This window comes from Nonomuraea sp. NPDC004186, assembly GCF_053603495.1.
In genome coordinates this window covers 56,214-110,481 of sequence record NZ_JBSGFQ010000030.1, presented here as the reverse complement: position 1 = coordinate 110,481, position 54,268 = coordinate 56,214, and the positions used below count along the sequence as shown (strand labels likewise).

Genomic DNA, 54,268 nt, shown 5'->3' with positions numbered 1-54,268 from the left:
TTAATGATCATGTCTGACGCATCGCCTCGCCGGTCGGTGAGATTACCAAGGAGTTTGATGGCGAAGCGCATCAGCCTCGGGTGAGGGAGACCGTGCCTGGTGCCGAAGCTCATCACGCCCGGCTTTCCGATGAGCTCGACGAACAGCCTGCCCAGGGTGAAGTATCCGCCGTAGGCGTCCTTCAGCACTTGAGGATAGGTCCTCAGAGCGCGTTCCCGGTCCGCGGGGGTGGTGCCCCTGAGGGCCTTGGCGATGACCTCCGCGGCGATCTCACCGGTCTCCATGGCGTAGGCGATGCCCTCGCCGTTGAACGGGTTGATCGACCCGCCCGAGTCGCCCACGAGCACCAGGCCGCGCGTGTAGTGCGGCTGCCGGTTGAAGGCCATGGGGAGCGCGGCGCCGCGGATGGGGGCCGTCATGTTCTCCTCGGTGAACTCCCACTCGGGAGGCATGGCCTTGCACCAGGTCCGCAGCAGGTCCCGGTAGTCGATGTTCTTGAACTGCGCGCTGGTGTTGAGCAGCCCGAGGCCCACATTGGCGGTGCCGTCGCCGACGCCGAAGATCCAGCCGTAGCCGGGCAGCAGCTTCTCCTGCGCCCACAGCTCCAGCCAGATCTCGAGGTAGTCGTCGTCGTGGCGCGGGCTCTCGAAGTACGTCCGCACCGCCACGCCCATCGGGCGGTCCTCGCGCTTGTGCAGCCCCATCCCCAGGGCCAGCCGGGTGCTGTTGCCGTCGGCGGCCACCACCACGCGGCTGCGGTACTCGCGGCCGTCCTTGGTCGTCACGCCGACGATGTGGCCGCTGCGGTCGTCGAGGACGGGCCCCGTGACGGTCACGCCCTCCATCAGGCGCACGCCGTTCTTGACCGCGTTGGCGGCGACGATCTGGTCGAAGTCCTGGCGGGTGCGTACGAGGCCGAAGTCCGGGAAGCGCTCGAGCTGGGGCCAGTCGAGGTCGAAGCGTAGGCCGCCGCCGACGACGCGCAGCCCCTTGTTCCTGACCCAGCCGGGAGCGTCGACGTCGACGTCCATGTTGAGCAGCTGCTTGACCGCCCGCGGCGTCAGGCCGTCGCCGCAGACCTTCTCGCGGGGGAACCTGGTCTTCTCCAGGAGCAGCACGTCGAGTCCGGCCTGAGCGAGGTACCAGGCGGTCGCGGAACCGGCGGGACCTGCGCCGACGACGATGACGTCAGCGTCAACTGTGCTCATGGTCGCGCCCGCTTCGCCACTCGTTGGCTCCTTCGTCGCTCTCTCGCGACGAGCTCCTGCGCTCGGGGCTCATGGTCGCGCCCGCTTCGCCACTCGTTGGCTCCTTCGTCGCTCTCTCGCGACGAGCTCCTGCGCTCGGGGCTCATGGTCGCGCCCGCTTCGCCACTCGTTGGCTCCTTCGTCGCTCTCTCGCGACGAGCTCCTGCGCTCGGCGGGTGGCTGTTGGCACGGTCACTGGACTGTCCTGTCCTACACGCTCGAAGGCCTTGGGGGTGGTGTGCTGCCTTCGTTCCTTTGTGAACCCCTTCACAAACTTGTCGGCCCGCAGTCTACTGCTTTTCCAGTACATAGTGGCAGTCGGGGTGCTGTTCTGTGATCCAAGAGGAACGGTGTGTCGCGTGTGGTCTCACGCCGCCTTGAACCCTCTGTGCAGGGCGACGATGCCCATCGTGAGATTGCGCCAGGCGACCCGCTCCCAGCCGGCATCCTGAATGGTCCGGGCCAGTGTGCGCTGGTCGGGCCAATCCCGGATCGACTCAGCCAGATATTCATAGGAATCGTCATTCGAGCCGAACACCTTGGCCACTTTTGGCAGCAGCTTCATCAGATATTCGCGGTAGACGAGATCGAAGGGCCCGAACGTCACGTGGGAGAACTCCAAGATCACCAGTCGGCCGCCCGGCCTGGTGACGCGCAGCATCTCCCGCAGCGCCTGCCGGGTGTCGTGCACGTTGCGCAGCGCCACCGAGATCGTCACCGCGTCGAACGCGTCGTCGGCGAACGGCAGGCGCAGCGCGTCGCCCGCGATGAAGGGCACCCCCTCACCCGACAGCGCGTTGCCGCCGTGGCGGCGCACGCCGGTGCGGAGCATGCCCAGCGAGAAGTCGGACGCGATGGCCCGCGCGCCCAGCGTGGTGAACGCGTCGGTGGACGTGCCGGTGCCGGCGCCCAGGTCGAGCACGAGCTCCCCGGGGCCCGCGTCGATGGCCGCGGCCACCGCCTTGCGCCACATCCTGACCTGCCCGAGGGAGATCACGTCATTGACCAGGTCGTAGCGCCGGGCGGTGCGATCGAACATCGCGGCGACCTCGTCCGGCTGTTTGTCCAACTGAGCGCGCGTCATAGGCCAAGACTATGGGAGGCCCTCCAGGCCCGTTCCCAGGGCCGTGAACACGACATTCAACGGAAAGTAGCCACGAGACTACTGAACGTCTGCTAAAACTTGGCGAATGCTTGCCCGTGTCGCCCTTGCGGCGATCATCGCCTCGGCTCCCACGGCGCATTTCGGCGTCGTCTCGGCCGACCCGGTAGACAACACCCCGCACGTGCTCGACGGCATCGTCAACGCGATCACGGTCGTCGGCGACACCGTCGTGGTCGGCGGCTCGTTCAGCGAGGTGAGCGACGCCGCCCGCACCACCGCCTACCCGCGCTCCAACCTCTTCGCCTACAACCTGACCACGGGCCGCGTCCTGCCGGGCTTCGCGCCGATCGTCCCCGGCCCCGTGTACGGCCTGGCCGCCGGCGACCAGGGCACCGTCTACGTCGGCGGCGAGTTCATCGGCGTCAACGACTCGCCCGCCAGGTCGCTGGCCAGGCTCAAGCTCTCCGACGGCACGCTGGTGACCGGCTTCGCGCCGCACATCGGCGGCGGCATGGTCTCCACGCTGGCCAGGCTGGGCTCCAAGCTCTACGTGGGCGGCGACTTCACCAGCCCGCGCACCGCCCTGGCCAGGATCGACGCGACGACCGGCGCGGCCGACCCGGCGTTCGGCATCACGCCCGGCGGATCGCTGACGCCCAGGGTGAAGGTCTACGCGATCGCCGCCACCCGCTACCGGCTCGCCGTGGACGGCTCGTTCACCACGCTCGCCGGCCAGTCCAGGCCGCAGCTCGGGCTCATCGACATCAGCGGCCCCACCGCCAGGCTCGCGCCCTGGCGGACGGAGGCGTACGCGCGCCCGTGCATGAGCGAGTTCCCCTCGTACGTGCGCGGCCTGGACTTCTCACCCGACGGCCACTATTTCGCGGTCGTCACCACCGGCGGCCCCAAGGGCGGGATGTGCGACACGGCCGCCAGGTTCGAGACGTACTCCAAGGGCTCCACCATCAGGCCGACCTGGGTGAACGCCACCGGAGGCGACTCGCTCTACGCGGTTTCCGTGACGGGCGCGGCGGTCTACGTCGGCGGGCATCAGCGCTGGCTGAACAATCCGCAGGGGCGTGACTCCGCCGGCCCCGGAGCGGTCTCACGCCCGGGGATCAGCGCCATTCATCCGACTACGGGAATGGCCCTCAGTTGGAATCCCACACGGGAGCGCGGCATCGGTGTGAAGGCGTTTTACGCGCATCGCAGTGGACTACTTGTCGGTAGCGACACAACCCGACTCGGACGGGAGTACCATGCCCGGATTGGCATGTTCCCCCTGCCCTAGTCGTCTTGCGGCTTCGGCCGGTCGATCTTGTTGCTGATGCGTTCGCTCACGGCATCACGCTGCTTGCTGAGCAGGACGTAGCTCGCTATGCCGCTGATCAAGAAAGACACCAGGATCAGCACGAACGGGTTTTGCAGGCCGAGCAGCCACAGCACCCCGAGAGTGACCGCAAAGATGCCGATGCGCGACAGTGTGTAAACGAGAACAGGAGGCACAGGTTCGAGGTTACTCGGACCCGTGGACCGGTCGCTCTTCGCATCGAACGCGAGCGATGCTACTGTTCCCAGTCAGGGAGTTTCGTAAAGAAACACCCACGAGAGCCCCAAAGAGGCTCTATCATATAACAATCGGGCAGTCAGCTGATAACAACCCGTGATCTTTGCAGAAAACCACGGATAAATCAGGCTTCGCTCGACACACTGGTTACCTGTCCGCCCGCTGGCAGGAAGCGGGATGCGAGGGGGAGAGATTGGTGGAGAGTAGCAGCGAGCGTCTGCTGACCCCAGGAGAGGTTGCCGCCCTCTTCCGGGTAGACCCAAAGACGGTTACACGCTGGGCTGCGGCAGGCCGCATCAGCAGTATCCGCACCCCCGGAGGGCATCGGCGGTTCCGCGAGTCGGAAGTGCACGCCCTTCTACGTGGCGAGGACGTTTTGACGGCCGACAGGCCGGCAGGTGAGTCCCCGCGCGTCTGACCGTGCAGACGGTGATCCTGCGACGGCAGGATCACCGCCGGCGCGCCCCACTGTTCGCGTGCTTTCGGCCACACTTCCGTCCGGCAGCATGAGGCGGCGCCAACCGCCGACCGTGGTTGGCGCCTGTCTGGTCGCCTCAGGCGTCCTCCTGCCGCGCCTTGAAGGCCAGGAACTCACGCTCCAGTTCGTCGTTCTCCTTCTCCCACTCGTTGCGGCGCTCGGCCAGCTCCTCCTCTGTCAGCGCCTCCGGCAACAACTGGTCGTAGTCCGGATCACCGGGCAGCACCTCGACGTACGCGTTCCCGATCAGACGCCCGTCTTCGCTGGTCAGGCTCTGCGGCACGCGCAGGGTCCCGTCCGCGAGCCGGATGACGTACATGTCCGATCACCTAGATTCCGTAGCGCCGGTTGAAGAAGAGCATGATGTCCAGCGCCATCCGCGTGTCTCCCCCGAGCATGTCCACGAGGGCCGGACGCTGGCGGGAGGCGATGGCGGCGAAGGCATCGGCGAAGAACTCCTTACGGCCGAGCCCCCCGCCCTGGCGGTGGAACGTCGAGGCCAGCAGCGGCATGGCCGTGTCGTAGAGGCGGACGAACTCAGGGGAGTCGGAGACCCAGCCGCCGTACGCCGAGTCGATGTCGTCGATGGCATGGCCGACCTCGTGCATCATAACGTCCGGGGTCGGTGACGGGCGGTCACCCACGACGATCTTCCGGTCGCCGTACGCGCCCGCGCAGATGTCCCAGGTGGCGCGGCCCGACGGGAGCGGGGCGCCGCGTAAGTAGCCCATGTCGTCGAGGTCCGGGACGCCGCCGCGGCCGACGTAGATGCCCTCCAGCCCGGCCGCGAGCTTCTCCTTCAGCCGCTCCGGCAGGCGGGCGAGGCTCTCCACGGCGCGTACGACGTCCGCCGACGGCGGTCCCTGCCTGGCGTCCCACTGGCGGTGCAGGATGGACTCCAGCTTGCCGCAGTGGCGCAGGCCGTCGCCCATGGACGGGATGCCGGGCCGGTTGGGCTGGGCCCTGGGCTGGTCGTCGAGCTCGAAGTCGTACCAGGTGTAGCGGGGGCGTTCGACCACGGCGGCCGGCAGTCGCTCGCCGCGCTCGCGCAACGAGAACCCGTCCCAGCTCGTCTCGGAGGGCCGTCGTACCTCGTCGCCCGGCCACGCCATCCGCTCACCCCGCTCATTACCCGGCCATCTCGATCCCTCGCGCTCTCCAGGTCGCTCAGGCTGGCCTCTGGGCACGTCGGGCCCCCGCCCGCGCTTCTTGCGTGCCTTGGCGTCCGCGCGGCTCTCAAAGGGCTTCTCACGGGCGTTGAACCAGACGGAACGGTCCGCGTCGGGGGGCGCCTCGCCGCGCCGCGAGAAGAGGTACGATCCGCGCCGCCACCAACGGCCGCGCCGATGCCGGCCCTTGTCACCAGACGCCTTGGAGTCAGAAAAGGCCATCGCACCTCTCAACGCCCGTGGAGTCCGGCGACTTCGCCGCATCGGCCTCCACGGTACGACGCATGTCTTCCCCTAGTCACCTGAAACGGGACATCGGGAAGCACGATCACGTCGCGGATGGCTTACAGTTCAGGAATGGCAGGTGTACTGATCGGCCTGGCGCTGCTGGTCTTCTGGCTCTTCTCGCTGTTCGACGTGGTCACCGCACCGGAAGATGAGGTTCGGAACGTACCAAAAGCCCTGTGGATCCTGATCGTCGTCCTGATCCCCGTGCTCGGCGGTCTGGTCTGGATGGCGCGCGGCCGCCCGCGGGCCCCGCGCGCCGCGTGGCCGGTGCCCCCTGGGCCGGGCATGCCCAAGGGGCCGGACGACGACCCCGACTTCCTGCGTGACCTCGACCGCCGCATGCGTGGCGACGACGTCTGAGCCGATCAGACGTCGGCGTAGCTGTGCAGGCCGCTGATGAAGATGTTGACGCCGATCAGGTTGAACATCAGGCAGGCGAACGCCACCAGCTGCACGATCGTCGCGGCCCTGCCCCGCCATCCGGCCGTCACCTTGGCGTGCAGGTAGGCGGCGTAGGCCACCCAGGTGATGAACGACCAGACCTCCTTGGGGTCCCAGCCCCAGTAGCGGCCCCACGCCCGGTCGGCCCAGAGCGCCCCCGCGATCACCGCGAACGTCCACAGCGGGAACGAGAACACGATCGCCCGGTGCGCCACCCGCTCCAGGTCGGCCCGCGAGGGCAGGCGTGACAGCCCGTCACCGCGCACCAGGTAGAGGACCCCGGCGACGCCGGCCAGCGTGAACAGGCCGCTGGCGATGATGGCGGCGGTGACGTGGATGGCGATCCAGTACGAGTCCAGCGCGGGCACCACAGGCCCGGCCGCCGTGTAGAAGAACTTGACCGCCAGGCCGAGCCCGAGGGCCGCCGTGATCATCACGAAGGCGCCGAGGAAGCGTACGTTGAAGCGGATCTGGGTGCCGAGGAACGCGGTCACGGCGGCGAAGCAGATGGCCACCACGAACTCGTACATGTTGCCCCACGGCCACCGGTCCACGGACATGCCGCGGGTGGCGATGGCGGCGAAGTTGGCCGCCCAGCCGATCCAGGCGAGCACCAGGGCCACCTTGCCGGCCCTGGTTCCCCCATCTGACGGCTCCTTGGCCTCCGGGGTGGCGGCGACCACGCCGTCGGCTGAAGGCCCCCCACCCGCTCCGACCGCGACCGGCTGCTTGACCTCGGACCGCTCGACGGCGGCCGCCTTGTCCGGCCGGGACCTGCCGAAGGCGAGCTCGATCGCGAACCCGACCATGGCGAGGAAGTAGAGCAGAACGGCGGCGACGACGAAAAGGTCGCTCAGCTCCGCGAGTTGCTCAGCGGACATCCTTTTCTCCTGCGGCTAGAACCTTGACGATGTCGGCGAACTCCTCGGCGAAGCCCGCCGCGGAGCCTTCAGTACGGGTCAGGCCGCCCACCTCGACCACGCCGTTCCCGATCCGCACGAACACCCGGCGGCGGCGGATCATCAGGGACAGCGCGATGGAGACGACGGCCGTGGCGGCGAAGACCAGCACCGGCATGCGACCGGGGTCGTAGGCCGTCTGGAGCGTGATCCACTCCTTGACCCCGGTGAACTCCAGCTTGCCCGCCCCCTTGGGCAGGTCGATGGACTGGCCGACGGCGAGCGGCTTGGGCACGCTCTTGCCCATGATCAGCGGGGTGAGCTTCTTCATGAGCTCGGGCGGCGCGAGCTCGTACACCGACCGCGGCTGGCCGGAGCGCAGCCCCAGGTCGCCGGTGAAGGCCCCGACGAGCTGCACCTCGGGGTTGAGAGAGCCGGGGAAGGCCGAGGCGTACGTGCCGTCCGTGAGCGGCACGCTGGTGGGCAGGAACTGCAGCAGGAACCCGAGCTGCGCCGGCTCGGCGTCGGGCACCTTGACCACGCATCCCGAGGTCATCGTGCCCTTGGCCTCGATGAGGCACGGCACCGGGCCCTCGAAGGCGACCTGCCCCTTGCCGTCGGTGACCTTGAAGACGGGGGCGTAGCCGTTGCCGATCAGGTACGTCTGCGTGCCGTTGATCTCCAGCGGGTCGTTGACCTTGAGGTCGTACTCGCGGGCGGGCGACCCCGGCGAGTCGTTGACCTTCAGGCGGGCCGTGTAGTCGAGCGCCTGGCCCCGCTTCTCGCCCGTCACCTGGTAGGCGACCTTGAAGTCCTCCAGCTGGAAGGAGAACGGCTCCAGCGACTCGGCCGAGACCTGGTTGCCCGGGATGAACCGGTCGTAGGCGGCCACCGTGTTGGCGAAGCCGTCGCCCTCGACGACCAGGACGTTGCCGCGGTAGCCGAACAGCGAGCCGAAGCCGACCGCGAACAGGATGCCCAGCAGGGCGACGTGGAAGAACAGGTTTCCGGTCTCGCGCAGGAAGCCCTTCTCGGCCGACACCCACCCGTCGCCGGTCACGACGCGGAAGCGCAGCTTGCGCAGCCGCGCGGCGGCCCCTCCGACCTCCAGATCGCTCTCGAAAGAGGCGAAGTGCGGCAGGCGGGAGACGTTCTTCGGCGCGGCAGGCGGCTTGCGGCGCAGCTCGCGCAGGTAGGTGGAGGTGCGCGGGATGATGCAGCCGATCAGCGAGGTGAACAGCAGCAGGTAGATCGCCGCGAACCAGACCGAGGTGAACACCTCGAAGAGCTGGAACCTGTCGTACCACTCGGCCAGCGTGGGGCTCTTCTCGTAGAGCTGCGCCACCTTGTCGGGATCGACGCCGCGCTGCGGCACCAGCGAGCCGGGCACCGAGGCGAGCGCGAGCAGGAAGAGCAGGATCAGCGCCGTCTTCATCGAGGTGAGCGTGCGCCAGCCCCACCGCAGCCAGGCGACCGGCCCGAACCCCGCCTGCTGCGCCGCCCGCTCCCTCTCCTCCAGCTCCTTGACGCTCATCAGATCACCGGTACGAATCCGCCGATGAGGCCCTGCATGGCAGCGATCATCTCTCCCCACAGCCCGGTCACGAGCAGCACCCCGACGGCCACCATCATGCCGCCGCCGATCCTGGTGATCAGGCGCGAGTGCTTGCGGATGGCCCGGAACGTGCGCAGGGCCCTGCTGTACGCGAGCGCCGCACCCACGAACGGCAGCCCGAGGCCCAGCGCGTACGCGACGGCCAGGAGGGCGCCACGCGCGGCGCTGCCCTCGTTGAGCCCGAGCGCCAGCACGACGGCCAGCGTGGGCCCGATGCACGGCGTCCACCCCAGCCCGAACACCACGCCGAGCAGCGGCGCCCCGGCCAGCCCCGCTGCGGGCACCTTGTGGATGCGCACGTCGCGCATCAGCCCGGGGACGAGCCCCAGGAACGCGAGCCCGAGCAGGATGGTCAGCACCCCGAGCACCCGCGTGATGATCTCGATGTGGCCCAGCATGACCGAGCCGAGCCCGCCGAACAGCGCCCCGCTGAGCACGAACACCAGCCCGAACCCGGCCACGAACAGCACCGTCCCCAGCACGAGCCGCCCCCGCTTGGGGTCGGCGCTCATGCCGGTCACGTACGACAGGTAGCCCGGCACCAGCGGCAGCACGCACGGCGACAGGAACGACACGACCCCGGCCAGCACCGCGATCGGCACCGCGAGCAGCAGCGAGCCCGAGGCCACGACGTCACTCATCGCGCACCTTGGTCACGGTGTTGAGCAGGTCGGTGTACTTGACCGCGCCGAGCGCCCTGGCGGCGATCCTGCCCTGCTTGTCGATGATCAGGGTGGACGGGATGGCCGCCGGCGGCACCGTGCCCTGGAAGGCCAGCGCCACCTTGCCCGGCTGGTCGAAGATGTGCGGGTAGCCGGTCTTCTCGGTGCGCTCGAACGCCAGCGCGTCGGCCTGGCGGTCCTTGAAGTCGACGCCGATGAACTCCACGCCGCCGGCCTTGGTCTTGGCCGCGACCTCCTTGAGCACCGGCGCCTCCGCCCGGCACGGCCCGCACCACGACGCCCAGAAGTTGATCACCACGACCTTGCCCTTGTGCGCGGCCAGCGAGGCGGTGGCGCCGTCGAGGGTCGGCCCCTGGATCGCGGGCGCGGCCTTGCGATCGGCCGCGTCGAACACCTGCATCTTCCCGTCGCCGGCGACGAAACGGGTGTCGCCGGCGAGTGGCTGGCCGCCCTGGTTGCCCGCGCAGCCCGCGACCAGCAGACCCAGGAGGACGAGAGAGATGGACTTGGCGCGCACGGAGGAAGATCTCCTTGTACTACAACCGGTAGAGCTTGCAACTCTACCGGCGAGCCCCCTCGCTCCGGACATCAGGCCCCGGGAACGGACGGACCGGTCTGAAGCGACCCCGCCGGCTCGCTGTAGCCGATGCTGACGAGGCGGTCGCCGTCGAAGGAGAGGGTGGTGAGGCTCGCCAGCGCGCACTGCCTGCGCCGCGGATCGTGCCAGAGCCGGCGGCCCTCGGCGGCCGACCTGATCGTCCAGATGGGGAGCTGGTGGCTGACGAGCACCACCTCGTGCCCGCGTGCGGCCGCCCTGGCGTCGTCGATCACCGACTTCATGCGCCTGACGATCGACGGGTACGGCTCACCCCAGGACGGGCGCAGCGGGTTCCAGAAATAGCGGTAGTTGCGCGGGTTGCGCAGGATCGCCAGACCCTGGCCCACCGGGCGGCCTTGGAGCAGGTTGCCCGCCTCGATCAGGCGCTCGTCCTGGACGACGTCGAGACCGAGCTTCTCGGCGAGGGGCGCGGCGGTCTCGAGGGCGCGCTCGAGCGGGGAGCTGTAGATGGCGACGATGTCACGGCCGCCCACGGCCTTGGCGACCGTCTCGGCCATGAGCTTTCCCGTCTCGGACAGGTGGTAGCCCGGGAGCCTGCCGTACAGGACGCCGGCGGGATTGTGCACCTCGCCGTGGCGCAGCAGGTGGACGACGGTGGTTTCAGCCATGGTGTGGCCCAGCCTATCCGCTCCCCCTCTATGAGCAGCGTGAGGCCCGGCGGCTCAGTTGACGGCCCAGGCGTTCTCCTGCTTCCTGCTCGCCTCGGCCAGCGCCTCCACCATGGCCCTGATCGCGGGACGGCGCGCCGCGTCCGTGCGCCACACGGCGTAGATCCGCCGCGTCTGGCGCGGCATGATCGGCACGAGCCGCACGCCGTCCGGCACGCAGTCCCGGCCGAGCCGCGGCACGATCGCGCACCCCAGCCCGCCCGCCACCAGCGCGAGCTGGGTCGGGTACTCGTCGGCCATGCACGCGATCACGGGCTCCACCGAGGCGTTGCGCAGGGTGAAGACGAGCCAGTCGTGGCAGACGGTGCCGGGAGACCCGCTGATCCAACGGTCGTCGCGGAGCTGGGCGAGCTCCAGCTCCCTGCTGTGGGCCAGCGGGTGGTCGGCGGGCACCGCGATGTCGGCCACGTCGTCGAGCAGCGTGGCCCTGGACAGGCCTTCGGGCAGGGCCATGGGCCGGTTGAGCCAGTCCTGGATGACGCCCAGGTCCAGCTCGCCCCTGGACACCTCGCGCACCACCCGCTCCGGCTCGCGCTCGCTGAGCTGGACCCACAGGTCGGGGTGGCGCTCCCGGAGCGAGACGAGCGCGCCGGGCATGAGGCCGCGCACGGCGGTGGGGAAGGCCGCGATGTTCAGCCGGCCGACGACCTCGCCGCGCAGCGCCTCGAAGTCCGCCTCGGCGGTCTCGACCAGGGCGAGGATGCGCTCGGCGTGCTCGGCCAGGAGGCCTGCCGCGTCCGTGAGGCGCACGCCGCGCCCGTTGCGCTCCATGAGTCTGGCGCCGGTCTCGCGCTCCAGCTTGGCGATCTGCTGGGAGACCGCCGAGGGCGTGACCATGAGCGCGTCGGCGGCCGCGCCGACCGACCCGTAGACATGGACCGCATGAAGGGCCTTGAGCCGGTTCAAGTCCAACATGTAAGTCATCCTAAATGGTTTAGCGTAGAAAGTCTCGCTTGTCGTTGAATGTGTAGCGGATGAAAATAGATGCATGAGAATCCTTAAGACGAAGAAGCAGCAGCCGAGCTCCGTGTCCTACCTCAAGGTCCTGGCCGAGCAGGCTCGCGACCAGCGCATCCGCTACGAGAAGCCCGCTCGCTGAGTGCGACCCCGCCACCTCGCCCTTGCCATCGGCCTCGCGGCCGTGTGGGGCTTCAACTTCGTGGTCATGCAGGCCGGCCTGCGGCACTTCCCGCCGCTGCTGTACGCGGGCATCAGGTTCGCCCTGGCGGCGTTCCCCGCCCTGCTGTTCGCCGGCCGCCCGGGAGTCCCGTGGCGCTGGGTCGCGGGGGTGGCGGCCACCATCGGGGTCGGCCAGTTCGGATTCCTGCTCGTGGGCATGCGAGCGGGCATGCCGGCCGGACTGACCTCACTCGTCCTGCAGATGCAGGCGATCTTCACCGTGTTGTTCGCGGTGACGCTGCTCAAGGAGCGGCTCACCGCCCGCCGCGTGCTCGGGCTGGGCGTCGCCTTCGGCGGCCTGGCCCTGGTCGCGCTCGACTTCGGGGTGTCGGGCCCGCTCGGGGCCTTCGCCCTCTGCCTGGCCGCAGCGGCCGCCTGGGGCCTCGGCAACGTGGTTCAGCGCAAGGCCGCGCCGCCCGATTCGTTCCGCTTCATGGTCTGGGTGAGCGCCTTCTCCGCGATCCCGCTCCTGCTCCTGTCGCTCTGGCTGGAGGGTGTGCCGGTGCTGGACCCGGCCGCTGAGGGCTGGCTCTCGCTCCTGTACGTGGCGTTCGTCTCCACGCTCGGCGGCTTCGGCGTCTGGGGCTGGCTCCTGCGCCGGTACGACGCCTCCACGGTGGCGCCGTACACGCTGCTGGTGCCGGTGTTCGGCATGTCTTCGGCGGCGCTGGTGACCGGCGAGCCGATCTCCTGGCCGAAGCTGGTGGCGGCGGCCCTGGTCATCTCGGGCGTCCTGTACGCGGGCACGAAGCCCCGCCGCGCACTCGTCACCGCCCCTTAGAGCACGGCGGCAGCCGCCTTCGCCGCCGCGGGCAGCGCCTCGGCCACGCGGCTCAGCGCCTCCTCGTCGTGGGAGGCCGACAGGAACCAGGCCTCGTACGCCGACGGCGGCAGATAGACGCCCTGGTCGAGCATCGCGTGGAAGAACGCGGTGAACGCGGCCGTGTTCTGCGTCTTGGCCTCGGCGAAGTTCGTCACCTCGGCGTCCGTGAAGAAGATCGAGAACAGGTTGCCAGCCCGCTGCAGCCGGTGCGGCACCCCGGCGGCGGACAGCGCCTCGGAGGCCGCGTCGCCGACGGCGAGGGCCGCGGCGTCCACGCGCGCGTAGGCCTCGGCGTCCAGGGCGCGCAGCGTGGCCAGGCCGGCGGCGCAGGCCAACGGGTTACCGGACAGCGTCCCGGCCTGGTAGACGGGCCCCTCGGGCGCGAGCAGGGCCATCACCTCGGCCCGTCCCCCGAAGGCCGCGGCGGGCAGGCCGCCGCCCATGACCTTCCCGAACGTCATCAGGTCGGCCTCCACCGGCTCCAGGCCGTACCAGCCCGCGGGCGAGACGCGGAACCCCGTCAGCACCTCGTCGACGATGAGCAGCGCGCCGTGGGCCGTGCACAGCTCGCGCAGGCGCGCGTTGAACCCGTCCTTGGGCGGGACGATCCCCATGTTCGCCGGGCAGGCCTCCGTGATCACGCACGCGACCTCGACCTCCGCGAAGGCCGCCTCGACGGCCTCGATGGAGTTGTACGGCAGCACGATCGTGTCCGCCGCCGACGCCCCCGTCACGCCCGGCGTGTCGGGCAGCCCGAACGTCGCCACCCCGGACCCGGCCGCGGCCAGCAACGCGTCGACGTGCCCGTGGTAGCACCCGGCGAACTTGATCACCTTCGACCGCCCGGTGAACCCCCTGGCCAGCCGCACCGCGCTCATCGTCGCCTCGGTGCCCGAGCTGACCAGCCGCACCTTCTCGACCGGCGCCACCCTGGCGACGATCTCCTCGGCCAGCTCCACCTCGCCGGGGGTGGCGGTGCCGTAGGAGAACCCGTGGGCCACCGCGCCCGACACGGCCTCGACGACCGCGGGGTGCCGATGCCCGAGGATCATGGGGCCCCAGGAGCACACCAGGTCGACGTACCGGTTGCCGTCGACGTCGGTGATGTGGGGGCCCTGGCCGGAGACCATGAAGCGCGGCGTCCCGCCGACCGCGCCGAACGCGCGCACCGGCGAGTTGACACCCCCGGGCACGATGCGGCGGGCGCGGGCGAACAGGTCCTCGGAGTTCTGTGTACGGCTCACCCGACCCAGGTTAGCCGGGACACACAGCGCCCTTCGGAGCGGGCACCACGAGGGCCGTGCTCAGTCGGCCAGCCACTCCAGGATGCGCAGCGGGTCGGGCAGCGGCTGCCCGTTCGGGGGCCGGAGCCAGGAGACGGGCTGCCCCGTGGGGAGGGTCGAGGGGGGCGCGAGGACGTAGCTGTCGCGGCAGTGCCACCGCAGCCCCGGCGTGTCGTCGATCGTGGCGGGGTCGCAGTCGAGCTGGCACGACCACCACTCGTCCTCGTCCTCCGGATTGCCCCGCGTGGCCACATAAAACAGGACCCGGTCGCCGTTGGCGGCGACCGGGCCCGGGTGTGCTCCGGCGTTGTCGATCCGGGTGAGGGCCGACAGGCCGATGGCGAGCGGTACGTCGAAGACGTCGAACACGCGTCCGGTGGGCAGGATCACGTTGGCCTCGGGCTCGGCGTGCCACCAGCGCGTCAGCAGCGCCGTGTCCGTCGTGGCCTGCAGGTGCCAGGCGGGCGAGAGCGGATGGGCGCCCGGGTCGGGACAGCCGAGGCGGTCGCAGGAGCAGGCGCGCGGCCCGTGACGCAGCGGATAAGCCCCCGGCACGACGGGCCACCCCATGGCGGCGTATTCGAGCACGGTGCCGATGCGTGTCGGCCGCGACCGTTTTCTGGTACGCCGAGCCAGTGGTACCCCCACCATTGGTGTCTCCCGTCGAGTCCCCACAGTGCCTGAAGAGGTCCCGGCTCCGGGCAGCCATACGCGCCACGCGGGACACACCAGCACTTGTCATCGCACTCTAACGCACACGCCCCACGAGTTGACGGGAAACCCCTTGGTTAGCCGCGATGGATCCGCAGCGTAGCGAGGACATCCATCGCGGCACGCGAGCGGAAGCTCGCCAATCAGATGCGCGATGGATCCGCAGCGTAGCGAGGACATCCATTGCGGCCCGCGAGCGGAAACCCGACGATCAGATGCGCCGCGCCACTTCCGTCGCCCAGTACGTGAGGATCATGTCGGCCCCGGCGCGCTTGATCGCGACCAGCGATTCGGTGATCATGCGGTCCCGGTCCACCCAGCCGTTGGCCGCGGCCGCCTCGATCATGGCGTACTCGCCGCTGACCTGGTATGCCGCCACCGGGACGTCCACCTCGCCACGCACGCGGGTGATGACGTCGAGGTAGGCCCCCGCCGGCTTGACCATGACGGCGTCGGCGCCCTCGGCGAGGTCGAGCCGGACCTCGCGCAGCGCCTCCTCCAGCGGCCCGGCGGGGTCCTGCTGGTGGGTGCTGCGGTCGCCGAACTGCGGCGCGCACTCGGCGGCGTCGCGGAACGGCCCGAAGAAGGCGGACGCGTACTTCACCGAATAGGACAAGATCGGGACATTTTCATAACCGGCCCCGTCCAGGGCGGAGCGGATCGCCCCCACCTGGCCGTCCATCATCCCGCTCGGCGCCACCATCTGCGACCCCGCGGCGGCCTGGGCCACCGCGATCGAGGCGTAGCGCTCCAGCGTGGCGTCGTTGTCCACGTCACCGGACGGGGTGAGGATCCCGCAGTGCCCGTTGTCGGTGAACTCGTCGAGGCAGGTGTCGGCCATGACCACGACCGCGTCGCCGACCTCGGCGTTCACGTCACGCAGCGCCACCTGCAGGATCCCGTCGGGATCGTCGGCGGCCGAGCCCCGCGCGTCCTTCACCGCGGGGATCCCGAACAGGATGATCCCGCCGACGCCCGCCTCCGCCGCCTCGTGCGCGGCCTTGCGGAGCGAGTCGCGGGTGTGCTGGAAGACGCCCGGCATCGAGGCCACGGGGTGCGGCTCGGCGAGGCCCTCCTTGACGAAGGCGGGCAGGATCAGGTCGGCGGCGTGCAACCTGGTGCCCGCCACCATCCGGCGCAGGGCGGGGCTGCGACGCAGCCGCCGCAGCCGGGCCACAGGGTACTGCGCGGTCATACGCCACTCCTCAATCGCGAGAACGCGAAGACTAAGAATTCACCTGGCTCTTCTCCTGGCGCCCCGGCGGTTCTGCGACGGCCGGCGCGGGGTGTCGCCCGCCGCCAGCGCCGCCTGGCGCTGCTTGGCCCCGTATTCGGCCACCGCGGCGGCCAGGGCGGAGGCCGACGGCTTGTCGGCCATCACGTCGACCCGGAGCCCGAACTCCTCGGCCGTCTTGGCCGTCTGCGGCCCGATGACGGCGATCACCGTGACGTTGTGCGGCTTGCCCGCGATGCCCACCAGGTTGCGCACGGTGGACGAGGACGTGAAGAGCACGGCGTCGAAGCCGCCGCCCTTGATCGCCTCGCGGATGGGCGCGGGCGGCGGCGCGGCCCGCACGGTGCGGTACGCGGTGACGTCGTCGCACTCCCAGCCCAGCTCGGTGAGCCCGGCCACCAGCGTGTCGGTGGAGATGTCGGCCCGCGGCAGCAGCACCCGGTTGATCGGGTCGAGCATCGAGTCGTACGGCGGCCACTCGGCCACCAGCCCCTCGGAGGACTGCTCCCCCGACGGCAGCAGGTCGGGCTTGACCCCGAACTCGACCAGGGCCTGCGCGGTCGCCTCGCCCACGGCCGCCACCTTGAGCCCGGCGAAGGCCCGCGCGTCGAGGCCGTACTCCTCGAACTTCTCGCGCACCGCCTTGACCGCGTTGGCGCTGGTGAAGGCCACCCACTCGTAGCGGCCCGTGACGAGCCCCTTGATGGCGCGGTCCATCTGCTGCGGCGTGCGGGGCGGCTCGACCGAGATGGTCGGCACCTCCTCGGGCACCGCGCCGTACGCGACGAGCTGCTCGGACAGGCTGCGCGACTGCTCCTTGGTGCGAGGCACCAGCACCCGCCAGCCGAACAGCGGCTTGGTCTCGAACCACGACAGCTTGTCACGCAGCCCCACGGCCTCGCCGACCACGATGAGCGCCGGCTCGGTGAACCCGGCGTGCTTGAGGTCGGGCTGGAGCCGGCCGAGCGAGGACACGACGGTGTACTGCTCGGTGGTGGTGCCGCCGCTGCTGACCGCGACGGGCGTGGTGTCGGGCTTGCCGCCCGCGATGAGCGCCTTGCCGATGGCCACGGCGTCGCCGATGCCGTTGTAGATCACCAGGGTGCCGCGGCAGGCGGCGTGCGCGGCCCAGTCCTGGTCCTGCGCGGCGTCCACGACCCGGAACTCGGGGACGGCGCTCGCGGCCGGGATGCCCGCGTAGGTGAGGACGGCGGTCGCGGGCGGCACGCCGGGAACGATCTCGAAGTCCACCTCCGCCGCGGCGCAGGCCGCGACCTCCTCGGTGATCGAGGAGAACAGCATCGGGTCGCCCTCGCACAGGCGCACCACGAGCTGCCCGTGCTTGGCCCGCTTGACCAGGTCGTCCTCGACGACCTCGACGCCTTCGCGGCAGTGGCGCAGCAACGGGCGGTGTTCTTCGTCGCCGAGCACCACGGCGTCGGCCTTGGCGAGCAGCTCGGCGGCGCGGAGCGTGAGCAGGTTGGGATCGCCGGGTCCCGCGCCCACGAAGGCGACGAATCCGGAGGTTGGACTATCGGAGCTCAATGGGAATGCTCCCCCATCAATCTGTCGGCTCCTTCGGCGATCATCTCGGCCGCCAGGAGGCGGCCCAGGTTCGCGGCCTCCGAAGGAGATCCGGCGGCGGACTTGCGGACCGCCTCGCGGCCGTCGATGGCGACGACCACGGCGGTCAGGTTCAGAGTGTGCCCGTCATCGGCCGCGAAAGCACCCACCGGAGCGGCGCAACCAGCCTCGAGAGCCGCCAGTACGGCTCGCTCGGCGGTCACCGCGGAGCGCGTGCGCGGGTCGTCGAGAACACTCAGGAACTCGATGAGGTCGGCCCTGTCGGACCTGCACTCCACGGCCAGCGCGCCCTGACCGGGAGCCGGCAGCAACTCCTCCACCTCGAAGATCTGTGCGATTTCGGCGTCACGGCCGATCCTGGTCAGGCCGGCCGAGGCCAGCACGACCGCGTCGAGCTCACCTGAGGTTACCTTGCCGATACGCGTGTCGGCGTTGCCGCGGATCGGGACGTACTCCAGGTCGGGCCGGAGCGCGCTCAGCATGGCGACCCGGCGCGGCGATCCGGTGCCGACCCGGGCGCCGGGCGCCAGGTCGGCGAACTTGCGCGGGCCGACCAGCGCGTCGCGGTGGTCGTGCCGGGCCGGGATCGCCGCCAGCGTGAAGCGCGGGTCCTGCTTGGTCGGCAGGTCCTTCAGCGAGTGGACGGCGAAGTCGACCTCGTCCTCCATGAGCTTGTCGCGCAGCGCGCTGACGAACACGCCCGTGCCGCCGAGCTGCGCGAGGTGGGCCTTGGTCACGTCGCCGAACGTCGTGACACCCACCAGTTCGACCGCGCGCCCGGTGAGCCGCGTGTAGTCGTCGGCCACCATCTGGGACTGCGTGGTGGCCATCAGGCTCCGGCGCGTCCCCAGCCGCAGAGCTCCCGACATCACAGCTCCACCTCCCTCACGGCCTCGGGCATCTTCGGATCGAGATTGAACAGCTCACGCAGCGCTTCCGCATAATGATCGCCGCCTGGGCAGGTGGCGAGTTGCTTGACACGCACCGTGGGCTCGTGGAGCAGCTTGTCGACGACCCGCTGCACGGTCATGGCGACCTCGTCGCGCGCCTTCTCGTCGAGGTCGGGCACCCGCATGAGCAGGCGGCCGAGCTCCGACTCGACCACGCTCGCCGCCTTGCTGCGCAGCGCCACCACGGTCGGGGTGACCTTGGCGGCCCGCTCCGCGTCGAGGTAGGCGCGGAGCTCCTCGGCCACGAGCGCGCGGACGGACTCGACGGCGTCGCCGCCGCGGGAGCCGATCCCGGACTCCTGGATGGTCTCCAGATCCACCAGCGTAACGCCGGGGACGGCCCGCACGCCCGGGTCGATGTCGTGCGGCAGCGCCAGGTCCAGCAGGAACGCCGGCCGGCTCAGCATGTCGGGCGTGATGACGTGGCGCCCGGCGCCCGTGCAGGTGATGACGATGTCGGCCCCGGCCAGCTCGTCGGCCACGGCGGCGAAGCCCACCGCCCGGCCGCCGACGGACTCGGCCAGCCGCGCGCCGCGCTCGTACGTACGGTTGGCCACCACGATGTCGGTGACCCCGGCGCGCGCCAGCGTGGCGGCGGCCAGCGAGCTCATGGAGCCCGCCCCGACCACCAGCGCCCGCCGCCCGGCCAGGTCGCCCGCCAGGGCCAGGCCGGCGGAGACGAGGGAGGCGCCCGCCTTGTCGATGCCGGTCTCGTGGTGCGCCCGCTTGCCGACCCGCAGCGCCTGCTGGACCAGCTCGTTGAGGGTGGCGCCGACGGTGCCGTGGCGCTGCGCCAGCTTGAGCGCCTGGCGGACCTGGCCGAGGATCTGGCCCTCGCCCAGGACCATGGAGTCGAGCCCGCACACCATGGAGAACAGGTGCTCGACGGCCCGCTCCTCGTAGTGCACGTAGAGGTGCGGCGTCAGCTCCTCGACCGGGACGCCCGAGTGGACGCCGAGCAGGCCGCTGACGGCGGTGACGGCGGCGTGGAAGCGGTCGACCGTGACGTAGACCTCGACCCTGTTGCAGGTCGAGACCACCATGGCCTCCGCGACGCAGGGATCCTGCTGCACGTCGTACAGGAGTTTGGCGAGCGCGTCACCCGTGATCGAGACGCGCTCCAAAAGCGCCACCGGAGCGGTCCGGTGGCTGAGTCCGATAGCCAGAACACTCATTGACTGTCCACCGCCATGAGTGGCCCCCCAGCCTTGCGTTGCTCGTGGAACGCGAGAATCTGCAGTTCGATAGATAGGTCGACTTTACGGACATCGACGCCGTCCGGGACGGAAAGCACAACTGGGGCGAAGTTCAGGATGCTGGTCACGCCCACGGAAATCACACGATCGCACACTTCCTGCGCCGCTGCCGCCGGTGTCGCCAGAACCACGATCGAGACTCCACGCCGCTTGATGACGGCTTCCAGTTCGTCGATGTGCTCAACATTCAACCCCGCGATGGTGTCGCCCACGACTCCGGGGTCGGCGTCCACGAGCGCCGCGACGCGGAAGCCCCTGGAGACGAAACCGCCGTAGTTGGCCAGCGCGCGGCCGAGGTTACCGACTCCGACGATCGCGACCGCCCAGTCTTGCGTCAGGCCGAGCTCGCGGGAGATCTGGTAGACGAGGTACTCGACGTCATAGCCTACGCCGCGCGTGCCGTACGAGCCGAGGTGTGACAGATCCTTGCGGAGCTTGGCCGAGTTGACGCCGGCGGCGACGGCCAGGTCCTCGGAGCTGACGGTCGCGATGCCCCGCTCGGCCATCCCGTGCAGCGCCCGGAGGTACAACGGAAGCCTGGCGACCGTCGCCTCGGGTATGCCGCGGTCACGGGGCTGGGACGGGCTCTTCACGTGCCGGAGCTCCAGGGGACGGGCGGTGTGGGGACCGCGTGAACGGAATCGAACCGTCTTTCAGGTTAATCCCTTTGTGAACCGATGCACAAAGTCGCGGCGGTAGCGTGTGCCTATGCATCGCATCACGTTGCTCGGGAAGCCCGGCTGTCACCTGTGTGAGGACGCGCGAGAGATCATCGCCAAGGTGGCGGGCGAGCTCGGGGTGCCGTGGGAGGAGATCAGCATCGAGTCCTCCGAGGAGCTTCAGGAGAAGTACTGGGAGATGATCCCGGTCACGCTGATCGACGGCGTGCAGCACGACTTCTGGCGGGTCGACGAGACCCGGCTGCGGGCGGCCCTCAGTACGTGACCGTCGGGAGCGGCACCACCTTCGCGGCGTTGACGTTGAGCTCGATGACGTTGGTGGCCAGAACCATCGCCTGCCGCTCGTTGACGAACCTCTCGACGTGAGGCTGGCGCTGGTGGTCGCGGTAGGCGACCTCGTCGCGGTAGAGCTCGTAGACGATGCGCTGCAGGGGGGCCGACTTGACCGCGTGGCAGGCGTACACGAGCGTGTCGGGCTCGCCCCGGCGCACGGCCTCGACGGTCGCCTCGGCCAGCCGGTCGAACGCCTCCCCGGCCCCGTCCATGATCGTGAAGACGGTGAGCAGGCCGTAGATGGTCGGTGAGGGCTTGCCGGAGCCGGGCTGCTGTTGCTGCTGCTGTTGGTGTTGCGGCGCGGGCGAGAACAGCTCGGCGCCCGGGTAGACCGCGCCGGTCCCCGGCATCGCGAAGTCGGGGCGCTGGGGCGGCGCCTGCGCGGCGGGCGGCGCACCGTTCATGATGTAGCCGGTCGAGGGCCCCGAGTCGGGCGGCGGGGACATGCGCGCGGCGTAGTCGACCCCCTGGTCGCCCGCGCGGTATTCGGCCACCAGATCGCCCAGGCCCGACGACCTGCGCGGTGGGGAGGGCGGGAGCCCGGGACCGCCGGGAACGGGCTCAGGCATGCCTCTGGGGCCCGGCGGGGGCTGCATGGGCGCCTCGTCGCGGAACATGGGGCGCTCGTCGTGGTGCTGCGCGCGCTCCTCGCGACGCTGAGAGCGATCGTCCCGGCGCGAAGGGCGCTCGTCGCGGTCGGAGTCGAAATCGTCCTCGTCGTCGTCCTCGTACGGCGCCAGGGGCCGCAGCACGGTGTACCAGACGGCCGCCGCGGCGACGGCGAGCAGCGCCGTGGTGAACAGCGCCGGCACCGTGAACCTCATCGCGCCCACGAGCGCCATCCCCGAGGGGACGATGACCGCCGACGCGTGCAGGTTGTCGGTGTCGTATTCGTCACCCTGGCGCCACTTGATCCCCGCCACGACGAGCATGCCGAGCATGATCAGGACGGCGACGACGTGCACGCCGAGCAGCAGCTTGTCGGGGATGATCGCCCAGAAGTTGGCGGCCGTCGGCAGCGACTTGCCCATCTCCTCGCTCTTGAGCGGGTCGAAGATGAGGATGGCCACCGACACGATCGTCAGGGCGATGCCGATCAGCCATGCGAGGAACCTCGGCGGCGCCTTCTCCGCCAGCAACTGGACCATGCCGACGGCCAGCCAGAGCGGCGCCAGCAGCGATCCCGTGATCTGGTAGATCCGGAACGTGACCGAGCCGAACCCGAAGACGTAGCCGATGCCGATCACGGCCAGTGACAGGCAAAGAGACACGACTGCAACGGTCCAGGCGATCAACCACCCCTCAGGCTCGTCGCGAAGTCGTTGAATCAGGGCGCCCACCGCGATCGCGGCCAGGAGCGCACCGGCGAAAGCTATGACGGCAACGAGGATCTCCATGATGACTCCAATGCTGCCGGACGAACCTCCCAGACCGGTAGCCGAAGAGGGAACGGGTCGGGAGACACGGTATCTGCCGATTACGCCTAGTCATGCCAGCATGCTGTGGATTGTGGAATTTCCGGTTGATTTCTAGAGTGTTCGAGCACGCCGCACCCCTTACCCCTAGGGATACCGGATGCCTGACTCGTCACCGTTCGCCGGGCTGCTTGCGCCAACGGTCGCTGTGCCTGCCCGGACGGGCGAGCCCGCCGTGCGCGAAGAAGTGCCCGACGACATTCGCACGCTGGTGCTGCATGCCAAAAGTGGCTGCACCGATTCCTTTGGCACGCTCTACGACCGGTATGTGGATCTCGTCTACCGCTACATCTACTTCCGGGTGGGATCGCACCAATTAGCCGAGGACCTCACCAGCGAGACCTTCCTGCGCGCGCTGCGCAGGATCGGCGACTTCACGTGGCAGGGACGCGACTTCGGCGCGTGGCTCGTGACCATCGCCAGAAATCTGGTCACCGACCACTTCAAATCCGGCCGCTACCGGCTGGAGATCCCGACGGGCGAGATCATCGACGTACCGCTCGACGGCTCGCACATCCCTGAGAACGCCGTGGTCAACGCGATCATCAACGACAGGGTGCTGCGTGCCGTACGAGATCTCAATCCCGAGCAGCAGGAGTGTGTGGTCCTGCGCTTTTTGCACGGCCTCTCGCTCGCGGAAACCGCGCTGATCATGGGGAAGAAGAGTGGAGCGATCAAAGCGCTGCAGTTCCGCGCCGTCCGGGCGCTGGCCAGGGCACTTAAGCACGATCTGGCGTAACTTCCCCCATCCGCATCTCGTTGTTCAGATGTCACTGCCGGATCCGTCAGGGAGCTGTCATGGGTAGGGCGCGCAGGGAGCGGGAGCTCGTGCTCGAGCACCTCGCGGAGCTGCGCAGCCTGCCGCTCGGGGGCATGCCCGAGCCCGCCTTCCGCGAGCGGCTGCGCGCGGAGATCCTGTCCGGCGCGCTCCTGGAAGCGCCCGAGCCGGAGGCACCCGCCCACCGCCGTCCGGCGCGCCGGCGGCCGCTGCTGTCGCAGCTGGCCACGCTGGGGCTGGCGGCGGCCTTGATGATCTCCTCCTTCGCCACGTACCAGTCGGTGCCGGGAGACTCCCTCTACCCGCTCAAGCGCGCCGCGGAGAGCACGCTCGTACGCCTCAGCAGCGACGACGCCGAACGCGGCGAACGCGAGCTCGACTCGGCCAAGACCCGGGCCAGGGAGGTCGCCACCCTGCTCGGCTCGGCCGAGGGCGGCCCGCTGGTCGGCAGGACGCTGAAGGACATGGAGGAGTCGACGCGCTCGGGCATCAGCAGACTGGAGCGGGCGGAGCCGCGCTCCCCTAAGATCAAGACCTTCGCCCGCGACCAGAAGAAGGTGGTCGGGCCGATACTCACGCAGCTCGACGACTCACAACTTGCCCAGGCGGAGGGATACCTTGACTACATCGAGGGTCTGGTCGCGCCTGACTAGGAAAGTAAGCTGAGCGCCATGTGGCGGCTAATTCGACGACGACACGAGATGGCGCCCGAGGCCGCCGGCGAGGCCGCGGCGCAGGCGGCGGCCACCGTCGCCCCGGTCGAGCCGGACCTGCAGGCGGCGGCGTTCTTCGACGTCGACAACACGATGATGCGCGGGGCCTCGATCTACCACTTCGCCAGGGGGCTGGCGACGCGGGGCATGTTCACGACGTCCGACCTGATGAAGTTCGCGGTCGGGCAGGCCGTGTTCAGGCTGCGCGGCAACGAGAACCCCGAGCACATCGCGGTCGCCAGGGAGACGGCGCTGGCGTTCGTGGCGGGGGCCAAGGTCGACGACGTCGTACGCCTCGGCGAGGAGATCTACGACGAGGTCATGGCCGACCGCATCTGGGGCGGCACCCGTTCCCTCGCCCAGAGCCACCTGGACGCGGGCCAGCGTGTCTGGCTCGTCACCGCCACCCCCGTGGAGCTGGCCCGCGTCATCGCGCAGCGGCTCGGCCTGACCGGCGCCCTCGGCACGGTCGCGGAGACCCGTGACGGGATCTACACGGGACGCCTGGTGGGCGACCTCCTGCACGGTCCCGCCAAGGCGGAGGCGGTGCGGGCCCTGGCCCGCCGCGAAGGGCTCGACCTGACCCGCTGCACGGCCTACAGCGACTCGGCCAACGACCTGCCGATGCTGTCGCTGGTGGGCTCGGCGGTAGCCATCAACCCGGACAGCGAGCTGCGGGAGCACGCCAGGAAGCACGACTGGCCCATCAAGGACTTCCGCACCGGCCGCAAGGCCACCCTGACGGCCCTGCCCATCGCGGCCGGCGTGGGCGCCATAGCCGGCGGCATCGCCGCCGGCATCGCCCTCCGCCGCCACTACCGCAACTCGATCTAGCCGTTACGGCGAGTCGTCACCCTCTGAGGCGTTTGAAGAGCTTTTCGGCCTCCGGTTGTTTCCACTGCAGGCGGTTCCTGTCCTCCGGATGCGGCTCCCACGGGACCGTCGTGAAGTCCAGCTTGGTGCCCGACAGCTCGGTGGCCAGCTCGTACATCGACTCCAGGTTCAGATCGGTCTTGACCGACCTGCGCACCATCTCCAGGAACGGCTTGAGCCGCTCGGGCGAGGACAACCCCGACCTGGCCTTCTTCAGCATCGCCAGCACGAGGGTCTGCTGCCGCTTCATCCGCTGGACGTCCGACCCGTCGCCGTAGTGCCGCAGGCGCACGTAGCCCAGCGCGGCCTCCCCGTTCAGCAGGTGCTTGCCGGCCGACAGCTTTAGCTTCGACGCCTTGTCGTCCACGGCCTTGGGCAGCGTGACCTCGACGCCCCCCAGCGCGTCCACCATGCCCTTGAAGCCTGAGAAGTCCACCTCCACCGAGTGCTGGATCCGCAGCCCGGTCAGAGACTCCAGCGTGCGCTTGAGACAGCCCGCCCCGCCGGTGTCGTACGCGGAGTTGATCATGCCGAACCTCGCGGGCGACGAGTCGCAGCGCGGGATCTGGACCATCGAGTCGCGCGGGACGCTGACGACGGTGGCGCGGCCGCGGTCGGCCGGAACGTTGACGATCATGATGGTGTCGGACCGCTTGCCGCCACCGCCGTCCTGTCTGGCCAGCATGGGGCCGTACTCGGCGTTGCCGTCGCCCACGCGGGTGTCGGAGCCGATCACCAGCACGTTCCGCGTGCCGCTCATGTCCACGGCCTGCGAACCGGCGGGCGGCGCGGCCGTGTGCCGGCCGCTGACGAGCACGGCGGGCACGGCGACGGCGCTCGCCGTGGCCACCGCGACCAGCCCCGCCGTCCACCAGCCGCCCCACCGGCGGCGGGGACGCGCGCGCAGCAGGCGGTCGCGCTGGCGGACGAGCGTCGCGGGCGGCTCGTGCCCGATCTCCTCCCCGAGGTCCCGGAGCAGCTTCAGGTCGTCCATCGTCACTCCTCCTCCATGGGGTTGGTGTCGCCGAGTGCGGCCCGCACCTTCCGCCTGCCCCTGTTGAGGCGGGAGCGCACGGTCCCGATGGGGATGCCGAGCGCCCGCCCGACCTCCTCGTACGTGAGATCGCCCCAGGCGATGAGCAGCAGCACGTCCCGGTCCTTGGCGGGCAGTGCCGCGAGGGCCCCGGCCAGCTCGGCGCGGACGGCCTGGGCGGTGACCCCGGCGGCCACCCGGTCCGCGGGCGACTCCACGTCGGAGTCGACAGGGGCGCGCAGGAGGGCCCGGTAACGGGCCGCCTCCTTGCGGTGGTGCCGGGAGATGAGCTTGGTGAGGATGCCGAAGAGCCACGGCCGGGCGTCCGGGTACGCCAGGTCGTAGCTCTTCCTGCGTGAGAATGCGACCAGGAACGTCTCGCCGACGAGGTCCTCGGCCGGCTCTGGGCCGAGGCGTTTGGAGACGTACCGGTAGAGCATCGCGGAGTAGCGGTCGAAGAGCTCGGCGAACGCCTCGGGTTCGGTCCACGAGGCGCTCACGAGCTCCGCATCCGCACCCCTGGTGGCGGGTTGCGTGATCATCTCCGCCCTTCTTTGGGGGGATCGGTCACGGATGTCTTGCCACAACCCGCCCAGAGGGTTCACAGCTCCTTGAGCTGACCCCCGTCGATCACGAACTCGGCGCCAGTCGTGCTGCCGGAGCGTGGCGACGCGAGCAGGGCGACCGCGTCGGCGATCTCCTGCGGGTGGACGAGCCGCCCCGTGACCATCTTCATCGAGGCGGGCGCGACCTCGTTGATCACGCTCTCCTTGTCGGAGCCCGCCATGCCCGCGAAGACCTCGGCCGCGCCGCCCTCCTTGGTCCACCAGTCCGTCAGCACCGCGCCGGGCATCACCGTGTTGACCCTGACACCCTGGGGCCCGTACTCCTCCGAGAGGGACTTGGTGAGCTGGTTGACGGCCGCCTTGGCGGCGCCGTAGTCGACGTTCACGGGGCCGGCCTGCCTGCTCATGGTGGAGGAGACGTTGACGATCGAGCCGCCGCCCCGCTCCAGCATGACGGGCAGGGCCGCCCGGATCATGCGTACGACCGCGAACAGGTTGAACTCGAACATGGCCGCCCAGTCCTCGTCGGAGGGCGTCAGGAACCCGGCACGCGGCAGCGTCGCCCCGGGCGGCGGGCCGCCGGCGTTGTTGACCAGGATGTCCACCCCGCCGAACTCCTCCACGGCCCGCGCCACGACCCGCGCGGGCGACTCGGGGTCCATCAGGTCCACGGGCACGTGCACGACCTTGTCGGGCCACTCGTCCGTACGGGTCCGCGAGGCCGCCACGACGTGGGCGCCCTCCTCGGCCAGGGTGGTGGCCACGGCCAGTCCGATGCCCTTGGACGCGCCCGTGACGACGGCGACGCGGCCGGAAAGCTGAAGATCCATGGGATTCCTCCCGATGTTTTGGCGAATTTGTCTTTGTCGCCCGTAGAACACCGGAGGCACCCCGCAGGTTTCACACGAAGGGCGGGAAGGCGTGTCCTCGGCGCAATCGCAGCTCGTTGAGCATCTGCTGGATGACCTCGCGAACGTGGTCGGTGAGGTTGAAGACCACCATCGGGTCGTCGGCCGCGGACGGGTCGTACTCGTCGGTGCGGATCGGCTCGCCGAACTCGATCATCCACTTGGACGGCAGCGGCACCAGCCCGAGCGGCCCGAGCAGCGGGAAGAACGGTGTGATCGGCAGGTAGGGCAGCCCGAGCATCCTGGCCAGGAACTTCAGATCGCCGACCTTGGGATAGATCTCCTCGGCCCCGACGATCGCGGTGGGCACGATCGGCACCCCCGCGCGGATGGCCGAGGCCACGAAGCCGCCGCGGCCGAACCGCTGCAGCCGGTAGCGGTCGCCGAACGCCTTGCCGACGCCCTTGAAGCCCTCGGGGAACACCCCGACCAGCTCACCCTTGCGCAGCAGCCGGTCGGCGTCCTCGGGGCAGGCCAGCGTGTGGCCGGTCTTGCGGGCCAGGTGGCTGAGCACCGGGAGCTGGTAGACCAGGTCGGCCCCGAGCAGCCGCAGCGGCCGGGCGGCCTCGTCGTGCAGGGCCACCTGCAGCATCAGCGCGTCGACCGGCAGCGTGCCCGAGTGGTTGGCGACGACCAGCGCCCCGCCCTCGTCGGGGATGTTCTTCAGCTCGACCGTCTCCACCCGGAACCAGTCGGTGTAGAGCGGCCTGATCAGCTCCAGGACCACCTTGTCGGTCAGCTCGGCATCGTAGCCGAACTCGTCGACCTCGTAGTCGCCGTCGACGCGCCTGCGCAGGAAGGCCAGCAGCCTGGCCACCCGATCGGGCTCCTCGAACGACGGCGCCGCGCTGATCGGGATCACCACGGCGTCCTGTTGTTCCTGGGGAACGCTCAACTCCGCACACCTCCGAGCGGGTGCAGGCCGTGCGAGCGCAAGAAGTCGTCGAACGCCGCCCCGGTCGTGAACTTGGGCTTCCATCCGAGCGCCGCCTCCAGCGCGGAGGTGTCGACCGCGCGCCCGTGGCACATCAGCCTGACCTGCTCGGGCGAGTATTCGACCAGCCCGATCCTGCGTACGGCGTTGCCCAGCACCTTGAACGCGGGCGAGGGCAGCGGCATCGAAGGCCGGCCCGCCCGCCTGGCGCACTGCGACAGCAGCAGCACGCCTGCCCCGGCCACGTTGAACGTGCCGGGGTGCTCTTCCGTCGCCATCCGGCGCAACACCTCGACCGCGTCGTCCTCGTGGATGAACTGCAGTCGCGGGTCGAAGCCGAACACGGTCGGCAGCACCGGCTGGGAGAAGTAACGAGTCAGCGGCGAGTCGACGCCGGGACCCATGAAGTTGGCAAAGCGCAGCATCGACACCGTCACGTCGGGACGTCGCCGGGCGAAGCCCCGGACGTAGCCCTCGACCTCGACCGCGTCCTTGGCGTAGCCGTGGGTGGGGCCGTCGTGGGGCTCCAGGTCCTCGGTGAACACCGCGGGATCCCGCGGCGACGAGCCGTAGACGGCGGTGGTGGAGCGGACCACCACGCGCCGCACGGTCGCCGACCGCTGGCAGGCACCGAGCAGTTGCATGGTGCCTATCACGTTGTGCTCTTTCATGGCGGCCCTGCCACCGCTCCTCGACGGAGCGCTGACCAGGCTCATGTGCACAACAGTGTCGATGTCGGCAGCCGCGATCACCTGAGCGATGTCAGGGCTGCGCAAATCCACCCGAACGAACTCAGTCCGGCCGAGAGAGATGCCGCCGTCCCGTGTAAGCCAGGGGGGCGGCACGGTGTCAACTCCTATGACGCGGCTGATGTCCGGGTCGGACGAGAGAATGCTCGCCACCCGGGCGCCGATATGGCGCGAGACCCCGGTGACCAGCACGGTGTGGGTCATCAGCGCCTCGCAGCTGCGTAAGTTACTTCTTGTTACGCCGCTGGATGCGCGTCTTCTTGAGCAGCTTGCGGTGCTTCTTCTTAGCCATCCGCTTGCGGCGCTTCTTGATCACAGAGCCCACGGGACCCCCAGGTACTGATAGCAAGTCTGACCGGAGTGCGAGCGCACACCGGCTCACAGACTACCGGCGATCGACGGTGGATCGCCCCACCGGGGGGTGAGAGCCCGGTCGCGCCTTCCGGCGGCCGGGCCCCTCCCGGGACAGCTTTCACGACATTCACGACATGACGGGTCACGTCGCTACTTCAGCCTGCCTCGATGTAGGCCTCCCGCAGATAGTCGTGTACCGCCTGCTCAGGCACCCTGAACGACCGGCCGACACGGATGGCCGGCAACTCGCCAGAGTGGACGAGCCGGTACACCGTCATCTTGGACACCCTCATGACCGTCGCCACTTCCGCGACGGTCAGGAACTTCACCTCACTGAGAGGTCTTTCGCCTGCACCCATCGGACGCCTCTTCCGCACGTGTTTCCGGGTTATCCCCACTGGTGCCATTGCTCACGCACGTGTACTGCCGTCAGCGTAAGTCGGGACTCCGGGTGCGCAAACCCCCTAGTTTCTCAGTCGCCGGAGCCGCCTGTCAGCCGAACCAGCGAAATCGCTGGTGAGCAGCCGGGCAGAGCACCTCACCTGGACGTTGGAACTGTCCAAGTTGCCACACATAAGAGTCGCCGGAGCCCCATCAAAAGTTGGCAAAGGGACAGCGAGCCTCTTGGAATGCAGGCGCGAAAAGACGGTATCGGGAGGGCCGAATTCGACTCAAAGGGCTCGTGAGACCTGAGTGACGATCCGCTCCGTCAGCGGAGCGTAAAAGCGCGGTAGCACATTGTCATCGAGCGGGACGACCACGTCAATCTTTCCTTCGGCCTCGCCGAGGAAGAGTCCGGGGTCGTTGCTGTCGGCGAACGCCACTGTGTGCGCACCGGCCTCTCCCGCCGCTCCCGCCCAGCCGTGGTCGGCGATCACGAGGTCGGGAAGCTCCCCGCCGAGCTCGTCGATCATGTGACACATGGGCGTGGCGTCGTGGGTGTGCACGAACGCGCCCCGGTCGTCGAGCATGGCGACGTCCTGCAAATAGCGGATCTTCCGCCGACGCCCGAAATTGGGCCCGGAGTACGACCATCCCTCGCCCGGCGCGAGCAGTTCGGCCCCGCGCTCGGCGCAGAGCCGCGCCAGCGGCAGGTGCACGGCGAGCAGCCCGGTCGGGTGCCCGGTGGCGAGCAGGACGCGCGGGTTCTCCCGCGACAGCACGGCGGCGATGGACTCGGCCATGTCGTCGAGCGCGTCGATCACCAGGTCGGGGTCGATGGTGTCCTGGCCCCAGCGGTGGTCGGGGTCGGAGACCACGCCGGCCGACTTGGCCATCAGCGCCAGGATGTCGCGGTACGACCACGGCTGGTCGAAGGTCAGGCCCAGCTTGTAGTGCGGGTCGCCGTTGGCGAGCGAACTGTAGTGGTCGAGGTTGTTCTCTCGGGGGGTCGCGACGTCGCCGGCTATTCGAGTCTGGACAAGGTGCTCTCGTAGTTGGTCGCGGCTAAGCACAGCACTTCCTCGTTAGGGCATTGGATCGAGGCCGTGCAGGGGGAACACCGCATGTCGGGTCGCCATGACAGCACGGTCAATGGGGTCCGCTGGGTCATAACCACCAGAGATGTCACGAAATTCCGGAGTGCGGCCATCCGTCATCGTGAGCGGCGGCGTCTCGCCCGTACGTTCCCTGACGAACTGGCGCCAGCTCTCGCTCGTCGGGGTGGCCGGATCGACCGGGTGACCCGCCAGCTCGGCGATGAGATGGGTCCACGCCCGCGGCACCACCTGCACCAGCTCGTAACCGCCGCCGCCGGTGGCGATCCACCGGCCGCCGGCCGTCTCGTGGGCCAGGTGGTGCAGGGCGGCGTACGCGGCCCGCTGGCCGTCGACGCTGAGCATCAGGTTGGCCAGGGGGTCGAGCGCGTGGCTGTCGCAGCCGTGCTGGGTGACCAGGATCTCCGGCCTGAACTCGTGCAGCAGCGGCGGCACGACCGCGTGGAAGGCCCGCAGCCACCCCGAGTCGCCGGTCCCAGCGGGGAGCGCGACGTTGACGGACGTGCCCTCCGCGCCGGTCTCCTCCGGGAAGCCGGTGCCGGGGAACAGCGTGCGCGGGCTCTCGTGCAGGCTGATCGTCAGGACCCTGGGGTCGTCGTAGAAGGCTGCCTGGACACCGTCGCCGTGGTGGACGTCCACGTCCACGTACGCGATGCGGCCGGCCCCCTGCCTCAGCAGCCAGGCGATGGCCAGCGCGGGATCGTTGTAGACGCAGAAGCCGCTCGCGGTGGAGGGCATCGCGTGGTGGAGGCCGCCGGCGACGTTGACGGCGTGCTCGGCCGAGCCCTCCCAGACCGCGCGGGCGGCGGCCAGCGAGGCGCCGGCGATCAGCGCGGAGGCGTCGTGCACGCCCTGGAACGCGGGGTTGTCCGGCGTGCCGAGCCCGGCGCCCAGGTCGGGCCGCCCGGAGGCGGACACGCGCTTGACGGCCTCGATGTAGTCGCTCGTGTGGACCATGGCCAGCTCGGCGTCCGTCGCGGGCTCGCAGCCGGCCATCTCGACCTTGTCGAGCACGCCGAGCGCGCGGGCGAGCGCCATGGTCAGCTCGACGCGCACGGGGGCGAGCGGATGGCTCGGGCCGAAGTTGTAGGAGGTGAGAGCGTCGTCCCAGATCACCCGCGCCGACCGGCTCATCCGTGTCCTCTCCCTCGTCCTTGGGGCGACGTTACCGCAGGGCAGACGCCGCCTTGTAGCCCAGAGTCGGCCAACCGATCTAGAAATTTCATGATTAGGGTCTTAGCGTGCGGCGAACCTTCCTCAAGATCGTGCGCTACTTCAGACGCCCCAGGGTCTTCGACACGACGCTCGTGGTCGTGCTCTCCCTTCCCGCCCTGATCGCGCTGTTCTTCATGCTTCGCCTGGGCGACATGACATCCGTCCCGAGCGCGGTGTTCTACCTGGCGGGCATGCCGTTCCTGCTCATGCGCCGCCGCAGGCCGCTCGTCACCGTCGCGCTGGTGACCGCTGTGGACATCGCGAGCATCGCCACCGTCACGGCGCTGAACAGCGGCGTGGCCGCGTCCATCGCGCTCTACAGCGTGGGCCGCTACACCGCGGGCCGCACGACCGCGATCGCGACGGCGGCGGTGTTCGCCGCGTACGCGACGGCGGCGGAAGTGCTCAGGCAGCTCGCCGGCGGCTGGGTGATCTCCCTGTTCTCCGTCGGCGTGCCCGTGGGGATCGGGCTGATCGTCCGGCTCAGGACCGAGCTCGCCGAGCGCGGCCGGCGCGACGCCGCCGACGCGGCCGTGCGCGCCGAGCGGCGGCGGATCGCCAGGGAGCTGCACGACGTGGTCGCCCACCACATCACCGTCATCAACGCGCTGGTCGGCGGCGCGCGGGCGACGCTCCCGCCCGAGCAGGAGGTCACCAGGAACGCGCTGGAGAGCGCGGAGCAGACCGCCCGGCAGGCGATGTCGGAGATGCGCCGCCTGCTGGACGTGCTCAGGGCCGACGGCAGCGAGGGCCCCGACGCCGCGACCGGGGTGGGCGCCGACCGGCTACCCTCGTTGATCAAGGAGGCGAAGTCGGCGGGGCTGCCCGCCAGCCTGGTCGTGACGGGCGAGCCCGTCGCCCTGCCCGCGACCGTCGACCACGCCGTCTACCGGATCGTGCAGGAGGCGCTGACCAACACCCGCAAGCACGCGACCAGCGCCAGGGCAAGCGTGCGGCTGGCGTACGAGCCCCGGGCCGTGGAGGTCGAGGTGGTGGACGACGGGCTGGCGGCGGGCGGCGGCACGCCGGGGTTCGGGCTCGGCGGGATGGCCGAGCGGGTGGCGTTATGCGGCGGCCAGCTCTCGACCGGGCCCCGCCCAGAAGGAGGCTTCCGCGTGCTCGCCCGCATCCCCCTGGAGGCGCCGTGAAGATCAAGGTACTGCTGGCCGACGACCACGAGCTGGTCCGCAAGGGCTTCCGGCTGATGCTCGACGCGCAGCCCGACCTCGGCGTGGTCGGCGAGGCCGCGGACGGGGCCGAGGCGGTGGAGCTGTGCCGTCGGCTGCGGCCCGACGTGGTGCTGATGGACCTGCACATGCCGGGTCTCGACGGGGTGCGCGCGACCGAGCTGATCACCGCGGAGCTGCCGGAGGTGCGGGTGCTCGCGCTGAGCACGTTCGACCTGGACGAGAACGTGGTCGCGGCGCTCAGGGCGGGCGCCGGCGGGTTCCTGCCCAAGGACGTCTCCCCCGAGGAGCTCATCGAGGGGGTGCGCGTGGTGCACCGGGGCGAGTCGGCCGTCGCACCGCGCCTGCTGACCCGGCTGATCGGTGCATTCATCCACGTGTCCCGCCCGAGGCAAGTACCCGCCGAGCTGGACGGGCTGACCGACCGCGAGCGGGAGGTCCTCGTGCTGATCGCCCGCGGCAGGTCCAACACCGAGATCGCCCAGGACCTGTCCGTCTCCCCCTCGACCGTCAAGAACCATGTGACGAGCCTGTTCGCCAAGATCGGCGTCAGGGACCGGGCGCAGGCCGTGATCGCGGCATATGAGGCGGGGCTGATCCGCCCAGGAGAGTAGGACCACGCTCCCAGACCCCCTCGCCGGAGACGGTTCCCGGGCAGGAGGAAACCGGGTGCGCGCGACGGCACGCTGGGATCATGAGCGCGATACGAGCTACGAACCTGAGCAAGCGCTACGGCGGCACCGCGGCCGTCTCAGACCTGTCCTTCGACGTCGAGCCGGGCCAGGTGACCGGATTTCTGGGGCCGAACGGGGCCGGCAAATCGACGACCATGCGCATGATCCTCGGGCTCGACCGGCCGTCCGGCGGCTCGGTGCTCGTGGACGGCCGGCCGTACGGGGAGCTGAGGCATCCGCTGCGCAAGGTGGGCGCGCTGCTGGACGCCAAGGCCGTGCACGGCGGGCGGAGCGCGTACAACCACCTGCTGGCCATCGCCCAGAGCAACGGCATCCCCGCGGGCCGCGTGAACGAGGTGCTGGACGCGGTGGGCCTGCGCGAGGTGGCCAGGCGGCGGGTCGGCGGGTTCTCGCTGGGCATGTCGCAGCGGCTGGGCATCGCCGCGGCGCTGCTCGGCGACCCGGAGATCCTGATCTTCGACGAGCCCGTCAACGGGCTCGACCCCGACGGCATCCTGTGGATCCGCACGTTCATGCGCAAGCTGGCCGCCGAGGGCCGGACCGTGTTCGTCTCCAGCCACCTGATGAGCGAGATGGCGCAGACGGCCGACCACCTGATCGTGATCGGCAAGGGTCGGCTCATCGCCGACACGAGCGTGCAGGAGTTCATCGGGCGCAGCTCGCAGGGGTACGTACGGATCCGCTCGCCCCGCCTGGCCGAGGTGGCCGAACTGGTCAAGGTCGGCGAGCTGCACCCCGACCACCTGCGCGTGACCGCGATGAACACGCTCGAGATCGGCACCCTCACCGCGCGGGCCGGGATCCCGCTGGAGGAGCTGACGTTCGTGCAGCCCTCGCTCGAAGCGGCCTACATGGAGCTCACCAAGGACAGCCTGGAGTTCTCGTCATGATCGACATCCTCAGGTCCGAATGGACCAAGATCCGCTCGGTCCGCTCGACGGTGTGGACGCTGGCCGTCACCGCGCTGCTGATGCTGGGCATGGGCGCGCTCATCAGCATCGCCGCGAAGAACTCGGCCGACGGGCCGATCGACGCACCGCAGGCGATCATGATGGGGCTGGTCGGCACCATGTTCGCCTCGCTGTCCATGGCCACGCTGGGCGTGCTGGTCATCTCCAGCGAATACCGCACGGGCGGCATCCGCACGTCGCTGATGGCCGTGCCCAAGCGCATGAGCCTGCTGACCGGCAAGATCGTGGTGTTCACGGCGGTGTCCCTGGTCGTCTCCACGGTCGCTTCCGGAGCCTCGGTCCTCGTCAGCCTGATGGTCACCCAGCCGCCGGCGCTGGAGACGGGTGACGTGGTCCAGGCCGTGCTCGGGGGCGGTCTCTACCTGACCGCCTGCGGGCTGTTCGGGCTGGGGCTGGGCACGCTCATCCGGCACACGCCGGGCGCGATCGTCTCGGCCATCGCGCTGATGCTGGTCCTGCCGCAGGTGACGACCATGCTGCCCGGGCAGTGGGGCAAGACCGTGTCCGACTACTTCACCACCAACGCTGGCTCCCAGATCGTGATGCCCCGGGGCGGCAGCTCGCTCGGCCCGTGGAACGGGTTCGGCGTCTACCTCGTCTGGGTCGTGATCGCCATGATCGCGGGGGCCGTCCTGATGCAGAAGCGGGACGCCTGAGATCACTCGGCGCGGAGGGCGATGACGGGGTCCAGCCGGCCCGCCCTCCGCGCCGGCGCCACGCCGAAGAACACCCCGACCGCCGCCGACACCCCGAACGCCAGCGCGATCGACCACCACGTGATCGACGCCGGCACCTCGGTGAACGCCGCGATGGCCAGCGCGCCGCCCACCCCGAGCACGATCCCGGCAAGCCCGCCGATCGTGGTCAGCAGCACCGCCTCGATGAGGAACTGGGCCAGGATGTCGCGCTGCCTGGCCCCCAGCGCCTTGCGCAGCCCGATCTCCCGGGTGCGCTCGCGGACGCTGACCAGCATGATGTTCGACACGCCGACGCCGCCGACCAGCAGCGAGATGCCCGCGATGGCGGCCAGCACGCCGGTGAGCATGCCGAGCACGCTGCCGATCGTGCCGAGCAGCGCGGTCTGCGTGACCGCCGAGAACTGCTCGCCCGGATACCGCGCCCGCAGCGCCGCGGTCACCTTCTCCGACAGCGGATCGATCTCGTCCGGCCCGGACGCGCCGACCGCCAGCCCGTTGATCCGCTCGATCCCGAGCAGCCGCTGCGCCGTCGTCACCGGGATGTGGATCTCCTGGTCGCGGGAGAGCCCGAACGTCTGCCCGATCTCGGCGTACACGCCCACCACCCGGAACCTGGCCCCGGCCACCGTCACCTGCCGCCCGATCGGGTCCAGGTCGCCGAACAGCCGGTCGGCCACCTCCGAGCCGAGCACGGCCACCCTGCGCCGGGTGTCCACGTCGGTCTCGCTCAGCGGGCGGCCCTTGTCCAGGGGGCGCTCGAAGATGTTGACGAGGTTCTGGTCGGTGCCGATCACCGTGACGAACGCCTCGGCCCTGCCGACGCGTACGGTCTCGCCCGACTGCAGCGAGACCGTCACCTTCGACGGGTCGCCCACCACGCGCCGCAGGTAGGCGACGTCGGCCAGGCCCAGCTTGCTCTGCGTCGGGGCGGCGCCCAGGCTGATGCGGCCGGGGACGACGAGGATGATGTTCGTGCCGAGGCCCGAGATCTGCTTCTCGATCTCGTCCTTCGCGCCGGTGCCGATGGCCACCAGGATCACCACGGCCAGCACGCCGATGATCACACCCAGCATGGTCAGCGCGCTGCGCAGCCGATTCACCCGCAGAGCTTCCAGCGCCATGGCGAACGCTTCGCTGGATCTCACGCTGAGTCCTTCTCGATCAACCCGTCCCGTACGTGGATCTGCCGCCGGGCGTGGGCGGCGACCTCCGGCTCGTGCGTGACGAGCACCACCGCCACCCCGCCCTCGCCGTTGAGGCGGTCGAGGATGGCCATGACCTCGGCCCCGTTGGCGGTGTCGAGGTTGCCCGTGGGCTCGTCGGCCAGCAGCACCTTGGGCTCCCCGACCAGCGCCCTGGCGATGGCGACGCGCTGCTGCTCGCCGCCCGACATCTGAGACGGCCGGTGCTCCAGCCGGTGCCCGAGCCCGACCGCCTCCAGCGCCGTACGGGCCCGCGCGCGCCGCTCGGCCCGGCCGACCCCCCGGTAGACCAGCGGCAGCGCCACGTTGTCCAGCGCCGACGTCCTGGCCAGCAGGTGGAAGGACTGGAAGACGAAGCCGATGGTCTTGTTCCGGAGCTCGGCCAGCTCGGTGTCGGACAATCCGGAGATCTCCACCCCGTTGACCTTGAGCACGCCCGAGCTGGGACGGTCGAGACAGCCGAGCAGGTGCATGAGCGTGGACTTGCCGGAGCCGGAAGGCCCGACGATGGCGGCGAACTCGCTCTGGTCGATCCGGAGTGACACGCCGCGCAGCGCCTCCACGGCCACGCCGTCGAGCTGGTAGCGCCGGGTGAGGTCCACCGCCTCGATGGCGGCCGTCATGGGATCCGCTGCCCTTGCCGTACGGAGTCCGCGCCCTTGACCACGATCCGGTCGCCCACGGACAGCCCGCTCAGCACCTCGACCACCGCGTCTCCCTGGGCCCCCAGCTTGACCACGCGGCGCTCCGCGGCGCCGTTCCTGATCGCCCAGACCACGCTCTCGCGCCCGCTGGAGACGATGGCCGAGGCCGGGGCCGAGACGGCGGAGGGCGACTCGCGCACGGTCAGCCGCGTGACGGCGCTCATGCCCGGCTTGGGGGTGGGCGCCTTGGAGCCGTCGTCGAAGGCGCCGGGCCCGAGCGTGAGCCGCACCGGGTAGCTGACGCCGCCCGTGGTGCCCTCCATGGGGGTGACGCCGATGCCGGTCACCACGGCCGTGTACGTGGCGCCGGGCACCGCGTCCAGCTCGACGCCTGCCCGCACGCCCTTCTTGACCAGCAGCACGTCGGTCTCGTCGACGTCGGCGTCCAGGGTGAGCTCGGAGACGTCGGTGACGGTGACGATGGAGTCGCCCGCCGAGACGGGGACGCCCGCCACGACCGGGCTGCCGGAGGTGGAGCCGCCCGTCGACGGCAGGGACGGGAGCTGCTGCCCGCCGCCGGGCAGCCGGCTGAGCAGCCCTTCGACGCCGCTCCCGGCCCCGCCGCCGCCCGAGGCGCGGCCGAGCGTGACGACGCCGCCGAACGGCGCCTTGATCGTGAGCGACCTGACCGTGCTCTCCGCCGCCTTGACCGCGGCCTTGGCCTGCGACTTCGAGGCCGCCTGCAGCGAGGCCATGGAGCGGGACAGCCCGCCGGTCACGCCGGACATCAGGCCGCTGATGGAGCGGTTGAGCTGGGCGGTGATCGAGGCCAGGGCCCTGGTCTGCGCCTTGTGCTGGGCCTGGGCGAGGTCGATGGCGTTCAGGAGCTGCCGGCGCGTCTTCGCGTCCTCGACCTTCTTCGCCTCCTTGCGGGCCCTGGCGAAGTGGGCGGCCACCTTGCGATCGAACGCCCGGGTGTCGAACGACGGCAGCCGGACCTCCGGCGTGCCGAAGCTCGCGGGGGTGGCCGCCTTGGAGGCCTGGCGGGCCTGCCGGAGCTGGCTCTGGGCCTGGGGCGAGCTGATCCTGATCAGGATCTGGCCCTTGCGCACGCGGTCGCCCTCGCGGACGTACAGCTTGGCGATCGTGCCCTGGGCGGGCGAGCGCAGTGTCGCGGAGGCACGCGCGCCGATCGTGGCGGGGGCCTCCACGACCTCCGTGACCGGGCCCCGGCCGACCTCGCCGACCTGGACCGCGGGCGGCGGCTCGGAGGAGCAGCCGGTCAGTACGAAAAGGACGAGCAGCGGCGCGATGCCGCGACGTAACGTCACGCGACCCATCGTAGGAGTGAGGCCGGCCGGTCTCTCAGCCGGAGGCGAGCTGGCGCCCCCGGTCGCGGGCGGCCTCGATCGCGGCCAGGAACGCGGCCCGCACGCTGTGCCGCTCCAGCTCCGCGATGGCGGCGATGGTCGTGCCGCCCGGCGAGGTGACGGCCTCGCGCAGGATCACCGGGTGCTCGCCCGAGTCGCGCAGCATCACGGCGGCCCCGACGATCGACTGGGTGACCATGTCGAGCGCGGCGGCCCGCGGCATGCCGAGCAGGATGCCCGCGTCGACCATGGCCTCGACCAGGTAGAAGAAGTAGGCCGGGCCGCTGCCGGACAGGGCCGTGGCGGCGTCCTGCTGGGACTCGGGGATGCGCAGCACCTTGCCGACCGGGCTGAGCAGGCCCTCGGTGCGCTTGAGGTGCTCCTCGCCCGCGTGGGCGCCCGCCGAGATCACGCTCATCGCCTCGTCGAACCTGATCGGCGTGTTGGACATCACCCGGACCACGGGCACGTCCACCCCGAGCCGCTGCTCCACGAACGCCGTCGTGATGCCGGCCGCGGCGGTGATCACGAGCCGGTCGGCGGGCACGTACGGGGCGATCTCGGCCAGCAGCGTGGCCATGTCCTGCGGCTTGACGGCCAGGATGAGGGTGTCGGCGACCTTGGCGGCCTCGGAGTTGGAGACGGTGCGCACGCCGTACGTCTCGCGCAGCGCCTGCGCCCGCTCGGTCCGGCGGCTGGTCGCCATGATGTCGCCGGGCTTGAACCCGGCGCGCAGCAGACCGGACAGCAGGGCCTCGCCCATCTTGCCCGTGCCCAGAATCGCAATCATTGGGGCAGCCTACCGTCGGCTCACCAGCGACCTGAGGAAGAAGGCCAGGTTGCGGGGGCGTTCGGCCAGGCGGCGCATGAGGTAGGCGTACCAGTCGGAGCCGTAGGGGACGTAGACGCGCATCCTGGCGCCCTGCCCGGCCAGGCGGAGCTGCTCGTCGGGGCGCACGCCGTACAGCATCTGGTGCTCGTAGCCGGTGGCGTCGCGGCCCTCAAGGACGGCGAGCGTGGAGGCGATCCGCACGAGCCTGGGGTCGTGGGTGGCGACCATGGGGTAGGCGGTGCCGGCCATCAGGACCCGCAGGCACCGTACGAAGGAGCGGTCGATGTCGGCGGGCCTGGTGTAGGCCCCCGGGGCGGTGTACGCGCCCTTGCACAGGCGCACCCGGGCCCCGCCGAGCTTCTCGCAGCGATCCAGCGAGTCCGGCAGGTACGCCTGCACCACCACGCCCACGTCGGGATGGTCCTTGCGCAGCGCGGCGTGCACGGAGTGCAGGCCGGGGATCGTGTCGTGCTCCTCGGCGTCGAGCGTCACCGTGACGTCACGGGCCGCGGCGGCCCGGCAGATCGCGGCGGCGTGGTCGAACGCGAGCCCCTCCGACAGCCGCAGCCCGAGCGCCGTCAGCTTGACCGACACGTCGGCGCCGGCGGGCAGCAGGGCCAGCAGCCACAGGTACTCGGTGACCCCCTCCTCGGCCTGCGCCTGCTCGGTCACCTCCTCGCCGAGGTGGTCGACGGTGACGAGCAGCCCCTTGCGGGTCAGCTCGCCGATCACCCCGCGCACGTCGCCGGCGACGAAGCGCCCGACCACGCCCGCGGTCAGCGGCGACGTCGAGATGAGGCGCTCGGCGCGTTCGCTCTTGGATATGGCAATAAGGGCCTGACGGAGCACGTGAACCACACTAAACCGGGGCATGATGAACCGCGGAACACTCCTGTCCGTCGAATGGGTATGCGTGCAATGACTGCGACTCTCCTGGCCGGTTGTCTGGTGCTCGCGACGAGTTGCGGCGCGGCGGCGCCCGCCGAGCGGGCCTCCACGGCGGTCCCGGCCAAACCGCCCGCCGTGGCCGAGCCGGTCACCACCACCCCGACGACGAGCCCCGAGAAGGGCCCACAGCCGGTCAAGCCGACCGGCAACGCCATCAACGTCCACAAGGTCCGCTGGACCAAGGCCAGGGCGGTGTCCAAGCGGAAGGTCCAGCTCACCTGGTGGTCGGGCGTCGCCCCGTGCACGGTGCTGGACCGCGTCAAGGTCAAGGAGTCGCCCAAGTTCGTCACGGTCACCCTGTACGAGGGCACCGCGCCCAAGGCCAGGAACGTGTCGTGCATCATGATCGCGATCGAGAAGACCACGACGATCACGCTCAAGAAGCCGATCGGCAAGCGCAAGATCGTCGACGGCTCCAAGTAGGGCGCCATGCGGCCCGACGCCCCGGCCCCGTGCCGGGGCGTCTTCATGCTCAGGAACCTTCCGCGGATCCGCCGCCGTTAGAGGGAATGCCGGTGCGCTCACGAGGGTTGAGTCGAGTAGGCTCAAGTCGTTTGACAAAGACGACCGGCATTCGTACCTTGAGTCCACAAGACTCAACTTTGACTACAAGGACGTACTCATGGCACGTGCGGTAGGTATCGACCTTGGGACGACCAACTCCGTCGTCTCGATCCTCGAGGGCGGTGAGCCCACCGTCATCGCCAACGCGCAGGGCTCGCGGACCACGCCGTCCGTGGTCGCCTTCGCGAAGAACGGCGAGGTCCTCGTCGGTGAGGTCGCCAAGCGGCAGGCCGTCACCAATGTGGACCGGACGATCCGATCGGTCAAGCGGGAGATGGGCACCAACTGGTCCCAGGAGATCGACGGCAAGAAGTTCTCGCCCCAGCAGATCAGCGCCTTCGTCCTGCAGAAGCTGAAGCAGGACGCGGAGGCCTACCTCGGCGAGAAGATCACCGACGCGGTGGTCACCGTTCCCGCCTACTTCAACGACGCCCAGCGCCAGGCCACCAAGGAGGCCGGCACGGTGGCGGGCCTCAACGTGCTCCGCATCATCAACGAGCCGACCGCGGCGGCCCTCGCCTACGGGCTCGACAAGGAGCAGGACCAGACCATCCTGGTCTTCGACCTCGGTGGCGGCACCTTCGACGTGTCGCTGCTCGACGTCGGCCAGGAGGACGGCCACGGCTTCGTCGAGGTCAAGGCCACCTCCGGCGACAACCACCTCGGTGGTGACGACTGGGATCAGCGCGTCGTCGACGAGCTCGTCAAGCGCTTCCAGAACGCGCACGGCGTCGACCTGTCCAAGGACAAGATGGCGCTCCAGCGCCTGCGCGAGGCGGCCGAGAAGGCCAAGATCGAGCTGTCCAGCCAGTCCGAGACCAACATCAACCTGCCCTACATCACGGCCTCGTCCGAGGGCCCGCTGCACCTCGACGAGAAGCTGACGCGCTCCGAGTTCCAGCGGCTGACGGCCGACCTGCTCGAGCGGACCAAGGGCCCGTTCCACCAGGTCATCAAGGACGCCGGCATCAAGGTCTCCGACATCGCCCACGTGGTGCTCGTCGGCGGCTCGACCCGCATGCCCGCCGTGACCGAGCTGGTCAGGGAGCTGACCGGCGGCAAGGAGCCCAACAAGGGCGTCAACCCGGACGAGGTCGTCGCCATCGGCGCCGCCCTGCAGGCCGGTGTGCTCAAGGGTGAGGTCAAGGACGTCCTGCTGCTCGACGTGACCCCGCTGTCGCTGGGCATCGAGACCAAGGGCGGCATCTTCACCAAGATCATCGAGCGCAACACGACGATCCCGACCAAGCGCTCCGAGGTCTTCACCACGGCCGAGGACAACCAGCCGTCGGTGCAGATCCAGGTCTTCCAGGGTGAGCGCGAGATCGCCTCGTACAACAAGAAGCTGGCGACCTTCGAGCTGACCGGCATCGCGCCGGCGCCGCGCGGCATCCCGCAGATCGAGGTCACCTTCGACATCGACGCCAACGGCATCGTCAACGTCTCCGCCAAGGACCTGGGCACGGGCAAGGAGCAGTCGATGACGATCACCGGCGGCTCCGCGCTGCCGAAGGACGACATCGAGCGGATGATGCGCGAGGCCGAGTCGTACGCCGAGGAGGACAAGAAGCGCCGCGAGGAGGCCGAGGTCCGCAACAACGCGGACGGGCTCGCCTACCAGACGGAGAAGTTCCTCCGCGAGAACGACGACAAGGTCCCCGGCGACATCAAGACCGAGGTCAACGACGCCCTGTCCGAGCTGAAGAAGGCTCTGGAGGGCACCGACACCGACGTCATCCGCACCTCCGCCGAGAAGCTCGCCACGGTCAGCCAGAAGATGGGTTCGGCGATCTACGCCGCGAGCCAGGGCCAGCAGGCCGGTGGCGAGGGCGCCCCGCAGGACGCCGCCGCCGGTGACGGCCAGAAGGCCGACGAGGACGTGGTCGAGGCCGAGATCGTCGACGACGAGCCGAAGAAGGACAAGTGATGCCGCCGCGCGACAACGGGCATGACGAGCCGGTGATCCGCGACAACCGCAAGATCGACCCGGACACGGGGCAGGTCAGGGACACCACCGTCGCCGACCAGGCGGCCCAGCCGCCGGCGGCGGAGGTCTTCGCCAACGGCGAGCTGGAGGCCCAGCTCGCCGAGCGGACCGCGGACCTGCAGCGACTCCAGGCCGAATACGTGAACTACCGCAAGCGGGTCGAGCGCGACCGGGCCGCGGTCAGGGAACAGGCTGTCGCGGGCGCGCTGGTGGAGCTCCTGCCCGTGCTCGACGACATCGGCCGGGCCCGCGACCACGGCGAGCTCACCGGAGGCTTCGCGAAGGTGGCCGAGTCGCTGGAGGCGGCCGTCACGAAGCTGGGCCTCAGCGCCTTCGGTCAGAAGGGCGAGCCGTTCGACCCGACCGTCCACGAAGCGCTGATGCACAGCTACTCATCCGAGGTCACCGAGCCGACCGCGATCGAGGTGCTGCAGCCCGGATACCGGATGGGTGACAGGGTGCTGCGCCCGGCGCGGGTGGCCGTCGCGGAGCCCGGGGACGCCACTCCCGCGTCCAATGACGACGACGAAAACTGACAACGAGGACGAAGGGCCGTAGATGAGCACCAAGGACTTCCTGGAGAAGGACTACTACGCCGTCCTTGGTGTGCCCAAGACCGCCACCGCCGAAGAGATCAAGAAGGCCTACCGGAAGCTGGCCAGGCAGTACCACCCGGACACCAACCAGGGCGACGTGACCAAGGAGACCAAGTTCAAGGAGGTCTCCGAGGCTTACGACGTCCTGTCCGACACCAAGCGCCGCAAGGAATATGACGAGGCGCGCACGCTGTTCGGGTCCGGGGTGGGCGGCCAGCGGCCCGGTGGTGGCGGGTTCCCGTTCGACTTCGGCGACCTGTTCGGCGGCACCGGACAGAACACCGGCAGCGGTGCGGGCGAGCGGCTCGGCGACCTGTTCGGCGGGCTGTTCAACCGTGGTGGCGGCACCACCCGCACGACCACCACGTCCAGGCCGAGGCGTGGCCAGGACATCGAGTCCGAGGTCACGCTGACGTTCACCGAGGCGGTCGAGGGCACCACGGTGTCGCTCAGGCTGACCAGCTCGGCCGCCTGCGCCGCGTGCACCGGCACCGGCGCCAAGGCGGGCACGACCCCCAGGGTCTGTCCCACCTGCGAGGGCACGGGCGCGGCCAGCCGAAACCTGGGCAACTTCGCCTTCTCCGAGCCCTGCCGCGACTGCAAGGGCCGCGGGTTGATCGTGGACGACCCCTGCCCCGTGTGCGAGGGCAGCGGCCGGGCCAAGAGCACCCGCACCATCCAGGCCCGCATCCCCGCCGGCGTGGCCGACGGCCAGCGGGTCAAGCTCAAGGCCAAGGGGGCGCCGGGCGAGAACGGCGGGCCCGCCGGCGACCTCTACATCCTCACGCATGTCAAGCCGCACGCCGTCTTCGGCCGGTCGGGTGACAACCTGACGATCACCGTGCCGGTCACGTTCACGGAGGCGGCGCTCGGCGCGGAGATCAAGGTGCCGATCCTCAAGGGCATGCCGGTCACGCTGCGCATTCCCACGGGCACGCCCAACGGGCGCACGTTCCGTGTGCGCGGCAGGGGCGTGACCCGCAAGGACGGCACCAAGGGAGACCTGCTCGCCATGGTCGAGGTGGTGGTGCCGAAGACGCTCGACGACAAGTCACGTGAGCTCCTCAACGAGTTCAACACCGCGACCGCGGGGGAAGACCCGCGCGCTGAGCTGATTCAGCGAGCCAGAAGCGAGTAGCCGATGGACGCCAATTATTTCGACCTGTCAGATGACACACCTGTATACGTGATCTCGGTGGCCGCGCAGCTGTCGGGGCTCCACCCGCAGACGCTGCGCCAGTACGACCGGCTGGGCCTGGTCAGTCCTGGCCGCACGGCGGGGCGCGGCCGCCTCTATTCGACCCGCGACATCATCCAGCTGCGCGAGGTGCAGCGGCTCTCCCAGGAGGAGGGCATCAACCTCGCGGGCATCAAGCGGATCCTCGAACTCGAGAACGAAGCTCTGCGGCTGCGTGAGGAGGTTCACCGCCTGCGTGCCGAGATGCGCATGGTCAGAGCGTTGATCCGATATGAGCTGCCACCGGGGGCATAGAAAGAATGGACTACAAGCTCACCCAGAAGAGCCAGGAAGCGCTCTCGGGTGCCATGCGGCGTGCCGCCGCGGAGGGCAACCCTGAGATCTCCCCGGCCCACCTGCTGACCACCCTGCTCTCCCAGACGGGCGGCACCGCCGCACCCCTGCTCGAAGCCGTCGGCGCCGACTGGCGCACGCTGCGGGCGCGGGCCGAGGAGCAGCTCGCGGCGCTGCCCAAGGCGCAGGGCGCGACGGTGGGGGCGCCGTCGAGCTCCCGCCAGCTCCTCACGGTGCTCAACACCGCCGCCCAGCACGCCAACCGGCTCGAAGACCTCTACGTCTCCACCGAGCACCTCCTGGTCGGCCTGGCCGCCGACGGCGGCCAGATGGCCGAGCTGCTCAAGTCGCAGGGCGCGACGCCGCAGGCGCTGCTCGACGCGTTCGAGAAGGTACGCGGGCACGCCCGCGTCACCAGCGAGACCCCTGAGGACACCTACCAGGCGCTGGAGAAGTACGGCGTCGACCTGACCGAGCGCGCCCGCGCCGGCAAGCTCGACCCCGTCATCGGCCGCGACTCCGAGATCCGCCGCGTCGTCCAGGTGCTCAGCCGGCGCACCAAGAACAACCCGGTGCTCATCGGCGAGCCCGGCGTCGGCAAGACCGCGGTCGTCGAGGGCCTGGCCCAGCGCATCGTGGCCGGCGACGTGCCCGAGTCCCTGCGCAACAAGCGGCTGATCTCGCTCGACCTGGGCGCGATGGTCGCCGGCGCGAAATACCGCGGCGAGTTCGAGGAGCGGCTCAAGGCCGTGCTCTCCGAGATCAAGGAGAGCGACGGGCAGATCGTGACGTTCATCGACGAGCTGCACACCGTCGTGGGCGCCGGGGCCGCCGAGGGCGCGATGGACGCGGGCAACATGCTCAAGCCGATGCTGGCCCGCGGCGAGCTGCGCATGATCGGCGCGACCACGCTCGACGAATACCGCGAGCGCATCGAGAAGGACCCGGCGCTGGAGCGCCGCTTCCAGCAGGTCTACGTGGGCGAGCCCTCGGTCGAGGACACGATCGCGATCCTGCGCGGGCTGAAGAGCCGCTACGAGGCCCATCACCAGGTGCAGATCGCCGACAGCGCGCTGGTGGCCGCGGCCGCGCTGTCCGACCGCTACATCACCAACCGCTTCCTCCCCGACAAGGCCATCGACCTGGTCGACGAGGCCGCCTCGCGGCTGCGCATGGAGATCGACTCCCGTCCCGTGGAGATCGACCAGCTCCAGCGCAACGTCGACCGGATGAAGATGGAGGAGCTGGCCCTGTCCAAGGAGACCGACGAGGCCTCCGTCCAGCGGCTCGAACGCCTCCGCAAGGAGCTGGCCGACCGCCAGGAGGAGCTCAACGCCCTCGTCGGCCGCTGGGAGCACGAGAAGGCCGGGCTCAACAAGGTCGGCGAGCTGAAGAAGCAGCTCGACGAGGCGCGCGGCGCCGCCGAGCGGGCTCAGCGCGACGGCGACTTCGAGGCCGCCTCCAGGCTCATGTACGCCGAGGTGCCCCGGCTGGAGCAGGCGCTGAAAGCCGCCTCCGACGCGGCGCCGCCGGACAACGCCATGGTCAAGGAGGAGGTCGGGGCCGACGACATCGCCGAGGTGATCTCGTCGTGGACCGGCATCCCCGCGGGGCGGCTCCTGGAGGCCGAGACGGCCAAGCTGCTGCGCATGGAGGACGAGCTGGGCAGGCGGCTGATCGGCCAGCAGAAGGCCGTACAGGCCGTCTCCGACGCCGTACGCCGCAGCCGGGCGGGCATCGCCGACATCGACCGGCCGACGGGCTCGTTCCTGTTCCTCGGGCCCACGGGTGTGGGCAAGACCGAGCTGGCCAAGGCGCTGGCGGAGTTCCTGTTCGACGACGAGCGGGCGATGACCCGGATCGACATGAGCGAATACTCCGAGAAGCACAGCGTGGCCAGGCTCGTCGGCGCGCCTCCCGGCTACATCGGTTACGAGGAGGGCGGCCAGCTCACCGAGGCCGTCCGGCGGCGCCCGTACACGGTCGTGCTGCTGGACGAGGTCGAGAAGGCCCATCCCGAGGTCTTCGACATCCTCCTCCAGGTGCTCGACGACGGGCGGCTGACCGACGGGCAGGGCCGCACGGTCGACTTCCGCAACACGATCCTGATCCTCACCTCCAACATCGGGTCGCAGTTCCTCATCGATCCCAAGCTGGAGAACGGAGCCAAGCGCGAGGCCGTCATGGGCGCGGTGCGCAACGCGTTCAAGCCGGAGTTCCTCAACCGGCTCGACGACGTGATCCTCTTCGACGCGCTGGGCACGGAGGAGCTGGCGCAGATCGTCGACCTGCAGGTCGAGCGGCTGGCACGGCGCCTGGCCGACCGCCGGCTGGCGCTGGAGGTCACGCCCGCCGCCCGCGAGTGGCTGGCGCTGACGGGCTACGACCCGCTGTACGGCGCCCGTCCGCTGCGCCGCCTGGTCCAGTCCGCCATCGGCGACAAGCTGGCCAAGGCCGTGCTGTCGGGCGAGGTCGTGGACGGCGACAAGGTCAAGGTCGACCTCGGGGACGACGAACTCCTGATCCAGCGCGCCTGACGGCGTTCTCCCGGAGCCCGGGGACCCTGGCGGGGTCTCCGGGCTCCGGCGTGTCGTCCTTCTCCGCGCGTGGTTTCGGCACGTGGTGGCCCTGGTCGGCGTGTCATGTCCGGGTCATCCGGCCACGTCTTTGGTAAGGTCCGGTCCACTCTTCGGACAAGCCGCACGCCCGCGGCCGAATGTGTGACTACGTTCAGCGTTCGTCGGATCACCGAAAACGATCAGGGACGTGACGTGTCATCTCAGAAGATCCGGAGCATCATCGCGGTGGCCACTCTGACCGCGGGCATCACCTGGCTGGCCGCGACCCCCTCGACGGCCGACATGTGCAAGGGCGGGGAGCCCGCCCTGCTGTCGCCCAAGTCGATCGCCACGTACTGTGAGGAGCGCGCCCCGGTGCGCCTGGACGAAGCCGGCGCCCGCGGCGGCAAGCTGGTCACCACCGAGAGCAACAAGCTCGCCATGGCGGCCGGGGAGATGGCCAGGCAGCTCGGCCTGACGGGGCTGGCCACCGGGCGGGAGGCGCTCGGCATCGCCGACCTGGGCGGGCTGGCCGCGAACTGGGGCATGCCCTCGCTGTTCTCGGCCTCGCCCGCGCTGTTGCCCATGGTGCCGGGTTCGACCTCGATGAAGGATCTGGCGACCGTGGCCGAGGTGCCCGCGCTGCCCGCCCTCCCCGTGCTGCCGCAGACGCCGCTGGTGGCCAAGCTGCCCGCCGAGATGCCGCTCGGGAACGCCGCTCCGTACCAGAACCGCATCGCGGGCTCCGCCGTCGAGTCGCCGCTGGACCTGAAGGAGCCGGTCGCGGAGGTCGGGTCCCAGGTGGTCGACATCCTGCTGCCCAAGGCGGTGCAGAGCGTCGAGGACACCTCGATGCTGCCGGGCGGCCAGCCCGCGGTGGACGGGTTCACGGGGCTGGCGCGGGAGCTGGGGCTGCGCTGAACCACCCACAGCTGATCCACCCGCAGGCGTCACAGCAGGGCCGCCCCGAAGCGGGCCCACACCACCGACCCGCCCGAAGGCGCCCCAGGAGGCCCTGAGCCGTCCTGGGAGCCGAGGCGGGCCGGGTGGTGGGGTCGTCAGCGGGCGAGGGCGTCCAGCTCGTCCTCAGGGAGCCCGAGGTCGACCCGGATGCGGTAGCGGGTGCGCAGGAGCGCCCCCTGCTCCGGATCGTTCTCGTCGCATCCCAGGACCGCCTGGGTGGCCCATTCGAGCCCTCCCTGGAGGTCCCCGTAGGCGACCAGCGTCTCGGCGATCGTATGAGCGGTCGCCGTGGAGACGCCGCCCTCCGCGCGTATGGTCTCGATGACCTCCCTAGCCTCATCGGGCCGGTCGAGCTCGAAGAGCGTGTCGGCGATGCCGGCGCGCGGGTCGAAACCCGCCTCGCCGCCGTCCTCGACCGCGCGCTGGAAACACTCCATAGCGCGCGCCGGCTGGCCTGCCGCCCGCCATTCTTCGGCAGCGAGGACCAGGATGGACGCCCTGGAGACGTCGCCCGACGAATAGCCGAGCGCTACGTCGTACAGCCGACTGGCCAAGGAACTGTGGTCGTCGGCCAATAGGGCCTGCTCAAGCAGACGATCAAGGTGCTCACGGGTCACATACGCCACACCGCGAGACTACCGAGCCAGTCGGCGCTTTGCCCGGTCAATGCGCATCGCCGGTCAGTCACAAATTCGGTAACGCCGCGTCCAATAGTGCTGACCCTGAGCGTGTCCGACCAGGTGGCAGGGCATATACGGGTCGCTTTGCTGCTACGCGAGCAAGGGGGCTGTGATGGGCGTGTCCAAGCAGATGACCTTCACACTGGCCTGTGTCGTCGTGTTGGCGGCCCTCGTCCCCGGTGTGGCGGGTTATTTGTCGGCCCGATTGGAGGCCATCGAATCCGCGGAGCGCAACTTGCATGCCCTGGAGGCAAGGCTGCATGTCCGCGAGGCAAGGGAAGCCCGTCCCGCCTCGATGTCGTCACCATGCCTGCGGACGCCGGCCACCCCGCGGTTCCAGCAGGTGCCCGCGATCGCCCTCGGCGAGCACGGGAGGCGGGTGCCTGCCTGGCTGGCAGGCCTGATCAAGGAAGTGGCGGACTTCAGGCCGGACTAGCGGACCGGCCAGGACCGCAGCTGGCGCGACAGGAAGCCCCGGATCAGCTGTTTGGCCGCGTCGATGATCTCCGGTGAGCCCTTGGGGTCGCGGCGGAAGGCCAGCTTGAGCACGGCGTCGCCGGCCTCGACCGCCACCAGCACGGCCAGGTCGAGCTCCGGGCTGTCGGCCAGCCCGAACTCCTTGAGCAGCAACCCCCGCAACCGCCCCGCGATCACGGTGTTGTTGTCGGAGTCGGAGTCGAGCAGGTTGAGGTCGACGGCGTCGCCGAAGTGGAGGCTCTTGAAGCCGGGGACCGTCCTGTGCATGTCGACGTACTCGTCGATGATCGCGTCGATGGCCTCCCACCAGCCGCGATATTCCTCCGTGAGGAACCTGCGGTCGACCCTGCGCACGAACTCCTCGACGTTGCGCCGGGTGAGCTCCTGCGTGACGGCCCGTTTGTCGGGGAAGAACTGGTAGATCGACCCGATCGCGACCCCTGCCCGCTCGGCGATGCGAGTGGTGGACAGGGCCTCGTATCCGGTCTCGTCGAGTAGCTCCGCGCACGCGTCGAGCATCCGCTCCACGCGGCGTGCGCTGCGGCGCTGGGCCGGCTGGCGCCTGAGGGCTCTGGGCTGGGCGCAATCATCATCGAGTTGCGGCGAGGACACGCAGTCATCTTCTCCCGGATGGGCGATCGTTACCTGCCAATTCCTGGATTTCTTATGGTTCCGCTCCGACGTGCGAGCGCGCGCATCGTTCCCGGCGAAATCCGGGAAAGGGCATACCCGATTTTCCCCTCCGGGTTGACCGGCACAACGGCCTGATTCCGGTGTACGGCCCGCAGAATGTGGGCGGCCACCCGCTCGGCGGGATAGCCGCGCCGCGCCAGGCCCCGTACGGCGTCTTCGCGCAGGTCAGCGCCCACGTACGTGGCGTTGCGCGCGATCGGCGTCGAGACGAACCCCGGGCAGACGGCGCTCACCCCGATCCCGTGCCCGGCCAGCTCGGCCCTGAGGCAGTCGCTGAGCATCTTCACGGCCGCCTTGGAGGTCGAGTACGCGGGCAGCAGCCGGGACGGCGCGAACGCGGCCAGAGAGGCGACGTTGACGATGTGGCCGCCTTCGCCGCGTTCGACCATGGCGGCGCCGAAGAGCCGGCATCCGTGGATGACGCCCCACAGATTGACGTCGACGGTCCTGCGCCAGTCGTCCACCGTATGATCAAGAAAAGACCCGGCGACGGCGATCCCGGCATTGTTCACCACAATGTCCGGCACCCCATATTGAGCGATGATATTTCGCGAAAAATCTTCCATTTGATCGATATTCGATACATCGACCTGCACGGCGTGCCCCGTACCCCCGAGGTCCTCGGCGATGGCGTCGGCGGCCCGCGCCGCCGCGTCGGCGTCGATGTCCGCGCACACCACCTCGGCGCCGTGGGCCGCGAACGCCCGCGCCGTCGCCAGCCCGATCCCGGACCCCGCCCCGGTGACCACCACCAGCCGCCCGTCGAAGGCCCGCCGCGACCCCCGCACGGCGTGGGCGCCGTCGGCGAACTCGGCGATCATCCGGGCCACCGCCTCGGGACGGCTCCGGTGCGCCCAGTGCCCGGCCGCCACCTTCCGGTGCCGGAGCCTGGGCACCCACTGCCCGATCGAGGCCAGCAGCGCCGGGGTCACGAAGGCGTCCCGCGTGGCCTCGATGATCTGCACGGGCACGTCGCCGACGCCCGGATCGCCGTCCGCGCCCATGTTCCGCCGGTACATCCAGAGCCCGTTGCGCCCGTCCTCGGCCAGCGTCGGCGCCGGATGTCCGGGCCGCGGCGCGATGCCCTCGCGCCGCAGCGTACGGGAGATGATCCCCGGCATGACCGAGCCCCACGCCAGCTCCGGCACCACCGGAACCTGAAATGCCCCGATATACCAGGACTTGATGCGCTGCGCCGCGACGTCCCGCCGCTTCCCATGCCGCAGGAAATGAGCGGCCTGCCGCAGCCCGGGCCCGCCCAGGCTCGTGAATGACGCGATCCGTTCCCGGAGTCCGTCCCTCCCGAGGGCCTCCCAGCCTTGGAGCGACCCCCAGTCATGCCCCACGAGATGCACCTTGGACGCGCCCCCAGCGTCGATCACGGCGTTGATCACGGCGTCGAGGTCGGCGATCAGGTGGTCGAAGTCATAGTCCCGGCTGTCCCGTGGCGCCGTGGACTCCCCCGCCCCGCGCACGTCGTACCGGACGACGTGGTAGCGGTCGCGCAGGAGTGCGGCCACCTCGTCCCAGACGCGGTGCGTGTCGGGGTAGCCGTGGAGCAGCAGCACCGTCGGGTTCGCCGGGTCGCCTTCCTCGAAGACCGCCAGCCGCACGTCACCGGACTCGACCCATCGCATCGCGACCTCCTATTGGACGAATCGTCCAGTAGCATAGATCGTTCATGGACGCGCGGCCAGCCCGGCGCAGGAGCGCAGCGCCTTCCAGTCCGCGACCGCCTGGGTCCGGGCGGGCCCCGTCATCGGGACGGGCACACCCCCTTGGATGGTGGCCGGGGTCCAGCTGTCCTTGAGCACCTTCCGCCCGTTGATGGTCAGCGTCAGGACGCCGGTCCGGCCCGTGGTGCCGGGGGTGGAGTTGTAGAAGACGAAGTTGCCCATGCCGTAGTTGACGTACGCGTTGTCCAGATACCCGGATCCGAGCAGGATGTGCGCGTGCCCGCCGACCACCACGTCGGCGCCCGCCTCGACCAGTTTGGGGGCCAGCGAGAGCTGCGCCGGGTTCGGGCACTTCTGCATCTCGGTGCCCCAGTGCAGGTGGACGATCACGGTGTCGGAGTTCTTCCGCGCCTGCCGCACCGCCCTCAACAGGCTGGCCTCGTCCTTGGCCGAGGCCAGCCCGCCCTTGTCGGCGGTGGCCGTCCACGACTGGATGAACTCCGCGTCCAGCACCTGCGTGGCCCCGATGATGGCCACCCGGTTGCCGTTCACGGTCTTGCGGAACGGCCTGTACGCCTGCGCCGCGTCCTTCCCGATCCCCACCACGGGGAACTTGCTGGTCCTGATCGCCGCCAGCGTGTCCGCCAGGCCGGTCTCCATGTAGTCCATGCCGTGGTTGTTGGCCATGGACACGACGTCGACCCCGGCGGCCTTCAACGCGGTGAAGGCGGTCGGCGGCGCCCGGAAGGTGAACTGCTTCCCCGGCGCCGGCGTCCCGCCCGTGGTGATCGCCGTCTCCAGGTTCACCATGGATAAGTCGGACTTGCGCAGCACGCTCGCGATCGGCCCGAGCGCCGTGCCGGGGCCGGCCAGCCGTCCCCGCAGCATCCCCTCGAAGTGCACGTCCCCGCCGAAGGAGATCGTGTACGGCCGCCGTTTCGGCTTGGGCTTCGCCGTCGGCGACTCGGCCACCTGCTGGTCCACCTGCTTGCTCTGCGGCTCTTTCTCGGGGGCCGATGAGCAGGCCACCAAGGACGCGGCGACGGCGAACAACGGGAGGGCACGGGGGAATCTCATCTGCCGCCACTTCCGCTCGAATCCGGTCGTTTAGGGATTGAGCATGCCATGCAGGGCGGATTACCGCGCAGGCTCCCCCTTCTCCAGCAACCTGCGCATCGCCTCCCGGGTCGCGTCGTCCATCGGCGTGTACACGACCAGCCGGATCTCGGCCACGGCCGTGAGGCTGGTCGTGCTGAAGCGCAGCTCCCCCAGCTCCACGTGCTTGAACCGCTTCACCCTCGGCCCCGGCTCGGCCACGTCCTGCCTGGCCCACAACCGGGCGAACTCGGCGCTCTCCGAGCTGAGCCGGCGGATGAAGTCCTGCCAGCACGGGTCGTCCACGTGGCGGCTGTAGGCGCCCCTGAACACCGCCACGGCCCGCGCGAGCTCCTGGTCGCGGTTGAGCAGCAGGGTCGTGGGGGCGGGGGTGAGGCAGGTGTACCAGAGCGAGTTCCGCTCGCCCTCCGGCGCGCTGACCAGCTCGGGGAACACGGCGGCGTAGGCGGCGTTCCAGGCCAGGGCGTCGCACCGGCTGTTGGTCACGGCGGCGGGCATGTCGCCGAGCCGGTCGAGGATCTGCCGCATCTCGGGCGTCACCTGGCCCGAGTCGGTGTCGGCCGGGCTCAGCGCCTGGCCCGCCAGCCGGTAGAGGTGCTGGCGCTCGGCGGCGTCGAGCCTGAGCGTACGGGCGATCGCGTCCAGCACCTGGGCGCTGGCGTTGATCGGGCGGCCCTGCTCCAGCCACGTGTACCAGGTCACGCCGACGCCCGCGAGCTGGGCGACCTCCTCGCGCCGCAGGCCGGGCGTCCGCCTGCGCGGTCCCGGCGCGAGGTCGACCATCTCGGGGGTGATCCGCTCGCGACGCGTACGCAGGAACGCCGACAGGTCGATGCGCTTTGCCTCTGCCACGCTCATGTCTCCACTATGGGGCGAACCACCAAATCCTATCCAGTTACCGCCAGTACCAGTATAAGTGGGCTCTCGTTACTGGTACTGGATCCCCGGCAGACTGCTACACATGACGCAAACTG

58 protein-coding genes and 1 pseudogene (2 of these 59 only partly in view) are annotated in these 54,268 nt (G+C 70.0%); 21 read left to right on the top strand and 38 right to left on the bottom strand.

Translation table 11 applies throughout. From position 1 onward, the window contains the following. Both ACWEPL_RS24680 and ACWEPL_RS24675 read right to left on the bottom strand, forming a co-directional pair. Positions 1-1,208, bottom strand: partial view of a geranylgeranyl reductase family protein gene (locus tag ACWEPL_RS24680; RefSeq protein ID WP_355210271.1) — the 5' portion only. It extends 31 nt beyond the left edge of the window; only the first 1,208 of its 1,239 coding nucleotides appear in the window; it begins with the start codon at positions 1,206-1,208; the stop codon falls past the left edge of the window. A gap of 406 nt (positions 1,209-1,614) precedes the next feature. Further along, positions 1,615-2,331: a demethylmenaquinone methyltransferase gene (locus ACWEPL_RS24675; protein ID WP_350739834.1), complete on the bottom strand. Its 717-nt coding sequence runs from the start codon at positions 2,329-2,331 to the stop codon at positions 1,615-1,617. Between the two features lie 106 nt (positions 2,332-2,437). Between ACWEPL_RS24675 and ACWEPL_RS24670 the strand changes: the two genes are divergently transcribed. Then, a complete protein-coding gene (locus ACWEPL_RS24670; RefSeq protein WP_363976737.1) occupies positions 2,438-3,643 on the top strand; it encodes a hypothetical protein in 1,206 nt (401 codons plus the stop codon). Here the strand turns inward: ACWEPL_RS24670 and ACWEPL_RS24665 are convergent. Then, positions 3,640-3,858 carry a DUF4229 domain-containing protein gene (locus ACWEPL_RS24665; RefSeq protein WP_350739829.1) on the bottom strand — a complete coding sequence of 73 codons (219 nt, stop codon included), beginning with the start codon at positions 3,856-3,858 and terminating at the stop codon, positions 3,640-3,642. The two genes, ACWEPL_RS24670 and ACWEPL_RS24665, sit on opposite strands and share 4 nt — an antisense overlap. 257 nt (positions 3,859-4,115) lie before the next feature. Between ACWEPL_RS24665 and ACWEPL_RS24660 the strand changes: the two genes are divergently transcribed. Further along, the gene (locus ACWEPL_RS24660) at positions 4,116-4,337 is read left to right on the top strand and encodes a BldC family transcriptional regulator (protein ID WP_026214226.1); all 222 of its coding nucleotides are present in this window, start codon (positions 4,116-4,118) and stop codon (positions 4,335-4,337) included. Positions 4,338-4,473: 136 nt separating this feature from the next. On the opposite strand, the gene ACWEPL_RS24655 is transcribed toward ACWEPL_RS24660, so the two are convergent. After that, positions 4,474-4,716, bottom strand: a complete 243-nt coding sequence (locus ACWEPL_RS24655) for a hypothetical protein (RefSeq protein WP_350739826.1) — start codon at positions 4,714-4,716, stop codon at positions 4,474-4,476. 10 nt (positions 4,717-4,726) lie between these two features. Further along, complete coding sequence (locus ACWEPL_RS24650) at positions 4,727-5,509, bottom strand: hypothetical protein (RefSeq protein WP_225963881.1); 783 nt, start codon at positions 5,507-5,509, stop codon at positions 4,727-4,729. A gap of 414 nt (positions 5,510-5,923) precedes the next feature. Between ACWEPL_RS24650 and ACWEPL_RS24645 the strand changes: the two genes are divergently transcribed. Then, positions 5,924-6,214 carry a PLD nuclease N-terminal domain-containing protein gene (locus ACWEPL_RS24645; protein ID WP_185069979.1) on the top strand — a complete coding sequence of 97 codons (291 nt, stop codon included), beginning with the start codon at positions 5,924-5,926 and terminating at the stop codon, positions 6,212-6,214. 5 nt (positions 6,215-6,219) lie between these two features. Here the strand turns inward: ACWEPL_RS24645 and ccsB are convergent, their stop codons facing one another. The 6 genes from ccsB to ACWEPL_RS24615 all read right to left on the bottom strand — a co-directional run bounded on the left by ccsB (position 6,220) and on the right by ACWEPL_RS24615 (position 11,694). Beyond that, positions 6,220-7,176 carry a c-type cytochrome biogenesis protein CcsB gene (gene ccsB / locus ACWEPL_RS24640; protein WP_363976742.1) on the bottom strand — a complete coding sequence of 319 codons (957 nt, stop codon included), beginning with the start codon at positions 7,174-7,176 and terminating at the stop codon, positions 6,220-6,222. Continuing rightward, positions 7,166-8,728: a cytochrome c biogenesis protein ResB gene (resB, locus tag ACWEPL_RS24635; protein WP_363976744.1), complete on the bottom strand. Its 1,563-nt coding sequence runs from the start codon at positions 8,726-8,728 to the stop codon at positions 7,166-7,168. Before resB ends, ccsB begins: the two co-directional genes overlap by 11 nt. After that, a complete protein-coding gene (locus ACWEPL_RS24630; protein WP_350739815.1) occupies positions 8,728-9,450 on the bottom strand; it encodes a cytochrome c biogenesis CcdA family protein in 723 nt (240 codons plus the stop codon). The genes resB and ACWEPL_RS24630 overlap by 1 nt, the downstream gene beginning before the upstream one ends. Next, a complete protein-coding gene (locus tag ACWEPL_RS24625; RefSeq protein WP_452437537.1) occupies positions 9,443-10,009 on the bottom strand; it encodes a TlpA family protein disulfide reductase in 567 nt (188 codons plus the stop codon). Before ACWEPL_RS24625 ends, ACWEPL_RS24630 begins: the two co-directional genes overlap by 8 nt. Positions 10,010-10,080: 71 nt before the next feature. Further along, complete coding sequence (locus ACWEPL_RS24620; RefSeq protein WP_363976749.1) at positions 10,081-10,719, bottom strand: histidine phosphatase family protein; 639 nt, start codon at positions 10,717-10,719, stop codon at positions 10,081-10,083. Between the two features lie 54 nt (positions 10,720-10,773). Continuing rightward, positions 10,774-11,694, bottom strand: a complete 921-nt coding sequence (locus ACWEPL_RS24615; RefSeq protein WP_363976752.1) for a LysR family transcriptional regulator — start codon at positions 11,692-11,694, stop codon at positions 10,774-10,776. 184 nt (positions 11,695-11,878) lie between these two features. On the opposite strand from ACWEPL_RS24615, the gene ACWEPL_RS24610 reads away from it, so the two are divergent. Continuing rightward, complete coding sequence (locus ACWEPL_RS24610) at positions 11,879-12,739, top strand: EamA family transporter (protein WP_452437536.1); 861 nt, start codon at positions 11,879-11,881, stop codon at positions 12,737-12,739. Here the strand turns inward: ACWEPL_RS24610 and hemL are convergent. The 7 genes from hemL to ACWEPL_RS24575 form a co-directional block, all read right to left on the bottom strand. Continuing rightward, a complete protein-coding gene (gene hemL / locus ACWEPL_RS24605) occupies positions 12,736-14,025 on the bottom strand; it encodes a glutamate-1-semialdehyde 2,1-aminomutase (RefSeq protein WP_363976758.1) in 1,290 nt (429 codons plus the stop codon). The genes ACWEPL_RS24610 and hemL overlap by 4 nt on opposite strands. Before the next feature lie 60 nt (positions 14,026-14,085). Further along, positions 14,086-14,715 (bottom strand): bifunctional DNA primase/polymerase, encoded by a 630-nt coding sequence (locus tag ACWEPL_RS24600; RefSeq protein WP_364253611.1) that lies wholly within the window; start codon positions 14,713-14,715, stop codon positions 14,086-14,088. Between the two features lie 271 nt (positions 14,716-14,986). Further along, entirely contained in the window at positions 14,987-15,970 is a 984-nt protein-coding gene (gene hemB / locus ACWEPL_RS24595; protein ID WP_452437535.1) for a porphobilinogen synthase, read from the bottom strand. A 39-nt stretch (positions 15,971-16,009) separates the two neighbouring features. Next, the gene (locus ACWEPL_RS24590; RefSeq protein ID WP_350739792.1) at positions 16,010-17,554 is read right to left on the bottom strand and encodes a bifunctional uroporphyrinogen-III C-methyltransferase/uroporphyrinogen-III synthase; all 1,545 of its coding nucleotides are present in this window, start codon (positions 17,552-17,554) and stop codon (positions 16,010-16,012) included. After that, complete coding sequence (gene hemC, locus ACWEPL_RS24585) at positions 17,551-18,462, bottom strand: hydroxymethylbilane synthase (protein ID WP_363976767.1); 912 nt, start codon at positions 18,460-18,462, stop codon at positions 17,551-17,553. The genes ACWEPL_RS24590 and hemC overlap by 4 nt, the downstream gene beginning before the upstream one ends. Further along, on the bottom strand, positions 18,462-19,718 hold the full coding sequence (locus ACWEPL_RS24580; protein ID WP_350739787.1) for a glutamyl-tRNA reductase: 1,257 nt from the start codon (positions 19,716-19,718) through the stop codon (positions 18,462-18,464). The genes hemC and ACWEPL_RS24580 overlap by 1 nt, the downstream gene beginning before the upstream one ends. Next, positions 19,715-20,392 carry a redox-sensing transcriptional repressor Rex gene (locus tag ACWEPL_RS24575; protein ID WP_350739785.1) on the bottom strand — a complete coding sequence of 226 codons (678 nt, stop codon included), beginning with the start codon at positions 20,390-20,392 and terminating at the stop codon, positions 19,715-19,717. The genes ACWEPL_RS24580 and ACWEPL_RS24575 overlap by 4 nt, the downstream gene beginning before the upstream one ends. A gap of 115 nt (positions 20,393-20,507) precedes the next feature. Here ACWEPL_RS24575 and ACWEPL_RS24570 point away from each other — a divergent pair, with 115 nt between their 5' ends. Continuing rightward, the gene (locus ACWEPL_RS24570) at positions 20,508-20,744 is read left to right on the top strand and encodes a glutaredoxin family protein (protein WP_192789467.1); all 237 of its coding nucleotides are present in this window, start codon (positions 20,508-20,510) and stop codon (positions 20,742-20,744) included. Here ACWEPL_RS24570 and ACWEPL_RS24565 read toward each other — a convergent pair. Beyond that, the gene (locus tag ACWEPL_RS24565) at positions 20,734-22,209 is read right to left on the bottom strand and encodes a putative quinol monooxygenase (RefSeq protein ID WP_363976772.1); all 1,476 of its coding nucleotides are present in this window, start codon (positions 22,207-22,209) and stop codon (positions 20,734-20,736) included. The two genes, ACWEPL_RS24570 and ACWEPL_RS24565, sit on opposite strands and share 11 nt — an antisense overlap. A 178-nt stretch (positions 22,210-22,387) precedes the next feature. Here ACWEPL_RS24565 and ACWEPL_RS24560 point away from each other — a divergent pair, with 178 nt between their 5' ends. Genes ACWEPL_RS24560 through ACWEPL_RS24550 form a run of 3 tightly spaced genes read left to right on the top strand, consistent with a single transcriptional unit; the run spans position 22,388 to position 24,612 of the window. After that, positions 22,388-23,026, top strand: coding sequence for a sigma-70 family RNA polymerase sigma factor (locus tag ACWEPL_RS24560; protein WP_350739779.1), 639 nt, complete (start codon positions 22,388-22,390; stop codon positions 23,024-23,026). 59 nt (positions 23,027-23,085) lie between these two features. After that, positions 23,086-23,718 carry a DUF5667 domain-containing protein gene (locus ACWEPL_RS24555; protein WP_363976775.1) on the top strand — a complete coding sequence of 211 codons (633 nt, stop codon included), beginning with the start codon at positions 23,086-23,088 and terminating at the stop codon, positions 23,716-23,718. An 18-nt stretch (positions 23,719-23,736) separates the two neighbouring features. Continuing rightward, a complete protein-coding gene (locus ACWEPL_RS24550; protein ID WP_350739774.1) occupies positions 23,737-24,612 on the top strand; it encodes an HAD family hydrolase in 876 nt (291 codons plus the stop codon). A gap of 16 nt (positions 24,613-24,628) precedes the next feature. Here the strand turns inward: ACWEPL_RS24550 and ACWEPL_RS24545 are convergent, their stop codons facing one another. From ACWEPL_RS24545 to ACWEPL_RS24505, 9 genes are all read right to left on the bottom strand, one after another. Further along, entirely contained in the window at positions 24,629-25,645 is a 1,017-nt protein-coding gene (locus ACWEPL_RS24545) for an LCP family protein (protein WP_363976778.1), read from the bottom strand. 2 nt (positions 25,646-25,647) lie between these two features. Continuing rightward, a complete protein-coding gene (locus ACWEPL_RS24540) occupies positions 25,648-26,226 on the bottom strand; it encodes an RNA polymerase sigma factor (RefSeq protein ID WP_185069958.1) in 579 nt (192 codons plus the stop codon). Between the two features lie 59 nt (positions 26,227-26,285). Continuing rightward, positions 26,286-27,080 carry an SDR family NAD(P)-dependent oxidoreductase gene (locus tag ACWEPL_RS24535; RefSeq protein WP_452437534.1) on the bottom strand — a complete coding sequence of 265 codons (795 nt, stop codon included), beginning with the start codon at positions 27,078-27,080 and terminating at the stop codon, positions 26,286-26,288. Between the two features lie 70 nt (positions 27,081-27,150). Then, a complete protein-coding gene (locus ACWEPL_RS24530) occupies positions 27,151-28,053 on the bottom strand; it encodes a lysophospholipid acyltransferase family protein (protein WP_363976785.1) in 903 nt (300 codons plus the stop codon). After that, positions 28,050-29,045, bottom strand: coding sequence for an NAD-dependent epimerase/dehydratase family protein (locus tag ACWEPL_RS24525; RefSeq protein WP_350739765.1), 996 nt, complete (start codon positions 29,043-29,045; stop codon positions 28,050-28,052). The genes ACWEPL_RS24530 and ACWEPL_RS24525 overlap by 4 nt, the downstream gene beginning before the upstream one ends. Before the next feature lie 22 nt (positions 29,046-29,067). Next, positions 29,068-29,166, bottom strand: a complete 99-nt coding sequence (locus ACWEPL_RS24520) for a 30S ribosomal protein bS22 (protein ID WP_018654693.1) — start codon at positions 29,164-29,166, stop codon at positions 29,068-29,070. A gap of 184 nt (positions 29,167-29,350) precedes the next feature. Continuing rightward, the gene (locus ACWEPL_RS24515; RefSeq protein WP_026214222.1) at positions 29,351-29,554 is read right to left on the bottom strand and encodes a helix-turn-helix domain-containing protein; all 204 of its coding nucleotides are present in this window, start codon (positions 29,552-29,554) and stop codon (positions 29,351-29,353) included. Between the two features lie 312 nt (positions 29,555-29,866). Further along, positions 29,867-30,649, bottom strand: coding sequence for a phosphatase (locus ACWEPL_RS24510; RefSeq protein WP_449910634.1), 783 nt, complete (start codon positions 30,647-30,649; stop codon positions 29,867-29,869). 12 nt (positions 30,650-30,661) lie between these two features. Beyond that, positions 30,662-31,825 carry an acetoin utilization protein AcuC gene (locus ACWEPL_RS24505; RefSeq protein ID WP_452437533.1) on the bottom strand — a complete coding sequence of 388 codons (1,164 nt, stop codon included), beginning with the start codon at positions 31,823-31,825 and terminating at the stop codon, positions 30,662-30,664. A 107-nt stretch (positions 31,826-31,932) separates the two neighbouring features. On the opposite strand from ACWEPL_RS24505, the gene ACWEPL_RS24500 reads away from it, so the two are divergent. The 4 genes from ACWEPL_RS24500 (at position 31,933) to ACWEPL_RS24485 (ending at position 35,415) form a co-directional block, all read left to right on the top strand. Beyond that, a complete protein-coding gene (locus tag ACWEPL_RS24500) occupies positions 31,933-33,054 on the top strand; it encodes a sensor histidine kinase (RefSeq protein ID WP_452437532.1) in 1,122 nt (373 codons plus the stop codon). Continuing rightward, the gene (locus ACWEPL_RS24495; protein ID WP_452437531.1) at positions 33,051-33,707 is read left to right on the top strand and encodes a response regulator; all 657 of its coding nucleotides are present in this window, start codon (positions 33,051-33,053) and stop codon (positions 33,705-33,707) included. Before ACWEPL_RS24500 ends, ACWEPL_RS24495 begins: the two co-directional genes overlap by 4 nt. Before the next feature lie 80 nt (positions 33,708-33,787). Then, positions 33,788-34,678 (top strand): ABC transporter ATP-binding protein, encoded by an 891-nt coding sequence (locus ACWEPL_RS24490; RefSeq protein WP_363976799.1) that lies wholly within the window; start codon positions 33,788-33,790, stop codon positions 34,676-34,678. Next, positions 34,675-35,415 (top strand): ABC transporter permease subunit, encoded by a 741-nt coding sequence (locus tag ACWEPL_RS24485; protein ID WP_363976802.1) that lies wholly within the window; start codon positions 34,675-34,677, stop codon positions 35,413-35,415. Before ACWEPL_RS24490 ends, ACWEPL_RS24485 begins: the two co-directional genes overlap by 4 nt. A gap of 2 nt (positions 35,416-35,417) precedes the next feature. Here the strand turns inward: ACWEPL_RS24485 and ACWEPL_RS24480 are convergent, their stop codons facing one another. The 5 genes from ACWEPL_RS24480 to ACWEPL_RS24460 are packed head-to-tail and all read right to left on the bottom strand — an operon-like array spanning position 35,418 to position 40,354. Next, positions 35,418-36,602, bottom strand: coding sequence for an ABC transporter permease (locus ACWEPL_RS24480; protein WP_363976805.1), 1,185 nt, complete (start codon positions 36,600-36,602; stop codon positions 35,418-35,420). Beyond that, positions 36,599-37,282: an ABC transporter ATP-binding protein gene (locus tag ACWEPL_RS24475; RefSeq protein WP_452437530.1), complete on the bottom strand. Its 684-nt coding sequence runs from the start codon at positions 37,280-37,282 to the stop codon at positions 36,599-36,601. The genes ACWEPL_RS24480 and ACWEPL_RS24475 overlap by 4 nt, the downstream gene beginning before the upstream one ends. Next, the gene (locus ACWEPL_RS24470; protein WP_452437529.1) at positions 37,279-38,634 is read right to left on the bottom strand and encodes an efflux RND transporter periplasmic adaptor subunit; all 1,356 of its coding nucleotides are present in this window, start codon (positions 38,632-38,634) and stop codon (positions 37,279-37,281) included. Before ACWEPL_RS24470 ends, ACWEPL_RS24475 begins: the two co-directional genes overlap by 4 nt. 34 nt (positions 38,635-38,668) lie before the next feature. After that, positions 38,669-39,463 carry a pyrroline-5-carboxylate reductase gene (gene proC / locus ACWEPL_RS24465; RefSeq protein ID WP_350739738.1) on the bottom strand — a complete coding sequence of 265 codons (795 nt, stop codon included), beginning with the start codon at positions 39,461-39,463 and terminating at the stop codon, positions 38,669-38,671. 9 nt (positions 39,464-39,472) lie between these two features. Then, positions 39,473-40,354, bottom strand: coding sequence for a proline dehydrogenase family protein (locus ACWEPL_RS24460; protein ID WP_452437528.1), 882 nt, complete (start codon positions 40,352-40,354; stop codon positions 39,473-39,475). A gap of 69 nt (positions 40,355-40,423) precedes the next feature. Here ACWEPL_RS24460 and ACWEPL_RS24455 point away from each other — a divergent pair, with 69 nt between their 5' ends. From ACWEPL_RS24455 to ACWEPL_RS24425, 7 genes and pseudogenes are all read left to right on the top strand, one after another. Then, a complete protein-coding gene (locus ACWEPL_RS24455; RefSeq protein WP_355210204.1) occupies positions 40,424-40,876 on the top strand; it encodes a hypothetical protein in 453 nt (150 codons plus the stop codon). Positions 40,877-41,075: 199 nt separating this feature from the next. Further along, positions 41,076-42,944, top strand: coding sequence for a molecular chaperone DnaK (gene dnaK, locus ACWEPL_RS24450; protein WP_350739729.1), 1,869 nt, complete (start codon positions 41,076-41,078; stop codon positions 42,942-42,944). After that, on the top strand, positions 42,944-43,540 hold the full coding sequence (gene grpE / locus ACWEPL_RS24445; protein WP_364253671.1) for a nucleotide exchange factor GrpE: 597 nt from the start codon (positions 42,944-42,946) through the stop codon (positions 43,538-43,540). The genes dnaK and grpE overlap by 1 nt, the downstream gene beginning before the upstream one ends. A 22-nt stretch (positions 43,541-43,562) precedes the next feature. Further along, on the top strand, positions 43,563-44,738 hold the full coding sequence (dnaJ, locus tag ACWEPL_RS24440) for a molecular chaperone DnaJ (RefSeq protein WP_363976823.1): 1,176 nt from the start codon (positions 43,563-43,565) through the stop codon (positions 44,736-44,738). 3 nt (positions 44,739-44,741) lie between these two features. Then, positions 44,742-45,065 (top strand): annotated as a pseudogene (locus ACWEPL_RS24435) (heat shock protein transcriptional repressor HspR); the annotation flags it as partial. A 32-nt stretch (positions 45,066-45,097) separates the two neighbouring features. Further along, positions 45,098-47,668, top strand: a complete 2,571-nt coding sequence (gene clpB / locus ACWEPL_RS24430) for an ATP-dependent chaperone ClpB (protein ID WP_355210196.1) — start codon at positions 45,098-45,100, stop codon at positions 47,666-47,668. Between the two features lie 234 nt (positions 47,669-47,902). Beyond that, positions 47,903-48,610, top strand: coding sequence for a hypothetical protein (locus ACWEPL_RS24425; RefSeq protein WP_363976826.1), 708 nt, complete (start codon positions 47,903-47,905; stop codon positions 48,608-48,610). Positions 48,611-48,747: 137 nt separating this feature from the next. Here the strand turns inward: ACWEPL_RS24425 and ACWEPL_RS24420 are convergent, their stop codons facing one another. Further along, a complete protein-coding gene (locus tag ACWEPL_RS24420; protein ID WP_225963876.1) occupies positions 48,748-49,206 on the bottom strand; it encodes a tetratricopeptide repeat protein in 459 nt (152 codons plus the stop codon). 238 nt (positions 49,207-49,444) lie between these two features. On the opposite strand from ACWEPL_RS24420, the gene ACWEPL_RS24415 reads away from it, so the two are divergent. Further along, entirely contained in the window at positions 49,445-49,768 is a 324-nt protein-coding gene (locus ACWEPL_RS24415) for a hypothetical protein (RefSeq protein ID WP_350739711.1), read from the top strand. Here ACWEPL_RS24415 and ACWEPL_RS24410 read toward each other — a convergent pair. The 4 genes from ACWEPL_RS24410 to ACWEPL_RS24395 all read right to left on the bottom strand — a co-directional run bounded on the left by ACWEPL_RS24410 (position 49,765) and on the right by ACWEPL_RS24395 (position 54,152). Continuing rightward, positions 49,765-50,328: a TetR/AcrR family transcriptional regulator gene (locus ACWEPL_RS24410; RefSeq protein ID WP_350739856.1), complete on the bottom strand. Its 564-nt coding sequence runs from the start codon at positions 50,326-50,328 to the stop codon at positions 49,765-49,767. The two genes, ACWEPL_RS24415 and ACWEPL_RS24410, sit on opposite strands and share 4 nt — an antisense overlap. 122 nt (positions 50,329-50,450) lie before the next feature. After that, a complete protein-coding gene (locus ACWEPL_RS24405) occupies positions 50,451-52,139 on the bottom strand; it encodes an SDR family oxidoreductase (RefSeq protein WP_452437527.1) in 1,689 nt (562 codons plus the stop codon). A 42-nt stretch (positions 52,140-52,181) separates the two neighbouring features. Then, on the bottom strand, positions 52,182-53,255 hold the full coding sequence (locus ACWEPL_RS24400) for a CapA family protein (protein WP_363976833.1): 1,074 nt from the start codon (positions 53,253-53,255) through the stop codon (positions 52,182-52,184). Between the two features lie 60 nt (positions 53,256-53,315). Then, the gene (locus ACWEPL_RS24395; RefSeq protein ID WP_363976836.1) at positions 53,316-54,152 is read right to left on the bottom strand and encodes a helix-turn-helix transcriptional regulator; all 837 of its coding nucleotides are present in this window, start codon (positions 54,150-54,152) and stop codon (positions 53,316-53,318) included. A 103-nt stretch (positions 54,153-54,255) separates the two neighbouring features. Here ACWEPL_RS24395 and ACWEPL_RS24390 point away from each other — a divergent pair, with 103 nt between their 5' ends. After that, positions 54,256-54,268, top strand: partial view of an MFS transporter gene (locus tag ACWEPL_RS24390; RefSeq protein ID WP_397372697.1) — the beginning only. It continues 1,400 nt past the right edge of the window; the window shows 13 of its 1,413 coding nt (coding positions 1-13); its start codon is at positions 54,256-54,258; the stop codon falls past the right edge of the window.

What these genes read in the sequence shown, in the direction of transcription:
- ACWEPL_RS24505 (WP_452437533.1), bottom strand. Translation starts at nt 31,825, where the DNA reads ATGAGCCGGTCGGCGCGGGTGATCTGGGACGACGCTCTCACCTCCTAC.
- hemC (WP_363976767.1), bottom strand. Translation starts at nt 18,462, where the DNA reads ATGTCGGGAGCTCTGCGGCTGGGGACGCGCCGGAGCCTGATGGCCACC.
- ccsB (WP_363976742.1), bottom strand. Translation starts at nt 7,176, where the DNA reads ATGTCCGCTGAGCAACTCGCGGAGCTGAGCGACCTTTTCGTCGTCGCC.
- ACWEPL_RS24515 (WP_026214222.1), bottom strand. Translation starts at nt 29,554, where the DNA reads ATGGGTGCAGGCGAAAGACCTCTCAGTGAGGTGAAGTTCCTGACCGTC.
- ACWEPL_RS24600 (WP_364253611.1), bottom strand. Translation starts at nt 14,715, where the DNA reads ATGGTGGGGGTACCACTGGCTCGGCGTACCAGAAAACGGTCGCGGCCG.
- ACWEPL_RS24560 (WP_350739779.1), top strand. Translation starts at nt 22,388, where the DNA reads ATGCCTGACTCGTCACCGTTCGCCGGGCTGCTTGCGCCAACGGTCGCT.
- ACWEPL_RS24630 (WP_350739815.1), bottom strand. Translation starts at nt 9,450, where the DNA reads ATGAGTGACGTCGTGGCCTCGGGCTCGCTGCTGCTCGCGGTGCCGATC.
- dnaK (WP_350739729.1), top strand. Translation starts at nt 41,076, where the DNA reads ATGGCACGTGCGGTAGGTATCGACCTTGGGACGACCAACTCCGTCGTC.
- ACWEPL_RS24580 (WP_350739787.1), bottom strand. Translation starts at nt 19,718, where the DNA reads ATGAGTGTTCTGGCTATCGGACTCAGCCACCGGACCGCTCCGGTGGCG.
- ACWEPL_RS24570 (WP_192789467.1), top strand. Translation starts at nt 20,508, where the DNA reads ATGCATCGCATCACGTTGCTCGGGAAGCCCGGCTGTCACCTGTGTGAG.
- resB (WP_363976744.1), bottom strand. Translation starts at nt 8,728, where the DNA reads ATGAGCGTCAAGGAGCTGGAGGAGAGGGAGCGGGCGGCGCAGCAGGCG.
- ACWEPL_RS24615 (WP_363976752.1), bottom strand. Translation starts at nt 11,694, where the DNA reads ATGTTGGACTTGAACCGGCTCAAGGCCCTTCATGCGGTCCATGTCTAC.
- clpB (WP_355210196.1), top strand. Translation starts at nt 45,098, where the DNA reads ATGGACTACAAGCTCACCCAGAAGAGCCAGGAAGCGCTCTCGGGTGCC.
- ACWEPL_RS24405 (WP_452437527.1), bottom strand. Translation starts at nt 52,139, where the DNA reads ATGCGATGGGTCGAGTCCGGTGACGTGCGGCTGGCGGTCTTCGAGGAA.
- ACWEPL_RS24670 (WP_363976737.1), top strand. Translation starts at nt 2,438, where the DNA reads ATGCTTGCCCGTGTCGCCCTTGCGGCGATCATCGCCTCGGCTCCCACG.
- ACWEPL_RS24475 (WP_452437530.1), bottom strand. Translation starts at nt 37,282, where the DNA reads ATGACGGCCGCCATCGAGGCGGTGGACCTCACCCGGCGCTACCAGCTC.
- dnaJ (WP_363976823.1), top strand. Translation starts at nt 43,563, where the DNA reads ATGAGCACCAAGGACTTCCTGGAGAAGGACTACTACGCCGTCCTTGGT.
- ACWEPL_RS24655 (WP_350739826.1), bottom strand. Translation starts at nt 4,716, where the DNA reads ATGTACGTCATCCGGCTCGCGGACGGGACCCTGCGCGTGCCGCAGAGC.
- ACWEPL_RS24455 (WP_355210204.1), top strand. Translation starts at nt 40,424, where the DNA reads ATGACTGCGACTCTCCTGGCCGGTTGTCTGGTGCTCGCGACGAGTTGC.
- ACWEPL_RS24650 (WP_225963881.1), bottom strand. Translation starts at nt 5,509, where the DNA reads ATGGCGTGGCCGGGCGACGAGGTACGACGGCCCTCCGAGACGAGCTGG.
- grpE (WP_364253671.1), top strand. Translation starts at nt 42,944, where the DNA reads ATGCCGCCGCGCGACAACGGGCATGACGAGCCGGTGATCCGCGACAAC.
- ACWEPL_RS24490 (WP_363976799.1), top strand. Translation starts at nt 33,788, where the DNA reads ATGAGCGCGATACGAGCTACGAACCTGAGCAAGCGCTACGGCGGCACC.
- ACWEPL_RS24550 (WP_350739774.1), top strand. Translation starts at nt 23,737, where the DNA reads ATGTGGCGGCTAATTCGACGACGACACGAGATGGCGCCCGAGGCCGCC.
- ACWEPL_RS24540 (WP_185069958.1), bottom strand. Translation starts at nt 26,226, where the DNA reads ATGATCACGCAACCCGCCACCAGGGGTGCGGATGCGGAGCTCGTGAGC.
- hemB (WP_452437535.1), bottom strand. Translation starts at nt 15,970, where the DNA reads ATGACCGCGCAGTACCCTGTGGCCCGGCTGCGGCGGCTGCGTCGCAGC.
- ACWEPL_RS24545 (WP_363976778.1), bottom strand. Translation starts at nt 25,645, where the DNA reads ATGGACGACCTGAAGCTGCTCCGGGACCTCGGGGAGGAGATCGGGCAC.
- ACWEPL_RS24415 (WP_350739711.1), top strand. Translation starts at nt 49,445, where the DNA reads ATGGGCGTGTCCAAGCAGATGACCTTCACACTGGCCTGTGTCGTCGTG.
- ACWEPL_RS24565 (WP_363976772.1), bottom strand. Translation starts at nt 22,209, where the DNA reads ATGGAGATCCTCGTTGCCGTCATAGCTTTCGCCGGTGCGCTCCTGGCC.
- ACWEPL_RS24410 (WP_350739856.1), bottom strand. Translation starts at nt 50,328, where the DNA reads ATGCTCGACGCGTGCGCGGAGCTACTCGACGAGACCGGATACGAGGCC.
- ACWEPL_RS24555 (WP_363976775.1), top strand. Translation starts at nt 23,086, where the DNA reads ATGGGTAGGGCGCGCAGGGAGCGGGAGCTCGTGCTCGAGCACCTCGCG.
- ACWEPL_RS24395 (WP_363976836.1), bottom strand. Translation starts at nt 54,152, where the DNA reads ATGAGCGTGGCAGAGGCAAAGCGCATCGACCTGTCGGCGTTCCTGCGT.
- ACWEPL_RS24675 (WP_350739834.1), bottom strand. Translation starts at nt 2,331, where the DNA reads ATGACGCGCGCTCAGTTGGACAAACAGCCGGACGAGGTCGCCGCGATG.
- ACWEPL_RS24525 (WP_350739765.1), bottom strand. Translation starts at nt 29,045, where the DNA reads ATGACCCACACCGTGCTGGTCACCGGGGTCTCGCGCCATATCGGCGCC.
- ACWEPL_RS24400 (WP_363976833.1), bottom strand. Translation starts at nt 53,255, where the DNA reads ATGAGATTCCCCCGTGCCCTCCCGTTGTTCGCCGTCGCCGCGTCCTTG.
- ACWEPL_RS24485 (WP_363976802.1), top strand. Translation starts at nt 34,675, where the DNA reads ATGATCGACATCCTCAGGTCCGAATGGACCAAGATCCGCTCGGTCCGC.
- proC (WP_350739738.1), bottom strand. Translation starts at nt 39,463, where the DNA reads ATGATTGCGATTCTGGGCACGGGCAAGATGGGCGAGGCCCTGCTGTCC.
- ACWEPL_RS24645 (WP_185069979.1), top strand. Translation starts at nt 5,924, where the DNA reads ATGGCAGGTGTACTGATCGGCCTGGCGCTGCTGGTCTTCTGGCTCTTC.
- ACWEPL_RS24620 (WP_363976749.1), bottom strand. Translation starts at nt 10,719, where the DNA reads ATGGCTGAAACCACCGTCGTCCACCTGCTGCGCCACGGCGAGGTGCAC.
- ACWEPL_RS24535 (WP_452437534.1), bottom strand. Translation starts at nt 27,080, where the DNA reads ATGGATCTTCAGCTTTCCGGCCGCGTCGCCGTCGTCACGGGCGCGTCC.